The 55,892-nt window shown below is 64.2% G+C and carries 56 protein-coding genes, 1 other RNA gene and 1 pseudogene (1 of these 58 running past the window's edge); 38 read left to right on the forward strand and 20 right to left on the reverse strand.

The features are described from left to right. Window positions 1-384, forward strand: a pseudogene (locus GJ695_RS25265) (hypothetical protein); the annotation flags it as partial. Window positions 385-489: 105 nt separating this feature from the next. Then, a complete protein-coding gene (locus GJ695_RS25270) occupies window positions 490-1,704 on the forward strand; it encodes an aspartate aminotransferase type Ic (RefSeq protein ID WP_154369702.1) in 1,215 nt (404 codons plus the stop codon). Window positions 1,705-1,831: 127 nt separating this feature from the next. Here GJ695_RS25270 and GJ695_RS25275 read toward each other — a convergent pair whose 3' ends face one another. The 3 genes from GJ695_RS25275 to GJ695_RS25285 form a co-directional block, all read right to left on the reverse strand. Beyond that, window positions 1,832-2,110 (reverse strand): flagellar protein FliT, encoded by a 279-nt coding sequence (locus tag GJ695_RS25275; protein ID WP_154369704.1) that lies wholly within the window; start codon window positions 2,108-2,110, stop codon window positions 1,832-1,834. A 152-nt stretch (window positions 2,111-2,262) separates the two neighbouring features. Further along, a complete protein-coding gene (locus GJ695_RS25280) occupies window positions 2,263-3,090 on the reverse strand; it encodes an HDOD domain-containing protein (RefSeq protein WP_154369706.1) in 828 nt (275 codons plus the stop codon). A 95-nt stretch (window positions 3,091-3,185) separates the two neighbouring features. Further along, the gene (locus GJ695_RS25285; RefSeq protein WP_154369709.1) at window positions 3,186-3,776 is read right to left on the reverse strand and encodes a hypothetical protein; all 591 of its coding nucleotides are present in this window, start codon (window positions 3,774-3,776) and stop codon (window positions 3,186-3,188) included. A gap of 167 nt (window positions 3,777-3,943) precedes the next feature. On the opposite strand from GJ695_RS25285, the gene GJ695_RS25290 reads away from it, so the two are divergent. Then, window positions 3,944-4,573: a class I SAM-dependent DNA methyltransferase gene (locus GJ695_RS25290; RefSeq protein WP_154369711.1), complete on the forward strand. Its 630-nt coding sequence runs from the start codon at window positions 3,944-3,946 to the stop codon at window positions 4,571-4,573. A 76-nt stretch (window positions 4,574-4,649) separates the two neighbouring features. Continuing rightward, window positions 4,650-4,850 (forward strand): CsbD family protein, encoded by a 201-nt coding sequence (locus tag GJ695_RS25295; RefSeq protein ID WP_110846884.1) that lies wholly within the window; start codon window positions 4,650-4,652, stop codon window positions 4,848-4,850. Between the two features lie 63 nt (window positions 4,851-4,913). Here GJ695_RS25295 and GJ695_RS25300 read toward each other — a convergent pair whose 3' ends face one another. Beyond that, window positions 4,914-7,127 (reverse strand): S9 family peptidase, encoded by a 2,214-nt coding sequence (locus tag GJ695_RS25300; RefSeq protein ID WP_154369713.1) that lies wholly within the window; start codon window positions 7,125-7,127, stop codon window positions 4,914-4,916. Between the two features lie 118 nt (window positions 7,128-7,245). Continuing rightward, on the reverse strand, window positions 7,246-8,604 hold the full coding sequence (locus GJ695_RS25305) for an MATE family efflux transporter (protein ID WP_154369715.1): 1,359 nt from the start codon (window positions 8,602-8,604) through the stop codon (window positions 7,246-7,248). A gap of 93 nt (window positions 8,605-8,697) precedes the next feature. Here GJ695_RS25305 and GJ695_RS25310 point away from each other — a divergent pair, with 93 nt between their 5' ends. Next, window positions 8,698-9,027: a beta/gamma crystallin-related protein gene (locus GJ695_RS25310; RefSeq protein WP_154369717.1), complete on the forward strand. Its 330-nt coding sequence runs from the start codon at window positions 8,698-8,700 to the stop codon at window positions 9,025-9,027. A 218-nt stretch (window positions 9,028-9,245) separates the two neighbouring features. Further along, window positions 9,246-10,625 carry a reverse transcriptase family protein gene (locus GJ695_RS25315; RefSeq protein ID WP_154369719.1) on the forward strand — a complete coding sequence of 460 codons (1,380 nt, stop codon included), beginning with the start codon at window positions 9,246-9,248 and terminating at the stop codon, window positions 10,623-10,625. Here GJ695_RS25315 and GJ695_RS25320 read toward each other — a convergent pair. Then, window positions 10,622-10,996 carry a VOC family protein gene (locus GJ695_RS25320; RefSeq protein ID WP_154369721.1) on the reverse strand — a complete coding sequence of 125 codons (375 nt, stop codon included), beginning with the start codon at window positions 10,994-10,996 and terminating at the stop codon, window positions 10,622-10,624. The genes GJ695_RS25315 and GJ695_RS25320 overlap by 4 nt on opposite strands. A 207-nt stretch (window positions 10,997-11,203) precedes the next feature. Then, on the reverse strand, window positions 11,204-13,093 hold the full coding sequence (locus tag GJ695_RS25325; protein ID WP_154369724.1) for a CocE/NonD family hydrolase: 1,890 nt from the start codon (window positions 13,091-13,093) through the stop codon (window positions 11,204-11,206). 200 nt (window positions 13,094-13,293) lie between these two features. On the opposite strand from GJ695_RS25325, the gene GJ695_RS25330 reads away from it, so the two are divergent. Both GJ695_RS25330 and GJ695_RS25335 read left to right on the forward strand, forming a co-directional pair. Then, complete coding sequence (locus GJ695_RS25330) at window positions 13,294-14,241, forward strand: DnaJ C-terminal domain-containing protein (protein ID WP_166455336.1); 948 nt, start codon at window positions 13,294-13,296, stop codon at window positions 14,239-14,241. Between the two features lie 2 nt (window positions 14,242-14,243). Further along, complete coding sequence (locus GJ695_RS25335; protein WP_154369726.1) at window positions 14,244-14,564, forward strand: chaperone modulator CbpM; 321 nt, start codon at window positions 14,244-14,246, stop codon at window positions 14,562-14,564. On the opposite strand, the gene GJ695_RS25340 is transcribed toward GJ695_RS25335, so the two are convergent. Then, window positions 14,542-15,669, reverse strand: coding sequence for a LysR family transcriptional regulator (locus GJ695_RS25340; RefSeq protein WP_154369728.1), 1,128 nt, complete (start codon window positions 15,667-15,669; stop codon window positions 14,542-14,544). The two genes, GJ695_RS25335 and GJ695_RS25340, sit on opposite strands and share 23 nt — an antisense overlap. A 101-nt stretch (window positions 15,670-15,770) precedes the next feature. Here GJ695_RS25340 and GJ695_RS25345 point away from each other — a divergent pair, with 101 nt between their 5' ends. The 3 genes from GJ695_RS25345 to pncB all read left to right on the forward strand — a co-directional run bounded on the left by GJ695_RS25345 (window position 15,771) and on the right by pncB (window position 18,531). Further along, the gene (locus tag GJ695_RS25345) at window positions 15,771-16,382 is read left to right on the forward strand and encodes an FMN-dependent NADH-azoreductase (RefSeq protein ID WP_154369730.1); all 612 of its coding nucleotides are present in this window, start codon (window positions 15,771-15,773) and stop codon (window positions 16,380-16,382) included. A gap of 68 nt (window positions 16,383-16,450) precedes the next feature. Next, window positions 16,451-17,341: a cysteine hydrolase family protein gene (locus GJ695_RS25350; RefSeq protein WP_154369732.1), complete on the forward strand. Its 891-nt coding sequence runs from the start codon at window positions 16,451-16,453 to the stop codon at window positions 17,339-17,341. Next, window positions 17,338-18,531, forward strand: coding sequence for a nicotinate phosphoribosyltransferase (pncB, locus tag GJ695_RS25355; RefSeq protein ID WP_154369734.1), 1,194 nt, complete (start codon window positions 17,338-17,340; stop codon window positions 18,529-18,531). The genes GJ695_RS25350 and pncB overlap by 4 nt, the downstream gene beginning before the upstream one ends. Window positions 18,532-18,537: 6 nt before the next feature. Here the strand turns inward: pncB and GJ695_RS25360 are convergent, their stop codons facing one another. Genes GJ695_RS25360 through GJ695_RS25370 form a run of 3 tightly spaced genes read right to left on the reverse strand, consistent with a single transcriptional unit; the run spans window position 18,538 to window position 19,849 of the window. Then, the gene (locus tag GJ695_RS25360; RefSeq protein WP_154360477.1) at window positions 18,538-18,840 is read right to left on the reverse strand and encodes a hypothetical protein; all 303 of its coding nucleotides are present in this window, start codon (window positions 18,838-18,840) and stop codon (window positions 18,538-18,540) included. Between the two features lie 37 nt (window positions 18,841-18,877). Continuing rightward, entirely contained in the window at window positions 18,878-19,177 is a 300-nt protein-coding gene (locus tag GJ695_RS25365; protein WP_154369736.1) for an antibiotic biosynthesis monooxygenase family protein, read from the reverse strand. 27 nt (window positions 19,178-19,204) lie between these two features. Next, entirely contained in the window at window positions 19,205-19,849 is a 645-nt protein-coding gene (locus tag GJ695_RS25370; protein ID WP_154369738.1) for a TetR/AcrR family transcriptional regulator, read from the reverse strand. A 369-nt stretch (window positions 19,850-20,218) separates the two neighbouring features. Between GJ695_RS25370 and ssrA the strand changes: the two genes are divergently transcribed. Continuing rightward, window positions 20,219-20,579: a transfer-messenger RNA gene (gene ssrA, locus GJ695_RS25375) on the forward strand. Window positions 20,580-20,639: 60 nt separating this feature from the next. Here ssrA and GJ695_RS25380 read toward each other — a convergent pair. The 4 genes from GJ695_RS25380 to GJ695_RS25395 form a co-directional block, all read right to left on the reverse strand. After that, the gene (locus GJ695_RS25380) at window positions 20,640-20,858 is read right to left on the reverse strand and encodes a hypothetical protein (RefSeq protein ID WP_154369740.1); all 219 of its coding nucleotides are present in this window, start codon (window positions 20,856-20,858) and stop codon (window positions 20,640-20,642) included. A 1-nt stretch (window position 20,859) separates the two neighbouring features. Beyond that, a complete protein-coding gene (locus GJ695_RS25385) occupies window positions 20,860-21,408 on the reverse strand; it encodes a hypothetical protein (RefSeq protein ID WP_154369742.1) in 549 nt (182 codons plus the stop codon). Between the two features lie 182 nt (window positions 21,409-21,590). Further along, complete coding sequence (locus GJ695_RS25390) at window positions 21,591-22,055, reverse strand: carboxymuconolactone decarboxylase family protein (protein ID WP_154369744.1); 465 nt, start codon at window positions 22,053-22,055, stop codon at window positions 21,591-21,593. 87 nt (window positions 22,056-22,142) lie between these two features. After that, entirely contained in the window at window positions 22,143-23,015 is an 873-nt protein-coding gene (locus tag GJ695_RS25395; protein WP_154369797.1) for an RNA polymerase sigma-70 factor, read from the reverse strand. Window positions 23,016-23,156: 141 nt separating this feature from the next. On the opposite strand from GJ695_RS25395, the gene GJ695_RS25400 reads away from it, so the two are divergent. Beyond that, a complete protein-coding gene (locus GJ695_RS25400) occupies window positions 23,157-24,428 on the forward strand; it encodes an O-acetylhomoserine aminocarboxypropyltransferase/cysteine synthase family protein (protein ID WP_154369746.1) in 1,272 nt (423 codons plus the stop codon). Here the strand turns inward: GJ695_RS25400 and GJ695_RS25405 are convergent. The 5 genes from GJ695_RS25405 to ompA all read right to left on the reverse strand — a co-directional run bounded on the left by GJ695_RS25405 (window position 24,425) and on the right by ompA (window position 29,032). Next, complete coding sequence (locus tag GJ695_RS25405) at window positions 24,425-25,519, reverse strand: hypothetical protein (protein ID WP_154369747.1); 1,095 nt, start codon at window positions 25,517-25,519, stop codon at window positions 24,425-24,427. The genes GJ695_RS25400 and GJ695_RS25405 overlap by 4 nt on opposite strands. A 107-nt stretch (window positions 25,520-25,626) precedes the next feature. Continuing rightward, on the reverse strand, window positions 25,627-26,655 hold the full coding sequence (locus tag GJ695_RS25410; protein WP_154369749.1) for a hypothetical protein: 1,029 nt from the start codon (window positions 26,653-26,655) through the stop codon (window positions 25,627-25,629). A 181-nt stretch (window positions 26,656-26,836) separates the two neighbouring features. Beyond that, window positions 26,837-27,526: an HAD family hydrolase gene (locus GJ695_RS25415; RefSeq protein WP_154369751.1), complete on the reverse strand. Its 690-nt coding sequence runs from the start codon at window positions 27,524-27,526 to the stop codon at window positions 26,837-26,839. Beyond that, on the reverse strand, window positions 27,523-28,224 hold the full coding sequence (gene ubiG / locus GJ695_RS25420) for a bifunctional 2-polyprenyl-6-hydroxyphenol methylase/3-demethylubiquinol 3-O-methyltransferase UbiG (protein ID WP_154360466.1): 702 nt from the start codon (window positions 28,222-28,224) through the stop codon (window positions 27,523-27,525). Before ubiG ends, GJ695_RS25415 begins: the two co-directional genes overlap by 4 nt. A gap of 94 nt (window positions 28,225-28,318) precedes the next feature. Further along, window positions 28,319-29,032, reverse strand: coding sequence for an outer membrane protein OmpA (ompA, locus tag GJ695_RS25425; RefSeq protein ID WP_154369753.1), 714 nt, complete (start codon window positions 29,030-29,032; stop codon window positions 28,319-28,321). 403 nt (window positions 29,033-29,435) lie between these two features. On the opposite strand from ompA, the gene gyrA reads away from it, so the two are divergent. From gyrA to GJ695_RS25550, 25 genes are all read left to right on the forward strand, one after another. Then, window positions 29,436-32,066, forward strand: coding sequence for a DNA gyrase subunit A (gyrA, locus tag GJ695_RS25430; RefSeq protein WP_154369755.1), 2,631 nt, complete (start codon window positions 29,436-29,438; stop codon window positions 32,064-32,066). Window positions 32,067-32,148: 82 nt separating this feature from the next. Continuing rightward, window positions 32,149-33,234, forward strand: coding sequence for a 3-phosphoserine/phosphohydroxythreonine transaminase (gene serC / locus GJ695_RS25435; RefSeq protein WP_154369757.1), 1,086 nt, complete (start codon window positions 32,149-32,151; stop codon window positions 33,232-33,234). 123 nt (window positions 33,235-33,357) lie between these two features. After that, window positions 33,358-34,431 (forward strand): prephenate dehydratase, encoded by a 1,074-nt coding sequence (gene pheA / locus GJ695_RS25440; protein WP_154369758.1) that lies wholly within the window; start codon window positions 33,358-33,360, stop codon window positions 34,429-34,431. Window positions 34,432-34,450: 19 nt separating this feature from the next. After that, window positions 34,451-35,560, forward strand: a complete 1,110-nt coding sequence (hisC, locus tag GJ695_RS25445) for a histidinol-phosphate transaminase (RefSeq protein ID WP_154369760.1) — start codon at window positions 34,451-34,453, stop codon at window positions 35,558-35,560. After that, window positions 35,561-36,478: a prephenate dehydrogenase gene (locus GJ695_RS25450; RefSeq protein ID WP_208023461.1), complete on the forward strand. Its 918-nt coding sequence runs from the start codon at window positions 35,561-35,563 to the stop codon at window positions 36,476-36,478. Between the two features lie 113 nt (window positions 36,479-36,591). Next, window positions 36,592-37,905, forward strand: coding sequence for a 3-phosphoshikimate 1-carboxyvinyltransferase (gene aroA, locus GJ695_RS25455; RefSeq protein ID WP_154369762.1), 1,314 nt, complete (start codon window positions 36,592-36,594; stop codon window positions 37,903-37,905). A gap of 5 nt (window positions 37,906-37,910) precedes the next feature. Beyond that, window positions 37,911-38,579, forward strand: coding sequence for a (d)CMP kinase (gene cmk / locus GJ695_RS25460; RefSeq protein ID WP_154369764.1), 669 nt, complete (start codon window positions 37,911-37,913; stop codon window positions 38,577-38,579). Beyond that, a complete protein-coding gene (rpsA, locus tag GJ695_RS25465) occupies window positions 38,555-40,333 on the forward strand; it encodes a 30S ribosomal protein S1 (protein ID WP_267874283.1) in 1,779 nt (592 codons plus the stop codon). Before cmk ends, rpsA begins: the two co-directional genes overlap by 25 nt. 10 nt (window positions 40,334-40,343) lie before the next feature. Then, window positions 40,344-40,649 carry an integration host factor subunit beta gene (locus GJ695_RS25470; RefSeq protein WP_072787195.1) on the forward strand — a complete coding sequence of 102 codons (306 nt, stop codon included), beginning with the start codon at window positions 40,344-40,346 and terminating at the stop codon, window positions 40,647-40,649. Window positions 40,650-40,757: 108 nt separating this feature from the next. Further along, entirely contained in the window at window positions 40,758-41,060 is a 303-nt protein-coding gene (locus GJ695_RS25475; RefSeq protein WP_154360456.1) for a LapA family protein, read from the forward strand. Between the two features lie 13 nt (window positions 41,061-41,073). After that, entirely contained in the window at window positions 41,074-42,249 is a 1,176-nt protein-coding gene (lapB, locus tag GJ695_RS25480) for a lipopolysaccharide assembly protein LapB (RefSeq protein ID WP_154369768.1), read from the forward strand. A 15-nt stretch (window positions 42,250-42,264) separates the two neighbouring features. After that, a complete protein-coding gene (locus GJ695_RS25485; RefSeq protein WP_154369770.1) occupies window positions 42,265-43,632 on the forward strand; it encodes a UDP-glucose dehydrogenase family protein in 1,368 nt (455 codons plus the stop codon). Between the two features lie 10 nt (window positions 43,633-43,642). Further along, on the forward strand, window positions 43,643-44,566 hold the full coding sequence (rfaE1, locus tag GJ695_RS25490; RefSeq protein WP_371866603.1) for a D-glycero-beta-D-manno-heptose-7-phosphate kinase: 924 nt from the start codon (window positions 43,643-43,645) through the stop codon (window positions 44,564-44,566). A 98-nt stretch (window positions 44,567-44,664) separates the two neighbouring features. Continuing rightward, complete coding sequence (locus GJ695_RS25495; RefSeq protein ID WP_154369772.1) at window positions 44,665-45,537, forward strand: hypothetical protein; 873 nt, start codon at window positions 44,665-44,667, stop codon at window positions 45,535-45,537. 107 nt (window positions 45,538-45,644) lie between these two features. Beyond that, window positions 45,645-45,941, forward strand: coding sequence for a ComEA family DNA-binding protein (locus GJ695_RS25500; protein WP_154369774.1), 297 nt, complete (start codon window positions 45,645-45,647; stop codon window positions 45,939-45,941). A gap of 223 nt (window positions 45,942-46,164) precedes the next feature. Further along, window positions 46,165-46,449, forward strand: a complete 285-nt coding sequence (locus tag GJ695_RS25505) for a pilus assembly protein (RefSeq protein WP_154369775.1) — start codon at window positions 46,165-46,167, stop codon at window positions 46,447-46,449. A gap of 95 nt (window positions 46,450-46,544) precedes the next feature. Beyond that, entirely contained in the window at window positions 46,545-47,828 is a 1,284-nt protein-coding gene (locus GJ695_RS25510) for a hypothetical protein (protein ID WP_166455334.1), read from the forward strand. A 2-nt stretch (window positions 47,829-47,830) separates the two neighbouring features. Then, window positions 47,831-48,739: a hypothetical protein gene (locus GJ695_RS25515; protein ID WP_154369779.1), complete on the forward strand. Its 909-nt coding sequence runs from the start codon at window positions 47,831-47,833 to the stop codon at window positions 48,737-48,739. Further along, the gene (locus GJ695_RS25520) at window positions 48,736-49,584 is read left to right on the forward strand and encodes a hypothetical protein (protein WP_154369781.1); all 849 of its coding nucleotides are present in this window, start codon (window positions 48,736-48,738) and stop codon (window positions 49,582-49,584) included. The genes GJ695_RS25515 and GJ695_RS25520 overlap by 4 nt, the downstream gene beginning before the upstream one ends. 8 nt (window positions 49,585-49,592) lie before the next feature. Next, complete coding sequence (locus GJ695_RS25525; protein WP_154369783.1) at window positions 49,593-50,363, forward strand: hypothetical protein; 771 nt, start codon at window positions 49,593-49,595, stop codon at window positions 50,361-50,363. After that, entirely contained in the window at window positions 50,360-50,551 is a 192-nt protein-coding gene (locus GJ695_RS25530) for a hypothetical protein (protein ID WP_154369785.1), read from the forward strand. Before GJ695_RS25525 ends, GJ695_RS25530 begins: the two co-directional genes overlap by 4 nt. Window positions 50,552-50,573: 22 nt before the next feature. Then, a complete protein-coding gene (cpaB, locus tag GJ695_RS25535; RefSeq protein WP_154369787.1) occupies window positions 50,574-51,545 on the forward strand; it encodes a Flp pilus assembly protein CpaB in 972 nt (323 codons plus the stop codon). A 35-nt stretch (window positions 51,546-51,580) separates the two neighbouring features. Beyond that, window positions 51,581-53,164, forward strand: coding sequence for a type II and III secretion system protein family protein (locus tag GJ695_RS25540; RefSeq protein WP_154369789.1), 1,584 nt, complete (start codon window positions 51,581-51,583; stop codon window positions 53,162-53,164). Continuing rightward, entirely contained in the window at window positions 53,161-55,038 is a 1,878-nt protein-coding gene (locus tag GJ695_RS25545; protein ID WP_154369791.1) for a TadA family conjugal transfer-associated ATPase, read from the forward strand. Before GJ695_RS25540 ends, GJ695_RS25545 begins: the two co-directional genes overlap by 4 nt. Then, window positions 55,035-55,892, forward strand: partial view of a type II secretion system F family protein gene (locus GJ695_RS25550; RefSeq protein ID WP_154369793.1) — the 5' portion only. The gene runs 3 nt beyond the window's last position; only the first 858 of its 861 coding nucleotides appear in the window; its start codon is at window positions 55,035-55,037; its stop codon lies beyond the right edge, outside the window. The genes GJ695_RS25545 and GJ695_RS25550 overlap by 4 nt, the downstream gene beginning before the upstream one ends.

Raw genomic sequence — 55,892 nt, forward strand, 5'->3', positions numbered from 1 at the left:
GAGGCTGCTTCGGCGTCGGCCAGCATGGCGGCGCAGGGCGAGACGGAGGCGCATGCGGCCAAGGCGGCCTCGGCGGGCGCGGAGGCGAGCGCCAGCGCCAGCGCGGCGGCTTCGGTGCCGACCGGACCGGTCAAGCAGGTGCGCGTGCTGCCCAAGCTGAAATACAAAAAGGAAAAGCCGGTCGAACAGCCGACCGACTACACCTTGCCGCTGGCGGCCGGCGGCGTCGGCCTGCTGGCGCTGCTCGGCGCCGGCTTCTTCTGGTGGCGCAAGAAAACATCCGGCAGCGGACCGCTGAAGATCTGGCAGGGCTTCCGCAAGAAAACCGCGCCGGAGCCGGCCGCCGAACCGGTGGCCGAGGCGACGCCGGAATCGGTCGCCTAGTCATGCGGTAAGCGCATAAGCTTATAGCTGGAAGCTCTGCCTTCGCTCAGGCAATCTGGGGTATAGTGTTTGGCGCTATTTTCCCACCATAGAGAGACACTCCCCATGAGCGCAGCAGATCATTCAGCACAGTACCAAGCCTTCCAGCAACTCGGCCTCAAACTCGATATGTCGCGCGGCAAACCGTCGCCGGAGCAACTGGATTTGTCGAATTCGCTCATGGACGCGCTCGACACCTACAAGGCCGCCGACGGCACCGACGCCCGCAACTACGGCGGCACCATCGGCCTGCCGGAGGTGCGCGCGCTGTTTGCCGAATTGCTGGACGTGCCGGCCGCGCAGGTGGTGGTCGACAGCAGCTCCAGCCTGTCGCTGATGCATGACGTGATCATGTACAGCCTGCTGAACGGCGTGCCGGGCCATGCGCCGTGGGTGCAGAATCCGGTGACCTTTCTGTGCCCGGTGCCGGGCTACGACCGCCATTTCGCCATCTGCGAGGCGCGCGGCATCAAGATGATCAATATCCCGATGAACGCCGACGGTCCGGACATGGATCTGGTGGAAAAACTGGTGGCCGAGGACGCCAGCATCAAGGGCATGTGGATCGTGCCGAAGTACAGCAATCCGGGCGGCGTGGTGTTTTCGGATCAGGTGGTGGCGCGCCTGGCGGCGATGAAGACGGCGGCGCCGGACTTCCGTCTGATGTGGGATGACGCGTACCGCTTCCACCACCTGGGCGAGAAGAAGCTGGCGGTGGCCAGCATTCTGGCGGCGTGCGCCAAGGCCGGCAATCCGGACCGCGCGATTGTGTTTGCGTCGTCGTCCAAGGTGAGCTGGGCCGGTTCTGGCGTGGCGGCGCTGGCGGCGTCGCCGGCCAATGTGGCGTGGTGGACCAGGCATGCGGGAATACGCAGCATCGGCCCGGACAAGATCAACCAGCTGCGCCATGTGCGCTTCCTGAAGGATTTGCCGACCGTCGAGGCGCTGATGGAGCAGCATCGTCAGTTGCTGAAACCGAAGTTCGATGCGGTGCTGGCGCAGTTCCAGGCGCTGCTGGGCGATGTGCCGGGCGTGTCGTGGACGCATCCTGAGGGTGGTTATTTCATTGATCTGATTACCCCGGATGGCGCGGCCAAGCGCACCGTGGCGCTGGCCAAGGAGGCGGGTATTACCTTGACGCCGGCTGGGGCAGCGTTCCCGTATGGGCTGGACCCCAAGGATCGTCATATCCGTATTGCGCCGAGTTTTCCTTCGCTGGAGGAGATTAACAAAGCGGCGCAGGGGATTGCTTTGTCGTTGCGCCTCGCGTTGGCTGCTTAACCCGCACGGCGGCATGCAGGGGTCTGACCCGCAGGGGCAGCCCCCTCGGCTTCAAGCGCTTTGCGGCTCACGCGGGCGGACGAAAAAAAAGCGCCATTTGGCGCTTTTGCTTTTTTTTGGGACTGGCTTATTGGTGTTGCATGCCTGGGATGGTGTTCATCCATGGATCGGTCAGGTCGCGGATTTCGCGGTCGTTGGCCAGGATCTGTTTCAGCAGGTCGATCTTGCGCAGGCGCTGGGCGCCGCTCGTGGCGGCAACGCCGGTGGCGGCGGCGCGCGCTTTGGTCGCGCATTCGGTTTCCAATTTGCCCAGGCGGTCCAGATCTCCCATGCGCGCGGCAGCGGCCATTTGATTGGTCAAACCGGCAATGTTTTCGTACATCGAGAGGACTTCGGAAGAGGTCATAATTCCACCTGGCTAAGTTGACGCGGAGTGCCGCATGTCCTGATTAACGTCGCCTTGAGCGGGAACTTTAGGGTTTTTTGAAAATAATTTGAAAAAAAATCCGCCTGCAGTGAAAAACAGGCGGATTTCGATGTTTTAAAACTAAAACTTGATTATTTGACCAGCTCTTCCAGGCCTGCGCTCAGTTCGTCCGGCGGCGGCATGTCGTCGATCAGGGCGTTGTCTTCCAAGCCCAGTTCCTCGGCCAGGTCGACCGGGTAGCAGGCAGCGATTTCCTCTTCGTTCAGGCCGGCCAGGTCGACGCGGGCGCGCCAGGCGGCCAATGCGACCACGGCTGCCAGGCGGTTCAGCTCGCCATTGTGGTGTGGTTCCGGGAAGGCCAGGATGGTTTCCGAGAAGGCGACCGGGAATTTCCAGCGCTTGGCCAGCTCGGCGCCGACGTCGGCGAAGGTGTAGCCCAGCGAGGCCTGTTCGGCGTCCAGGCGGCGCGCGTCCATCGGACCGGCGACCTTGTCGAGCGCCATCGCTTGTTCCGGCGCGGCCGAGTGGATCACCAGCTGGCCGATGGCGTGCATCATGCCGATGGTGAAGGCGAGGTCGGTGTTTTCCTTGGTTTTCTTGGCGATCCATTTGGCCGCCACGGCGGTGTGCAGGCTGTATTTCCAGAACTGCTTCAGGTCGAGGCCGGGGACAGTCTTGAAGCCGCTGACCAGGCCGGAGCTGATGACCAGTGTGCGCACGGTGACGAAGCCGAGCATGAGCACGGCGTCTTCGACGGTGCCGATGCTGCGCGACACGTGGTAGTAGGCCGAATTGGCCAGGCGCAGCAGCTTGGCGCTCAGTACCGGGTCCGTCGACAATTTCTTTGCGATCTCTTCGGTCGAGACGCTGGCCTTGTCGAAACTGCTGATCAGCTCTTCCACGACCTTGGGCGCGGTAGGCAACGCAGTTGGATTCTGGAACAGGGCATCAAGTTTCATATTTATCTCCTGGGGGTAATAGGCGCGTTGCTATAAGCTAACTATATAGGGATTCCTCGAATGACAGAAGAGGTTTGGTGCCCTTTCGTCGCTTTTCAGTGAACGTCTTCCATGAGGTCGTATTCCCGGCGGTTTTTCGGCAGGCGGCGTTCGACAATGGTGGTGGACTGGTGGTCAACGTGCTGGATCAGCAGCATGGCGGCGTTCAGTGTGGTGTTCATGGCCCTGGCCGCCTCGGTGATGGCTTCGGCCGGCGACAGCGGTTGCTGGTCCAATCGCCTGGCGAGCTGCGCGCGCAGTGCCGCCGCGTTGACCCAGTTGCGCTCGTTCGGCAGCAGCAGCCACAGGTCGCGCCAAGCGTTGCGGCCGTCGCCGGCGACCTTGTTCGCCATTTGCGAGGGCGACACGGCGTGGCCACGGAAGATGATTTCATCATCGACCACCTTGGCGTAAAAAGTCATTTCCTTGTAGGTCATGCGCAGGGTGGTGGTGTCGGGCAGGAACAGCTGCTTCCATTGATAGCCGCGCTGCGACAGGCGCGCGGCGGCGGTTTGCTGCGCAATCCACAGTTCGACCGCAGCGGCAATGGCCTCCGTCAGCGACAGCGTGCTGCGCGTGCGGGCAAGGAAGCTCTGCAGTGCGGAGCGCGTGGCCGGTGGTATGAAATCGATGTGTGCGGGATCCATACTATTTCTCCTTACTAAAATGATCTAATTTCGCAGAATCTGTACTCGTTAGACCACGGTGCACTGCACAAAGTTCAACTTAGTCGAGAATAGTAAGAATTAGACGGGCAAAATAGTAAGGTTGCCGCACACAGTGAAATCGGACTCCCTACCTGTATACTCCCGGAATGAAAACGGAAGAAATCACACAAACCACACTGCGCCATTACGAGCGCACGGCGGAGCAGTTCTTTGCCGGGACCATCGATCACGATGTGAGCCAGAACATCGCGGCCTTGCTGGATGCGATCGAGGCGCCCGCGCCATTTCGCCTGCTGGACCTGGGCTGCGGGCCGGGCCGGGACTTGAAGACGTTCAGGCAAATGGGGCATGAGCCGATCGGCGTCGATGGTTCGGCCAGGTTCGTCGACATGGCGCGCGCCTACAGCGGCTGCGAAGTGTGGCAGCAGGACTTCGTCAAGCTGGATTTGCCGGCCGAATCCTTCGACGGCATCTACGCCAACGCCTCGCTGTTCCACGTACCGAGCGCGGCGCTGCCGCAGGTGCTGCGCGACTTGCATGGCGCACTGAAAACCGGCGGCGTGCTGTTCAGCTCCAATCCGCGCGGCGACAACAGCGAAGGCTGGAACGGCCCGCGCTACGGCAGCTACTACGATTACGAAACCTGGGAACGTTACCTGACCGCAGCAGGCTTTGTTGCGGTCCAACATTACTACCGGCCAAGCGGTCTGCCGCGCGAGCAACAGCCATGGTTGGCCAGTGTTTGGCGCAGCGTTCGCGAGCGCACAGAAGTTTGATCGCCAGCGGCCTATAGTGGACTCCATGCACACAGCACTGGGCTGTGTGCCCTCTAGCTACTACAAGGAGTTCATCATGAACAAGGATCAAGTCAAAGGTACGCTGAAAGACGTCGGCGGTAAAATTCAGGAAGAAGCCGGCAAACTGGTCGGTAGCTCGGAACAGCAAGCCAAGGGCCTGAACAAACAGGCTGAAGGTAAAGTCCAGAAGGGCTACGGCGATGCCAAGGAAGCCGTCAAGGATACCGTGAACGACATCAACAAAGGCAACCGCTAATTCTTAGCTGGTGCTGATGTAAAAACAGCCGCTTTTTAGCGGCTGTTTTTGTTGGGCGAACAGTTAGTTCGACTCGGGCTTCAAGTTCTTCTTGAAGAAGGCCTCGATGTTGCCGTACACGTGACGCTGCGGCGCGCGGCCGGAGATGCCGTGCTTGGCGCCAGGGTAGGTCATCAGCTCGAAGTGCACGTTACGCTTGACCAGCGCGTCGATCATGCGCGTGGTGTTGGTGAACAGGACGTTGTCATCGGCCATGCCGTGCATCAGCAGCAGCGGCGACTTCAGGCCATCCAGATGCGAGTACACGCCGCTGTAGTCATACCCAGCCGCGTTTTCCTTCGGCGTGCCCATGAACTGCTCGGTGTAGTGCGTGTCGTACAGCGACCAGTCGGTGACCGGCGCAACCGAAACGCCCATCGCGATCTTGTCCGATGCTTCGGCCAGCAGACGCAGGGTCATGAAGCCGCCATAGCTCCAGCCGAACACGCCGATCCGCTTGGCATCCACGAAGCTCTGCTTGCCCAGCCATTCCACGCCGGTCAGCTGGTCTTCCACCTCGACGCGGCCCAGTTGATGGTAGTTGGCGTCGGTGAAGGCGCGCTCGCGGCGGAAGGAGCCGCGGTTATCCAGGCGCCACACGACGAAGCCTTGCTGCGCCATGTACTGGTCAAAGAAGTTGCCCCATTTGCGCGACACGTGTTGCGAGTGCGGACCGCCGTAGGTCGACAGGAACACCGGATACTTCTTCGACGCATCGAAGCCGCTTGGCTTGATGATCGAGTAGTACAGGGTCTGGCCGTCCTTGGCTTTCAGCGTGCCGTATTCGGTTTTCAGGTGCGCGTCCAGGTACTTGGCGTACGGGTGGTTGGCGTTCAGCTCGTTGTGCTCCAGCCATTCGATCATGGCGCCGTCCGGACGGCGGATGCTCACTTGCGGCGGCGTGTCCGGGCTGGAGTAGGTGTCGACAAACACTTCGCCATTGCGGGCGAACGACGAATCGTGCCAGCCGTCGCCCTGGGTGACGCGGGTCGGCTTGTCGGCGGTGCTGCCGTCCAGTTTCAGCGAGTAGGTCTGGCTGTCGATCACCGCGTCGCGGTTGGAGGCGACGTACACCAGGCCTTTTTTCTCATCCAGCGCCAGCAGGCGGTCGATGCCCCATTCACCCTTGGTGATGGCGTGCTTCAGCGTGCCGTTCATGTCGTACAGGTACAGGTGCTTGCGGCCGCTGCGTTCCGACGCCCACACGAAGCCCTTGTTATCCGCCAGGAAGCGCAGGTCGTCGAAGATGCTGACCCAGGTCGGCGAGGTTTCGGTGATCAGCACTTTCTGCGCCAGCGTGGCGGCATCGACCGACACCAGCTCCAGTTTCTTCTGGTCGCGGGTCTGGCGCTGGAACAGCAGCGCCTTGCTGTTGGCGCTCCAGTCGGCGCGCACCAGATAGATGTCCTTGTTGCCGCCCAGCGCCACGTCGCGGATCTCGCCGCTGACCGGCGAGACGATCTTCAGCTCGACCAGCACGTTCGGATCGCCGGCGGCAGGGTAGCGCTGCTCGACCACTTCGGTGCGGTCGGCGAAGATTTCAAAGCGGCGTACCACCGGCACCGGCGCTTCGTCGTAGCGCTTGTAGGCGATGGCCGAATCGTCCGGCGCCCAGTAGTAGCCGGTGGTCTGCGACATTTCTTCCTGCGCCACGAACTCGGCTTCGGCGTTGTGGATGGTGTCCTTGCCGTCGGTGGTCAGCTGCTTTTCCTTGCCGGTGCTCAGGTCGATGACGAACAGGTTCTGGTCGCGCACGAAGGAGACGTAGCGGCCTTGCGGCGAAATCTTCGGATCGAGCACATTGCCCGAGGCGACCATGCGCGCCTGGTCCGGCTTGGCGGCGTCGATCAGGTACAGGTTGCCGGCGATCGGCACCAGCAGGCGCTTGCCGTCCGGCGACCAGCTGTAGCTCAGGATGCCCTTCAGGCTGGCGGTGCGGGCGCGCTCGCGGCGGGCCTTTTCGGCATCCGACAGGTTCTCTTCCGGCACCAGGGTCTTGGAATCAACCAGGCGGTGCGTGGTCTTGTCCTTGAGGTTGTATTCCCACAGGTCGAGCTGGAACTGGTTGTCGTCGCGGCCGCGCAGGAAGGTGACGCGGGCGCCGTCCGGCGAGACTTTCAGGCTGCGCACACCGGGACCGCTCAGCGACGGATCGTTGTGGATGCGGTCCAGGGTCAGTTTTTCGGCGGCGGCGTTGGTGCCGGCCAGCAGGGCAAGGAAGCAAAGTATGAAGCGCATGTGGGCGATATCCCTTGGTTGATTCTCAGTGAAAGAATCCAAGACGATACCAGACCGGAACGGCCGTGGCGAGACAGCAAGATTCTGAATCCGTGCCGGAAAACCGTTTTTCCTTCGGTCAAGCCTCGCGCACGCGCTGCACGGCCAGCCGCGCCAGCGCCCAGCTGAGCAGCACGGCCGCCACCGTCAGGCCGATGGTCAGGCCGATCCAGAAGCCGGCCGCCGCCATGTCGTGGCCCAGGCCGAGCCAGCAGCCGAGCGGCAGCGCGACGCCCCAGAACGCCAGCAGCTGGATCAGCATCGGCGCGCGCGTCACCTTGTAGCCGCGGATGGCGCTGGAGGTCGCCACCTGGGTGGCGTCCGACAGCTGGAACAGCGCGGCAAACACCAGCAGATAGGCGCACAGCGCCTGCACCGCCGGATCGGACGTGTAGGCGGCGGCGATCTGGTGGCGGCACAGTACCATCAAGAGCGCCGACAGCACGCCAAACGCCAGCGCCATGCCGACGCCGATCCAGGCCACGAAGCGTGCCCGCACCGGCAGGCCTTCGCCCATGGCCTGGCCGACGCGGGTGATCAGCGCGATGCCGAAACTGAGCGGCACCATGAAGGTGAGCGAGCTGAAATTGAGCGCGATCTGGTGCGCGGAAATCTCCACCACGCCGTAGCGCGCCACCAGCAGGCTGACCGCGCCAAACGCGCTGACCTCGGCAAAATAGGTGACGCCGATCGGCAGGCCGAGGCGCAGCATCGGCGCGATCTCGGCCCAGTGCGGCCACTCCCAGTGGGTGAACGGGTAGGTGGCGCGGTAGGCCGGCGCCACGCGCAGCCAGACGATCATCGCCGCCAGCATCAGCCACATGCACAGCCCGGTCGACACCGCGCAGCCGACGCCGCCCAGCGCCGGCAGGCCCCAGTTGCCGAACACCAGCAGCCAGTTGACGAACACATTGAACAGCAGGCCGAGGATGGCGATCACCATCACCGGCTTGGTCTGGTTGATGCTGGTGCTGTAGCCATACAGCGCGCGGTAGGCGGCAAACGGCGGCAGGCCGATGCTGATGATGTGGACGAACAGCGAGGCCTGGCGGTGCACATGCGGCGTCAGGTACAGGTAGTCGAACACCAGCGTAGCCAGGTTGGCCAGCGCCGCCGCCGTCACGCCAACCGCCAGCGCCTTCCACAGCGCCTGGCGCACCGCGTGCGGCACCTTGTCCAGGGCGCCGGCGCCGACGTCGTGGGCGACGATGCTGTTAATCGCCATCATCACGCCGCTGACCGTCACCAGGATAATCGCCCACACCGAGGCGCCCAGCGACACGGCCGCCAGCTCGTCGGCGCTGGTGTGGCCGGTCATGGCGACATCGGCCACGCCCATGCCGACCGTGGCCAGCTGGCCGACCAGCACCGGCCAGGCCAGTTGCCACAGGGCGGCGATTTCACGGCGAATGTTAGGAAAGGTAAAGGTATGCGGCATCGGGGGCAGGCGTTACAGAAACGCACAATTTTACTGGGTTGCTAACAGTTTTGCGCGCTATCATGCTCGCTCAGCCCGAATTCGGAGACCTTCATGCAGAAAATCCTCGCCGCGGCCGCCCTGGGCGCCGTTTGTTCCAGCGTTTGCGCCGGCGACATCACGCTGTACACGCGCGAGCACCTGGGCGGACCGGCGATCACCCTGCACGAGGCGGTGCCGGACCTGGACCTGCAAGGCTTCAACGACAAGACCTCCAGCGTCATCGTGCACAAGGGCACGTGGGAAGTGTGCGCGGAAAAGCACTACCACGGCAAATGCCTGATCCTGCCGGAAGGCGAATACGCCGAGCTCAAGGGCTTCAACAACATGATCTCCTCGGTGCGCGAAGTCGAGGCCAAGCGCGCCAAGGCCGCCGCCAAGTAGGGTATTGTTGATTTTTAACTAAAACTCCGCTACTGTGACAGCGGGGCGGACCTTTCAAGCCGGCCTGTTCTTGCCGCGTGCAGGGACAGCCTCTGCGGGGCTACCCCGTGGGATATTGATTGTTCAGCACTTCGCCGCCTGAGCCGCGTTGCGCTCCCGCGCAAGACAGCTCACGCATCACGAGACTCGTTGAAAGTGCTCCGCCCCGACCACTGCGCATGGCCATTGAAAAACTGACGTTGCTGGCGCTGGCTGACACCCTGCTTGCCACCGAGGCCCACCTGGCCAGCCAGATCGCCGCCTGCACCCGCGTGTTCGACGCCCCGCAGCCGTGGGCGCCGCCAGTGTGCGCCGCGCTGCTCGCGCGCACCGGCGACAACTTCCATTACTTCAGCCGGTACGAAATCGCCGACCTGCTGCGGCAACTGCTGGCGCGCGCGCAAGAGGAGCGCGAAGGCGCCGCCGCCGAGGACGCCGATACCGCCGCCGCCGACAGCGCGCCGCTGGTCACCGAACTGCCGCCGGTGCGCCGCTACTGCATCGATCCGCCGCTGCGCCCGCCGCAAGCCGACTGGCTGGTCGCGCTCGGACTGCCGCAGCTGCACAGCGTCGGCGCGCTGGCCGCCTGGCTGGACGAACCTGTCGGCGCACTTGGCTGGCTGGCCGACCAATGGCGCCTGCCGCACAACGCGCCAGCGCGGCTGCAGCATTACCACTACCGCTGGGTGCCGAAACGCAGCGGCGGCCTGCGCCTGATCGAAATTCCCAAGGCCCGGCTGCGGCGGATCCAGCAACAAATCCTGCGCCAGCTCCTCGACCTGACGCCGCCGCATGCGGCCGCCCACGGCTTCCGGCGCGGCCGCTCCAGCGTCACGCACGCCGCGCTGCACGCCGGCCGGCACACGGTCATCCGCATGGACCTGAAGGATTTTTTTCCAAGCATCCAATACGCGCGCATCGTGGCGCTGTTCGAAAAGCTGGGCTACCCGGAGAAGGTGGCCGGCCTGCTGGCACGCCTGTGCGTGAACCGCACGCCGAACGGCGCATTGCACGGCCGCCAGGTGGCCGATGCCGTGACGTGGAGCGAACGCCAGGCGCTGAAATCGCCGCACCTGCCGCAAGGTTCGCCGTGCTCGCCGGCGCTGGCCAATCTGTGCGCATACCGGCTCGACATCCGCCTCGACGCGCTGGCGCAGTCGCTCGGGGCGGTCTACAGCCGCTACGCCGACGACCTGGTGTTTTCCGGCGACCGCGATTTCGCCCGCGCGGCGGACCGCTTTCACATCCAGGTCGCCGCCATCGCGCTGGAAGAAGGCTTCCGCGTCAACACCCGCAAGACCCGGCTGATGCGCGAAGGCACGCGCCAACAGGTGACAGGCGTGGTCATCAATCGCCATCCCAACATCGCCCGCGACGAATACGACCAACTGAAAGCCACGCTGACCAACTGCGTGCGCCACGGCCCGGCCTCGCAGAACCGCGACGGTCGCGCCGACTTCCGCGCCTACCTGGCCGGCAGGATTTCCTACGTCAGGATGGTCAACGCCCAGCGCGCGGCGCGCCTGCAGCGGCTGGCGGACGCCATCGTCTGGCGCTAGACGGCCGGCCGCGAAAAAATGTTGACCAGATTGCCGTCGGGATCGCGCAGCAGCAGCGAGATATTCCCCCACGGCATACGCGTGGCCGGCATGACGATCTCGACGTTGTCACGCGCCAGCCGCTCGCCCACCGCCGCCACATCGTCCACCTCGAACTCCAGGATCGCCGAGCGGTTGGCGCCGGCGACAGCCGCACCGGCGTTGAAGCGCGTCACCAGCTCCTGCGCCGCAATCGCCAGCAGCACACCATCGAAGTGCACCTGCGCAAAGCCTTCGGCCAGCCGCGCCGGCTCGACGCCGGATAATTGTTGATAGAAGGCGAGCAGCGCCTCGAACTGCTCGGTCACAAGACGAACGGATGCGAATTTCATACTGAGTTCCAATTCAAAAAAGGAACGTCAGTGTAGGGGCGGCCCCTGTCAGTTTCTGTCAGCAGGCGTATGCCAATCAATCGACATGAAGACACAATGCATTTTTCGACGAAGGCCTATCGTTCAGCGCCGGCCAGCAATTTTCTTCCTCCACGCCGGATGTCGAATCCGGCGTGGAGTTCACCGTCATGCGGTAAGCCGCGTGCCTCAGTGCAGCACGGGCAACTCGATATAGCTCTGCGCCTCGCCGCTGTGGTGGATGAGGTTATCCGCCACCACGCCCTCCTTCTCGCTTTCGTTCGGCCCACCCGTATTGAGGTTGCGCACGAACTTGGGGAAGTTCGACGAGGTGACTTCGACGCGGATGCGGTGGCCCTTGCCGAACTGGATGGCGGTGGTGATCGGCGTCGGGTGGATGGTGTAGACGGCGCCCGGCGTCATCATCTCCGGCTTGTCGTAGCCGTTGCGGTAACGCGCGCGGAAAATGGTGTCGCCGATGATCCAGGCCGTGCCGTCCGGGGCGACATCGACCAGCTTGACCGCGAAGTCCGTGTCCCGGGCGCTGGACGACACCTTCAGCACCGCGTCCACGAAGCCGGCCACGTCGAGCGGGGCGGGCAGCGGATCGCTGGTATAGACCAGCACATCGTTGCGCGCTTCGATCGGGCGCTGGTCGAAGGCGCCCGGGATCACCACGCCGCCGTTGCAGCAGTCGCCGCCGCCGATGGTCTGGACCGGATTCATCGGATCATAGCGGTAGCGGTCGGCGGCCTCGGCTGCCTGCGCCGCCTCGGGCGCCAGGCGGCCATCGCCATTCAGGCTGTTGGCGTTGCCGTTGGAACGCAGATACAGGCGCATCGGACGGGCGGTTTGCGGCGGCCACTGCGCCGCCTCCTGCCAGCGGTTGGCGCCCATCATGTAATAGCGCACATGCGGCGTCGCGGCCGGGAAGGCCTTGGCATCGCCCTTCAGCCAGCGGTCGAACCACGAATAGATCGCGGCGTCGACGTTGAAACTGGTGTCGCCCATATTGCGCTCGCCGACGACGGTGTCCGGTCCGAGGCTGGCATATTTGCAGTGCGCCACCGGCGCCACCACCGTGTACTGGTTGGCGCTGGCCTCCGGGTCCGTGTTGGCCGCGCGCGCCGCATTGAACAGCTCAAGATTGGGCCCGACCGACACGTCGTACCAGGTATTGAACCACAGCGCCGGCACGCCCCAGCCCATGCCCTCGTGGTACAGGCCGCCCTGTTGCCAGGCCGGATCGGCCGGCGTGCGGTCGATGAACTGTTCGAACGTCGCCGGCGGCTCGCCCAGCGAGGTCAGGATCTGGTTGACCGGCAGGTGCTTGAGCTGTTTGGCCCACTCCACCTTCGGCTTGTGCACTTCCAGGTCGTTGTAGGCCTCGATGCGCGCGCGCAGCTTCTCGTCCGTCAGCGCGGCCGGCAATTGCGCCCGCAGCGGGTTGTCGACGCCGTACAGCCAGACGAAGAACAGGTTGCGCGGCACGCCGCCGGTGTACCAGTTGCCCTGTTCCTGGAAGCGGCCGACCTTGCCGATGCCGGCGCCGGCCGACATCGGCACCATGGCGGCGTGGGCCGGATGGTTCATGCCGGCCAGCGCCAGCTGCCACTCGGCGGACGAGGAGCAGCCCAGCGTGCCCACCTTGCCGTTCGACCAGGGCTGCTTGGCGATCCAGGTCAGGGCGTCGTAGCCGTCGGTGCGCGGCTGCCCGAGGATTTCCCATTTGCCTTCCGAGAAATAGCGGCCGCGCTCGTTCTGGACGATGAAGGTATAGCCGCGCTTGACCGATTCCAGCACATAGCGCAGCGTCGGGCCGGCCAGCTTGTGTTCGTTGTACGGCGTCTTCCACAGGATGACCGGCTGGTGCGCCGGCGCATTTTTCGGCGTGTAGATATCGGTCGACAGCGCCACGCCGTCGCGCATCGGCACCATCACGCCGAGCCGCGAAATGGTGGTTTGCGCCAGTTCGGCGTCGAGCGCGGCGGGACTGTACTTGCTGTAATCCTGAGCGGCGGCCGTGGTCTGGGCGACGACCAGCGTGAGGGCGGTCAGGCGGATGAGATTGTGCTTCAAGAGCTGGCTCCTGTTGAAATGGACCGTGGGGAAAGGGCCGCAGCCTCGGCGCGGCAGCTAAGTATAGCAGCGCGGCAACTACTGCAAACCGCCCTGGTCCATCCCGTCTGACGGACAGCGGGGCCGGCCGATTCGATGTAAACTGAGCACAAAGGCCGGCGCCAACGCACCGGCCGCATCGGCATGAGGGAGCGCGCAGCGTGGAATACAAAGATTATTACCAGACCCTGGGGGTGGCCAAGACCGCCACCGAGGACGAAATCAAAAAGGCCTACCGCAAGCTGGTCCGGAAATACCATCCGGACGTCAGCAAGGAAGCCGACGCCCAGAACAAAACCCAGGACATCAACGAAGCCTACGGCGTGCTGGGCGACGCCGAAAAGCGCGCCGCCTACGACGAGCTCGGGCGCGGCCACCAGTACCGCGCCGGCCAGGAATTCCGGCCGCCGCCCGACTGGGGCCGCGGCTTCGGCGGCGGTGGCGCGGGCGCGGGCGGTCCCGGCGGCATGGGCGGCGGCTTTGGCGGCGACAGCGACTTCTTCTCCGACCTGTTCGCCAACTTCGGCGGCGGCGGCCGTCGGCGCCAGGCGCCGCAGCGCGGCGACGACAGCCACGCCAGCATCACCATCGACCTGGCCGACAGCTACACCGGCGCCACCCGCACCATCAGCCTGATGGTGGCCGAGCGCGACGCCCAGGACCGCATCGTTACGCGCGAGCGCAACCTCAGCGTCAACATCCCGAAAGGCGTGACGGCCGGCCAGCAATTGCGCCTGAGCGGCCAGGGCCAGCCGGGCGCCGCCGGTCCCGGCGATCTGTACCTGGAAATCCAGTTCCGGCCGCACGCGCGCTACCGCGTCGACGGCCGCGACGTCTACCAGACGGTGCCGGTGGCGCCTTGGGAACTGGCGCTGGGCGGCGAGGTGGAAGTGACCACGCCGTCGGGCAAGGTCAACGTGACGGTGCCGGCCGGCTCGCAAAGCGGCCGCAAGCTGCGCCTGCGCGCACGCGGCATTCCCGGCAAGGAAGCGGGCGACTTGTATCTGCTGCTGGAGGTGGTGCTGCCGCCGGCCACCAGCGACAAGGCGCGCGAACTGTATCAAACGATGGCGCGCGAGATGGCCTTCAATCCGCGCGCGGGAGGATGACCATGGGACCAGCAATCCTGACCGCGGTGGTGATCGACGACGACGCCGCGCTGACCCTGCAAGAACTGGCGCAGGCCTGCGCCGTGGAGCCGGACTGGGTGGTGGCGCGCGTGCGCACCGGCATCCTGCTCGACGACAGCGCCGACGGCGACGGCGACAGCGCCGCCTGGCGCTTCACCAGCGCCGACCTGGTGCGCGCGCGCCGCCTGTGCCAGATCGAACGCGCCTTCGACGCCAACGACGACGTGGCGGCGCTGGTGGTCGACCTGTCGGAAGAAATCCGCCGCCTGCGCGGCAAGCTCAGCGCGGCCGGAGTGAAATAGGCGCGGCCACCGCCAGGCCGGCCGGCGCATCGGCGGTCGGCGGCTTCGGCCGTTTGCGCCCCTGCGGCCCCGGCGGTACGCCGGGCGCCTGCTCGACCGGCGGCTGGCGCTCGCTCAGCCCGTGATAGGCGTGGGCCTGCGCGCTGGCCTGGGCGGCATGGGCGGCCAGCTCGCTTTCCTCGCGCGCGTTGAGCGGCGTCGGAATGCCGGGCTGGTCCAGATCGAGGAACTGCTGCATCAGCCAGCGCGTGGCCGGCCCCGGCTCCTCGTCGCCGCGGCGGATCACGAACAGCGGGAAGCTGAACGAACTGCCCTCGGCGATCTCCAGCTGCACCAGGCGGCCCGCGTCCAGATCCCACTGCACGAATTCGAGCGGCATATTGCCCCAGCCGATGCCGTTGCGCAGCAGCGCGTGCTTGGAGCTGAGGTCGCCCAGGCGCCAGTCGCGCAGCGCCAGCACGCCGAAATCCTGGCCCTTGGTCAGCGTGCTGCGGTCGGTCAGCACCAGCTGCGTATGCTCGCGCAGCACGGCGCTGGGAATGATGCCCTCGATCTGCGCCAGCGGATGGTCGGGCGCCACCACCGGCACCATGGTGACGAAGCCGCAGGCCTGGCGCTCGATCACATCCTGCGTGCCCGGCATCCAGCCGCTGATGCCGATGCGGCAGGTGCCGTCGGCCACCAGCTGCGTCACCGCGCCGAGCGCCTCGATGCGCAGCCGCATCGACACGGTCGGGAACTCCTTCTGGAAGGCGTGCAGGATGCGCACCAGCTTGCAGGTCGAGAACATCACGTCGACCACCAGCGACACCTCGGCCTCCAGCCCGGCCGACAGCGCCTTGGCGCGGGCGCGCATGCCGTCGACCTTGAGCGAGACGGCGCGGGCGTCGGCCAGCAGCGCCTTGCCGGCCTCGGTCAGGGTCGGCTTGCGCTTGCTGCGGTCGAGCAGCTCGACATTGAGCTGCTCTTCCAGGTTGGCAATCGTATAACTGATGACCGACTGGGTACGGTGCAAGGCCCGCGCCGCATGGGCGAAACCGCCATGGTCGATGACGGCGATGAAGACGCGCAGCTGGTCGAGGGAGGGGAGGCCGGGATCACGCATAATCGATATTCTCGATAAGTAGGATTGAAATAAACTGTATTTCATCGATATTATAATCGCTTTATGATCGCTGCAATCCCTAACCGAAAGGAAACAGCATCATGGCAAACATCCTCCACATCGACAGCAGCGTGCGCAGCACCGGTTCCCTGACCCGCCAACTGGGCGGCGAACTGATCGCCAAACTGAAGGCCGCCAATCCAGGCACCACCGTGGTCACCCGCGACCTGGCCAACGCGCCCGTGCCGCACCTGACCGAACAAATGATCGGCGCCTACTTCACGCCAGCCGACAAGCGCAACGCCGACCAGGCCCACACCATCAAGACCTCGGACATCCTGGTCGACGAACTGCTGGCCGCCGACACCATCGTCATCGGCGCGCCGATGTACAACTTCTCGGTCACCTCCGGCCTGAAAGCCTGGATCGACCACGTGGCCCGTGCCGGCCGCACCTTCCAGTACGGCGCCAACGGCCCTGAAGGCCTGGTCACCGGCAAGAAAGTCTACGTCTTCGTCGCCAGCGGCGGCGTCTACAGCACCGGCCCGGCCGCCGGCTACGACCACATCACCACCTACCTGCGTTCGGTGCTGGGCTTCCTGGGCATGACCGACGTTACCTTCATCGTCGCCGAAGGCGTGGCGATGGGCGAAGAAGCGGTGGCTGCCGCCGTCGCCAAGGGCCAGTCGCAGATCGAAGCGATCGCCGCCTAAGGCCGGCACGCCGCAGCCGCCAGTGCGGGGCTGCGGTATCATGCAGGCTTCACTCCATGGAGCCTGACATGAAACGGAATCTTCATCTGTTGATGATAGACCCGCAAAACGATTTTTGCGACCTGCCGGACACTTACCGCCCGACCGATCCGGTCACCCGCCAGCCGCTGGCGCCTTCGCTGCCGGTGCCCGGCGCCCACCAGGACATGCTGCGCCTGGCCGGGCTGATCAACCGCGGCCGCGCCGGCATCAGCGCCATGAGCGTGACGCTCGACTCGCACCACCGCTTCGACATCGCCCACCCGACCTTCTGGATCGCCGCCGACGGCGCCCCGGTCGCCCCGTTCACCGAAATCACCGCCGCCGAGGTCCGCGCCAAAAAATACGCGCCGCGCCACCCGGCCGCGCTGGCCATCGCGCTGAACTACCTGGACCGCCTGGAAGCGGCCGGCCGCTACCGGCTGATGGTGTGGCCGGTGCACTGCGAGATCGGCAGCTGGGGCCACAACGTCCACGCCGACGTGCGCGCCGCCTACGGCCACTGGGAAGAAGCGTCGCTGGGCATCGTCGCCAAGCTGGCCAAGGGCTCCAATCCGTGGACCGAGCACTACTCCGCCGTGCAGGCCGAAGTGCCCGACGCCGACGATCCCGACACCCAGTTCAACACCAAGTTCGTCACCACGCTGGCCGAGGCCGACCGCATCTACGTGGCCGGCGAGGCCGGCAGCCACTGCGTCAAGGCCACCGTCGAGCACATCGCCGACTACTTCGCCGAACAGTACGGCCCGGCCTCGCTGGCCAAGCTGGTGCTGATCACCGACTGCATCAGCCCGGTCACCGGCTTCGACGCCCAGTACCAGGCCTTCCTGCGGGCGATGGCGGCGCGCGGCGTGCAACTGATGCAGGCCGCCGACGTGCTGCCGGAACTGCTGGAGAACGCCGCCGTGGAGCCCGCATGAAGCAGCCCATCGTCCGCAGCCTGCTGGAGACGGACCTCTACAAATTCACCATGTGGCAGGCGCTGCTGCATGGCCATCCGCACGCCCACACCGAGTATGAATTCGTCTGCCGCAACACGCCGGCCTTCCCGCTGACCGAGCTGCTGCCCGAGGTCGAGCGCGAGCTGGACCACCTGTGCTCGATGAGCTTCACCGACGAGGAACTGGGCTATTTGCGCTCGCTGCGCTACATGAAGAGCGACTTCGTCGACTTCCTGACCGTGTTCCGCTTCCAGCGCAAATTCATCGACGTGCGCGCCGACGGCGACACGCTGGTGATCCACGCCACCGGCCCGCAGGTGCACGTGATGGGCTTTGAAATCTACGTGCTGTACATCGTCAACGAACTGTACTTCCGCCGCTTCGACCAGGCCGCCGCGCTGGCCGAGGGCCGCGCGCGCCTGAGCGCCAAGATCGCCAGGCTGAAAGCCTTCGGCGCCGAGCCGGCGCGGCTGTATCCGTTCGAGCTGTCCGACTTCGGCACCCGCCGCCGCTTCTCGGGCGCCTGGCATGACGAAGTGGTGCAGCGGCTGGCGCGCGAGGTGCCGGAATACTTCAAGGGCACCTCCAACGTCTACCAGGCGATGAAGTTCGGCCTGATCCCGATCGGCACCATGGCGCATGAATACATGCAATCGTTCCAGGCCTTCGGCGTGCGCCTGCGCGACTTCCAGAAAGCCTCGCTGGAGGCGTGGGTGCAGGAATACCGTGGCGACCTCGGCATCGCGCTGACGGATGTGGTGGGGATGGATGCCTTCCTTGACGACTTCGACCTGTACTTCGCCAAGCTGTTCGACGGCCTGCGCCACGATTCCGGCGACCCGGTGGTGTGGGGCGAAAAAGCCATCGCCCACTACGCCGCGCTGCGCATCGACGCCAAGACCAAGCGCCTGGTGTTCTCGGACGGCCTGAACCTCGACAGCGCGATCGCGCTGTACCGCCACTTCGCCGACCGCATCATGACCGGCTTCGGCATCGGCACGCACCTGACCAACGACGTCGGCCTGGCGCCGCTGAACATCGTCATGAAACTGGTGTGCTGCAACGGCCAGTCGGTGGCCAAGCTGTCCGATTCGCCCGGCAAGACGCTGTGCAAGGACGAGACCTTCCTGGCCTATCTGCGCCAGGTGTTCAACCACCCGGCGCCGTAATACGCGTCAGGCCTCGCTGGCGCCGTAGCTGCCGATGATGGCGTCGGCCTTGGCGCTGTCGTCCTCATCGTAGACATCGATCGACAGCATGGCGCCGGCGCGGTGGCGGGCCGCCGCCGCGGCGGCCGGACCGCCGGGCGTCAGCGCGTCGAGCAGGTTGCCGACCGTGCTGGTGGCCACGTCCGACGGCAGCGTGGTGTGCTTGGTCAGCTGCACGCTGGACTGCGGAAAGCCGCTGGCCAGCAGCGCGCTGCGGGCGCTCTCGGCGTCCGACAGCTGCGGGAAATTGCGGTGAATGGTACGGGACATGATGGCCTCCTGCTGTAGGTTTTATGAGGTGGGGCGCTTAAAAGCCGGTGACGACGGGATCGAAATGCACCACGTTCGGCGGCTCGGCGAAGAAACCGCCGACCAGCGCGCGCCAGTCCTGGAAGGCGGCGCTGCCGCGGAAATCGACCGTATGGTTTTCCAGCGTCGACCAGCCGACCACCAGGTGATAGGTGTCCGGCGTTTCAATGGCGCGCTCCAGGCGCATCGACAGGCAGCCGGTGGCGGCGCGGAACAGCGGCACCGCCTGGGTGACGGCGGCCTCGAAGGCGGCGTGGGTGTCGGGCTTGATGGTGATGGCGGCGATCTCGTAAATCATGGGCGATCCTGGCAGTGAAGTAAGGCCCTATTGTGCCTCAACTGCGGCAGGCGTGCGCAGGATGAAACGCATCGCTTGGTGCGCCAGCTCGCGCACGTCGGCGCCGCTGCCGGGTTTGTACCACTGCACGGTCCAGTTCAGCGCGCCGAAGATCAGCAGGCGGTCGAACTGCGACGGCATGAGCCAGTCGCCCGAATGGTGCAGGGCTGCGATGGCGCGGTCCCACACCGCCTCGTAGCGGTCCTTGAGCGCGGTGATGCGTTCGCGCGACTCCTCGTCCAGCGAGCGCCACTCGTACAGCAGCACGGCGATGAAATGGTGGTCCGGCGCCAGCAGCGTGTGCAGATGGGCCTCGACCAGCCGGTGCAGCATGGCGCTGGGCGCCAGCGGCAGGGCGGCGATGGCCTCGACCTCGGCCAGCGAGCGCTGCATGCCTTGCTCCATGATGGCCGCCAGGATCTCCTGCTTGGTCTTGAAATGGTAAAACCAGCTGCCGGCCTGGATGCCGGCGGCGGCGGCGATGTCGCGCACCGTGGTGTTGTCATAGCCCTTGGTGCGGAACAGCTGGGCGGATTTCTCGATCAGCTCGGCGCGCAGGCCGCCGCCTTCCCCTTTCTGGGGCCGCCCGCGTTTTTTCGGGCTGTGGACGGCAGGGGCGGCAGCATCGGGCATGGCGTCTCGGCGGTTGGAATGATGACACTGTCATTCTAATGCCGGAACGCGCCAAATTCACAAAACCTGAAACCGTGTGCTGCGGCGCAACAACAGCCACACCTTTGCGCCAGATCATGCACCATGCGCGACGCCCGCCTATGGCCCGGAGCAGCTAGTCGATGCGCGGATCGACTAGCTGTTGCCTAAGCTCATGTGAAGGAATTGGTGCCGGTATATTTCCCGACCGCCGGCGCCGGTAGTAGCCGCCCCGAGGGGCGCTAATTGGTGGTTCCATGTGAGAACTGCAGCCATCATACCGTCCGAATATGACGGGCGTTTGACGTGCGTGGCGGGGGCGTGCAAAGTACTGTAGAATAGAAGTTCTGTGGGGACGACCTGGTTTCGACGTGGGTTGCAAAGCAGAGCAGGGCATACCGAGGGCTGGTTACCTCGTAAATACACCCAGAAAATCAATAACTGCAAACGATAACTCGTACGCACTGGCAGCCTAAGGGCTGTTAGCTCCTAAACGCTTCTTCCCTGGGGCGGACCGTTAAAAGTCAAGGAGTCATTTACAGGGAATCGCGCTGCAACGGGTCACTTGAAGCAGCGTTAAATCTTAGGTGAATCGCTTGTATGTAACGTGCACGTCCGTGCCATACCGGTTAAATTAAATGATAGTGCTAAGTATGTAGAACTGTCTGTGGAGTGCTTGCGGACGCGGGTTCGATTCCCGCCGTCTCCACCACTGGATTCAAAACAAATGCCCCGACGCGCAAGCGCCGGGGCATTTTTTTTCGCGCCATCTTTAACGCGTCAGCGATTGTAGTCTTGGATCATCAGGTTTGAAGACTTCGCGGCAGTCACCGTCGTAGAAGCAAATTTCGTCATTAGCCAGCAGTTGCTCGCGTCGCGCCCAGACGAGTACGCCGCATCTTTTCACGACTAAATGATTTTCGTAGCCTGCGGGCGGCATGATTCGAGCCAGAAACTCGTCAGCGGTTGGAGCCATGATAGGAGTGTTCATTTTAGGATGCCTCCCGATGGTAATGGAAGTTGAGGCTCTTGGAAACGCGTATCCAGAGATGGTGAAGTAATTCAATGTGCAGATATTGCTGTTGAAGCTGACCGGCTTTGAGCATGGCGTTGATTTCGTCGATCGCGAAAGGCATTTCGTCTTTGATCGATTGCTCGATTGTTGGCCACAAAGGCCATGCTTCGCCTGAATGCATGATATAGCGCCAGCGAGGAGCGACGGCGCGCAATTCAAGCAAATCGAGCTCTGTCGCGTGCTGTACATCCTGCGGAGAAAATGGATGTCCTCCCGGATGATTGTGGGAAAAGACGCTGTGGTTGACGCCAGTGAGTTCGGCGGGTAAGAACAGAATATTTGTTGGTGTGCCGATCTTACTGAAAATAAGCGTTCCGTCAGCTCGGAAAAATGCGCCATTCTCATTGAAGTCGTTGCGAATAGTTTCTTCAAATTTCACTGCAGCTAAATGGACCGGCGTGGAAATATCAGGACTAACGCGAGGGTAGTTTGGATCGTAAACTGAAAAATCCCATGAATTTTGCATGGTCAAAACAAGGGAGAAAAGGCGAGAAGTTGTGATTGATACTAATCATTAGTATGTCGGATGGCAAAATAATAATTAAATTTGCTGATTACCGTTGCCTGTCGACCACATAGTAAATTCTTCAATAGGCAGTGCTTTGATTGAATGCAAACCGGGCCTTTGAAGGCCCGTTGCTTGCTAACTTAGAACCCTGGCGCCGGCACTTCCGGGATCTGGTTGTGCAGGCTGGCGTTGATGACGTTCCAACCGCGGATCACGGCGATTGCGTAGCTCAGTTCGGCGATTTCGTTATCGGTGAAGTGTTCTTTCAGTTGCGCGAAGTCGTCGTCGGTCGGATGCTGGTGCGGCAGGGCGTTGACGGCCTCGGCCCAGTTCAACGCGGCGCGTTCGAGGGCGCTGAAGAACGGCGCTTCGCGCCAGCCGGCGATGGCGTTCAGGTGACGTGGTTCGGCGCCTTGCTTGATCAGGTCGCGCCAGTGCATGTCGACGCAGACGCCGCAGCCGTTGATTTGCGAAATGCGTAGGTTGATCAGTTCCACCAGCCGCACGCCAAGCGAGCTTTTCTTGACGGAGGCGGACAGCGCGATCATCGCCTGCAAATTCGCAGGGGCGAGTTGGAACAGTGGAATACGGGCAGCTTGGCTCATGATGGTGTCTTTCACAGAAGTGGAGGGCACACCATTGCGCCCTCTATACCCTGTAAGACGGGCCGGCCAGGCCGGCTGTGACAGCTTTCAGAAAATAGTTTGCGGCACACCCGTCAGCTTGTCCGGGTTGCGGACGATGAACACCGCCACGATGCGGCCGTCCTCGATCAGGAACGACTGCGCCGATTCGAGCTTGCCGCCGACGTAGCGCACCAGTCCCGGCCCGCCGTTGACGCGGGCGGCGCGGTAGGCCACCTGCTGTGGATACTGGTGTTCCAGCGACCAGAACGATCCCGCCACGCGGCCGGCGCCGTGCAGCACGCGCAGGTAGGAATTGACCTTGCCGCCGCCGTCGGCCACCAGCTGCACGTCATCGGCCAGCATCGATTTCATGGCGTCGCGGTCGCCGACCTGGGCGGCGGCGATGAAGCGGCCCAGCAGCGCGTGGTGCTGTTCCTTCGGCACGGCGAAGCGCGGCTTCTGCTGCTGCACGCGCTCCTGCGCCCGGTGCACCATCTGCCGGCACGCCGCTTCGCTCTTGCCCAGCACGCTGGCGATCTCGCCGTATTCCTGCTCGAACACCTGGCGCATCAGGAACGCCGCCCGCTCCTCGGGCGACAACCGCTCCAGCACCCACAGCAGCGCCATCGACACCTCGCTGGCCATTTCCGCATGGCTCTCCGGCGTGTGCTCCTCCAGCTCGACGATCGGCTCCGGCAGCCACCAGCCGACATAGGCCTCGCGCTCGGCCAGCCGCGCGCGCAGGCGGTCGATCGCCAGCCGGGTGGTGATGGTCACCAGCCACGCCTCGGCCGATTGCACCGCGTCCTGCGCGCTGCCGTGCCAGCGCAGCCATGCGTCCTGCACCACGTCTTCGGCGTCGGCGCGGGTGCCCAGCATGCGGTAGGCGATCGAGAACAGGCGCGGCCGCAGGGCCGCAAAGGTGGGGGTGTCGGTCATCATGAACTTTAGACGTGCCAGCCGGTCAGTTTGTGACAAGCATAGCTTATCCAGATTGCGCATTTGCTTTTTTGGAATCATTCGTGGCCCCGGCCGCCGATTCCCGCTACCTTTTCATCCACCACCTCAAAAGGAGACAGCATGAAACTGGAAACCATCGCCGTGCACGGCGGCTACAGTCCGGACCCGACCACGCGCGCCGTGGCCGTGCCGATCTACCAGACCGTCGCCTACGCCTTCGACGATACCCAGCACGGCGCCGACCTGTTCGACCTCAAAGTGCAGGGCAACATCTACACCCGCATCATGAATCCGACGCAGAACGTGCTGGAGCAGCGCGTTGCCGCACTGGAAGGCGGCGTGGCGGCGCTGGCGCTGGCGTCCGGCCAGGCCGCCGTCACCTACGCCATCCAGACCATCGCCGAGGCGGGCGACAACATCGTCTCCGCCTCCACCCTGTACGGCGGCACCTACAACCTGTTCGCCCACACGCTGCCGCAGTTCGGCATCAGCACCCGCTTTGCCGATCCGCGCGATCCGGCCTCGTTCGCCGCGCTGATCGACGAGCGCACCAAGGCGGTGTTCATCGAGTCGATCGGCAACCCGCTGGGCAACGTCACCGACATCGCCGCGATTGCCGCCGTCGCCCACGCGCACGGCGTGCCGCTGATCGTCGACAACACCGTCGCCACGCCGTATCTGCTGCGCCCCATCGAGCACGGCGCCGACATCGTCGTCCATTCGCTGACCAAATACCTGGGCGGCCACGGCAACTCGATCGGCGGCGCGATTGTCGATTCCGGCAAGTTCCCGTGGGCCGAGCACAAGGAGCGCTTCAGGCGCCTCAACGAGCCGGACGTGTCCTACCACGGCGTGGTCTACACCGAGGCGCTGGGGCCGGCCGCCTACATCGGCCGCGCGCGCGTGGTGCCGCTGCGCAACACCGGCGCGGCGCTGTCGCCGTTCAACGCCTTCCTGCTGCTGCAAGGGATCGAGACGCTGGCGCTGCGCATGGAGCGCATCGTCGACAACACGCTGAAGGTGGCGCAGTACCTGCGCCGCCACGCCAAGGTCAAGTGGGTCAATTACGCCGGGCTGGAAGACCACCAGGACTACGCACTGGCGGTCAAGTATCTGGGCGGCCGGCCGTCCGGCGTGCTGACCTTCGGCGTCGAAGGGGGCGTGGCCGGCGGCGCGCGCTTCCAGGATGCGCTGCAATTGTTCACGCGCCTGGTCAACATCGGCGACGCCAAGTCGCTGGCCTGCCATCCGGCGTCGACCACCCACCGCCAGCTCAACGAGGAAGAGCTGGCCAGGGCGGGCGTGACGGTGGATACGGTGCGGCTGTCGATCGGCATCGAGCACAGCGACGATCTGCTGGCCGACCTGGAACAGGCGCTGGCGGCGGTCTAGGACCTGGCGGTCTTGTCCGGCACGCGCGTGATCTGCACGTTGCCGTTGACGATGGTGCAGTCGAGGATGTGGTTGCGCGAGGTGCCGGCGTGACGCGAATACAGGTCGTGGTACTTGCCCGACTCCTCCAGGCGCAGGTCGATGCGGAAGCTTTCCAGGTTATTGGTCAGCGCCACCTCGGCCACGCGCTGGCGGCGCACGTCGGCTTCCTTGTCGGTGCGGCCGTGCATTTCCGGCCCTTCGAAATAGCGGATCAGCGCGCACTCGATGACGTCGATGCGGTCCTTCAGCAGCACGTCGGCCGCCACCGGATTCTGGTTCACTTCCAGCTCGGCCGGATCGCCGTCGGCCGACATCACCTCGACGTTCATGCGCTGGATCAGCAGCAGCATGTCGTTGTCTTCGCCAAACTTCTGGTGCACGCGCTGCACCGGCATCAGGCGCGCGCGCGCCAGGCGGCCGCGCGGGTCCTTGGTCTGGCCGACGTACTGCACCTCGGTGGCGTAGTTCAGGTTGTTTTCGTAGCGCTGCAGCACATCGTGGATCGACAGCGCCTCGACCAGGCCGCCCCAGTTGAGCGTGATGAAGCGGTCGGTCATCGCCACCGACGGCTTTTTCAGCGTGGCGGCAAACGGCACTTCCAGCTCGATGGTCAGCGATTCCTTCTTTTCTTCCGGCCCCACCAACAGCGGCACGGTCAGCTTCAGCGAAAAGAAGGCCCAGCTGGTGCTGCGCGCCGTGTCGAAGCGCACGCGCGGGCGGTTGACGGCGAAATAGATCAGCCGCTTCTCGCTGGTCGCCTCCAGGTCGAACTGCATGCGGCGCAGATGGCGGCCGACCGGATCGCGGATGTCCGGCACTTCCGGGAAGCCGGCGACCAGGTCGTACCAGTGGAATTTGGCGTCGGCCACGGTGACCACCCAGGTCTGCGGCGCGGCGGTGCGCTGCGGCATCAGCGGCAGCAACTCCTCCATCTCGTCCGGCGGCGACGCCAGCAGGTCGAGGAAGGGCTCCGGCCCCTCGTCGAGCAGCGCGCCGATGCCCAGCTCTTCCGGCGACGGATCTGGATAATCGTCGTCGTCATTGCTCATGTGCGCGCTCCAAGTGTGTCATAGTCCGGTGATTATAGTGCTTCCACCGTGTTATTTCCATGGGGAAATATGACGGGGCATCAAGAAACCACCCAATGTAACACTACTCAGGTTTTGCCGCCCTTGGCCGGTGGCGGCAGTGGCATCGGCGCAACCTGGGCCTGGCCGTCGGCCACGAAACAGCTCAGGATGTGGCGCTTGGCGGTGCTGACGAACTCCGAGCACAGGTAGTTATAGCAGCCGGTGCCGGGCAATTCCAGGTCAACGGTGTATTGCACCAGGTGGTTGTTGGCCTGCACCGCCGTCAGGCGCTCGCTGCGCGCCTTGCGCTCGTCGCTCTGGCGCCAGCGCGGATTGCCGCCTTCGAAATAGCGGATCAGCGCCGCCTCGATGACGTCCATGCGTTCGGCCTGCAGGATGTCGGCCACCAGCGGATGCTCGTTGTGCGCCAGCGCCGCGGCATCGCCCTCGGCGCAGCTGACCTCGACCTCCATGCCGAGCACCAGGATCAGCGTGTCGTAGTCCATGCCGACCTGCGCCCGCAGCTTGTGCATGGCGTTCAGGCGGCCCTTGCCGAGCCGGCCTTCCGGATCGCGCGTCTGGCCGACGTAGGCCACCTTGCTGGGCAGCTTGAGTGTGTGGGCATAATGTTGCAGCAGGTCGTGGACCGAGAACACCTCGACCAGGCCGCCCCAGTTGAGGCTGATGAAGTTCTCGGTCAGGATCACGGTCGGCTTCTTCATGGTGGCCGCGAACGGCACCTTGAGTTCGACCGTGATGCTGTCCTTGCGCGCCTCGGCGCCCATCAGCAGCGGCAAGGTCAGCTTGAGCGAGAAGAAGCCCCACTGCACCACGCCGGTGATGTCGAAGCGCACCCGCGGCCGGGTGACGGCAAGAAACAGGTGGCGTTTTTCCGCCGTCGCTTCCAGCTCGAACTGCATGCGCCGCATGTAGCGGCCGATCGGGTCGCGGATGTCGGGTTTTTCGGCGAAGCCGGCGATCAGGTCGTACCAATGGTATTTGGCATCGCTGACGCGCACCATCCAGCTCTGCGGCGCGGTCGTGCGCTGCGGCAAGGAGGCAAATGAATCAGAGTACGGCTGCGGGTTTTGGGCAGCCTGCTCAGGAGTATTCATGATGGTCCTGATAAGGAAAGTTGGGTGTCGGGATGACTGCCTTTTCTCTCCCATCAGCGAGGGTTTGGCTTTCAGGAAATAAGTAATGCTACGCAGTCCTGCGGGAGACTACGCCGAATATATCCATGCGGCAACAGGAATTGCGAGTTTGATTCCTTAAAACAACAAAGTTGGCGTAATGCTATGCCGCCAACGCGCCGGCCACCAGTGTGGCTTGCAGCAGCGCCAGCAGTTCAGCGGGTTGCTGGAACAGGTAGTCGGCTTCCCAGTGCTGCGGTTCGGTGGCGCCGCAGTAGCCCCAGCCGCAGGCGATGGTCAGCATGCCGGCGGCCTTGCCGGCCTGGATGTCGCGCAGGTCGTCGCCGACATACCAGCACTGGTCGGGCGCCAGCTTGAGGCGGCTGGCCGCTTCCAGCAGCGGGGCAGGGTGCGGCTTGGCGTGCGCCGTGGTGTCGCCGGAAATCGCGCAGGCCGCGTGGCCCAGGCCGATCTGCGGCAGCAGCGGGTCGGTGAAGCGCTGCGACTTGTTGGTGACGACGCCCCATTGCAGCCCGGCCGCCTCGATGCCGGCCAGCAGCTCGGGAATGCCGTCGAACAGCCGGCTGTGCACCGCCATGGCCGCTTCGTAATTGCTGAAGAAGCCGTCGCGCAGTTCCAGGTAGCCGTCGTCGTCCGGCGCCAGGCCGAACGAGGCGCCGATCATGCCGCGCGCGCCGGCCGAGGCGGTCGGGCGCAGGATCTCGTAGGCGGTCGGTTCCAGGCCGCGCGCGCTGCGCAGCAGGTTGACGGCGGCGGCCAGGTCGGGCGCGGTGTCGGCCAGGGTGCCGTCCAGGTCGAACAGGATGGCGCGTGGGGCGGCGGGCGTGCTCATGATTCCAGCGGGCGGCGCGCGGCCACCAGGTAGTTGACGCTGGTGTCGTCGTTGAGCGAGTAGATCTTGGTCAGCGGGTTGTAGCCCATGCCCTTGAAGCCGGCCACGTCCAGGCCGGCGCTGCGGATGTACTGCGACAGTTCGGACGGCGTGATGAACTTGTCGTAGTCGTGGGTGCCTTTCGGCAGCATGCGCAGCAGGTATTCGGCGCCGATCACGGCAAACAGATAGGCTTTCGGATTGCGGTTCAGCGTCGAGAAGAACACATGGCCGCCCGGTTTCACCAGCGTGGCGGCGGCGCGCACGATGGCGCCCGGGTCGGGCACGTGTTCCAGCATTTCCATGCAGGTCACCACGTCGTACTGGCCGGCTTCCTGCGCCGCCATGTCTTCGGCGGCGATCAGCTTGTAGCGCACCTGCACGCCGGATTCCAGCGAGTGCAGGTCGGCCACTTTCAGCGCTTTTTCGCCGAGGTCGATGCCGGTGACGGTGGCGCCCTTGCGCGCCATTGATTCGGACAGGATGCCGCCGCCGCAGCCGATGTCGATCACGTTCTTGCCGGCCAGCGGGGCGCGGGCGTTGATCCATTCCAGGCGCAGCGGGTTAATTTCGTGCAGCGGGCGGAATTCCGAGGTCGGGTCCCACCAGCGGTGGGCGAGTTCGGCGAATTTTTGCAGTTCTAATGGATCAGCGTTCATGGCAACGATTTTAAAAGACTAATCCCGCTATTCTAAAGCAGCAGGCAAAAAAAAGCCCCGCCGAAGCGGGGCCTTCCGTATCAAGCTCAGCGAATTACTTGCTGGTGCCGACCACTTCGATTTCTACGCGACGGTTTTTGGCGCGGCCTTCGGCGGTTTTGTTGTCCGCGACAGGTTGTTTCTCGCCTTTGCCTTCGGTGTACACGCGGTTCGCTTCAACGCCTTTGGAGATGATGTAGGCCTTGACAGCTTCAGCGCGGCGTACCGACAGCTTCTGGTTGTACTCGTCGGTGCCCACGGAGTCGGTATGGCCGACAGCGATGATCACTTCCAGGTTGATCGAACCCAGTTTCGAGGTCAGATCGTCCAGCTTGGCTTTGCCTTCTGGTTTCAGTACGGCCTTGTCGAAGTCGAAGAAGGCGTCAGCGGCGAAGCTCACTTTTTGTGCGGTTGGCACTGGTACTGGAACCGGGGCTGGCGCAGGCGCTGGAGCCGGTGCCGGAGCAACTGGCGGTGGTGGCGGCGGCGCCACGCATTTGCCGTTTTCCAGCTTCTCTGGCTCGACGCAGATCGGCAGATCGCAACCTGGCACGGCGTCAGCCGGGGTCCAGTAGCCGGTACGCCAGCACAGGCCGAACGGGTCACGGGCGATGATGCCGCGTGCATCTTGCACGTAGGCGCTCTTAGGCGTCGACGCCTTGATGTCCTGGGTGACTGGAGCATATGGAGGGGCGGTCGGCGCAGTCTGCGCAATAGCCGAACCAGCGAATGCAGCGGTAATAGCCAGCATCGAAATCAGTTTTTTCATATTTTTGTTCCTTTCGGGGGTGATATCCGCAGAATAACTGCGCGACGTATGTTGCGTGGGCGAATTCTACCACGCAGGGGCGTCACACTCGTTTCCCGCTTGCGAATCAAGCAATTGACTTCTCGTCCATTTTGCCACAAGCAGTCCACATCGATAAAAAAGCTCCAACATGGCGCCATTTCGCGTTCAACCAAAATGTTGTTTTGTTGCAACGTGATTGTCGATAATAATTGAGTAATGTGTCATGAATATTACAACTTGTTACCGTGCGCAGCATGTTGCAATACCGCATGATTGCAGGCCGGACGCGGAAATCCGCTAGTTGCCTTGCGCGCATGCTAAAATCGACCGCTTGCCTGTCTCTTGGGAGAGGCTTAATAAACCACAGTAAAACGACCGGCCAATGGATCAATTCGCAAAAGAAACAATCCCTATTTCACTCGAAGAAGAGATGCGCAAGAGCTACCTCGATTACGCCATGAGCGTGATCGTCGGCCGCGCCTTGCCGGATGTGCGTGACGGCCTCAAGCCTGTGCACCGCCGGGTCTTGTACTCGATGCACGAATCGAATTACGTCTGGAACCGCGCTTACGTCAAGTGCGCGCGCGTGGTCGGCGACACCATGGGTAAGTACCACCCGCACGGTGACGCCTCGATCTACGACACGCTGGTGCGCATGGCGCAGGACTTCTCGCTGCGCTACATGCTGGTCGACGGCCAGGGCAACTTCGGCTCGGTCGACGGCGACGGCGCGGCGGCCATGCGTTACACCGAGTGCCGCCTCGACAAGATTTCCAGCGAACTGCTGGCCGACATCGACAAGGACACGGTCGACTTCCAGCCCAACTACGACGGCAAGGAAAAAGAACCGACGGTTCTGCCGACCCGCATCCCCAACCTGCTGATCAACGGCTCGTCCGGTATCGCGGTGGGCATGGCGACCAATATTCCGCCGCACAATCTGCATGAAGTGATCGCCGGCGCGCTGCACGTGCTGAACAATCCCGACTGCTCGATCGACGAATTGATCGAACTGATCCCGGCGCCGGACTTCCCGACCGGCGGCACCATCTACGGCGTCTCCGGCGTGCGCGACGGCTACCGCACCGGCCGCGGCCGCGTGGTGATGCGCGCCAAGACCCACTACGAAGAGTACGGCAAGGACGGCGGCCGCACGGCCATCATCGTTGACGAGCTGCCGTACCAGGTCAACAAGAAATCGCTGCTGGAACGCATCGCCGAAAACGTCCGCGACAAGAAGCTCGACGGCATCTCCGACATCCGCGACGAGTCCGACAAGTCGGGCATGCGCGTGGTGATCGAGCTGAAACGCGGCGAAGTGCCGGAAGTGGTGCTGAACAACCTGTACAAGCAGACCCAGCTGCAAGACACCTTCGGCATGAACATGGTGGCGCTGGTCGACGGCCAGCCCAAGCTGCTGAACCTGAAGGAAATGCTGTCGTGCTTCCTGTCGCACCGCCGCGAAGTGGTCACGCGCCGCACCGTGTTCGAGCTGCGCAAGGCGCGCGAGCGCGGCCACGTGCTGGAAGGCCTGGCCGTGGCGCTGGCCAACATCGATGAATTCATCGCCCTGATCAAGGCGGCGCCGACGCCGCCGGTGGCGAAAGCGGCCCTGATGGACCGTTCGTGGGATTCGTCGCTGGTGCGCGAGATGCTGGCCCGGACCAGCGAAGGCAGCACCATCGGCGGCATCGAGGCGTTCCGTCCCGAGCACCTGCCGAAGCACTACGGCATCCAGGCCGACGGCATGTACCGCCTGTCGGACGACCAGGCGCAAGAGATTCTGCAGATGCGCCTGCAACGCCTGACCGGCCTGGAACAGGACAAGATCGTCAATGAGTACAAGGACGTGATGGCGGAAATCGCCGACCTGCTGGACATCCTGGCCACGCCGTCGCGCGTGACCACCATCATCACCGAGGAAATGACCTCGGTGGTGACCGAGTTCGGCGACCCGGCCAAGGATCCGCGCCGTTCCAACATCGAACACAACGCCAGCGACCTGAACACCGAAGACCTGATCACGCCGCAGGACATGGTGGTGACCCTGTCGCACACCGGTTACATGAAGGCGCAGCCGATTTCCGAGTACCGCGCGCAGAAACGCGGCGGTCGCGGCAAGCAGGCCATGGCGACCAAGGATGAGGACTGGATCGACCAGCTGTTCATCGCCAACACGCACGATTACATCCTGTGCTTCTCCAACCGCGGCCGCCTGTACTGGCTGAAGGTGTGGGAAGTGCCGCAAGGCTCGCGCAACTCGCGCGGCAAGCCGATCGTCAACATGTTCCCATTGGCGGACAACGAGAAGATCACGGTCATCCTGCCGCTGTCGGGCGAAAACCGCACCTTCCCGGAAGACCACTACGTCTTCATGTCGACCAGCCTGGGCACCGTGAAGAAAACGCCGCTGAAGGACTTCAGCAATCCACGCAAGGCCGGCATCATCGCGGTCGACCTGGACGAGGGCGATTTCCTGATCGGCGCCGCGCTGACCGACGGCGAACACGACGTGATGTTGTTCTCCGACGCCGGCAAGGCGGTGCGCTTCGACGAGAACGACGTGCGTCCGATGGGCCGCAACGCCCGCGGCGTGCGCGGCATGAACCTCGACGAAGGCCAGCGCGTCATCGCGCTGCTGGTGGCCGAGAACGAGCAGCAGTCGGTGCTGACCGCGACCGAGAACGGCTTCGGCAAGCGCACGCCGATCACCGAGTACACCCGTCACGGCCGTGGCACCAAGGGCATGATCGCGATCCAGACTTCCGAGCGTAACGGCCGCGTGGTGGCCGCGACGCTGGTCGACTCGACCGACGAGATCATGCTGATCACCACCGGCGGTGTGCTGATCCGCACCCGCGTGTCGGAGATCCGCGAGATGGGCCGCGCGACCCAGGGCGTGACCCTGATCGCGGTGGAGGACGGCACCAAGCTGTCCGGCCTGCAGCGCGTGGTGGAGACGGACATTGACGAAGTCGAACTGGAACCGGGCCCGGATTCAGTCGCCGAGTAACGTTCAACGCCGTTGAGCCAGCGGGGCCAAGACTATTGCGCGCCAATAGAACTGGCCCCGTTTTTATTTTTAAAGGAACGTAATGACTCACATCTACAATTTTTCCGCCGGCCCCGCCGTACTGCCGAAGGAAGTGCTGACGCAGGCTGCCGCCGAAATGCTGGACTGGCACGGCAGCGGCATGTCGGTGATGGAGATGAGCCACCGCGGACCGGAGTTTATGTCGATTTACAAGGCGGCCGAGCGCGATCTGCGCGAGCTGCTGGCAGTACCGGACAATTACAAGATTTTGTTCATGCAGGGAGGCGGCCTGTCGCAGAACGCCCTCGTGCCGTTGAACCTGCTGGGCCACAAGCCCGCCGGCGCAACCATCGATTTCATCTACACCGGTTCATGGTCGGCCAAATCCATCAAGGAAGCCGGCAAATACGCCAACGTGAACATCGCCGCCTCGTCGACCACCTCGGTGCCGCCGCAGAGCGAGTGGCGGCTGACGCCCGGCGCGGCCTACCTGCACATGTGCACCAACGAGACCATCGACGGCGTCGAATACGACTTCGACGGCGGCGTGCCGGCAGCGCGGCAGGACGTGCTGTTTGTCGCCGACATGTCCTCGCACATCCTGTCGCGCGTGATCGACGTCTCGAAGTACGGCGTGATCTTCGCCGGCGCGCAGAAGAACATCGGCCCGGCCGGCGTCACCATCGTCATCATCCGCGACGACCTGCTGGGCCAGGCGCTGCCGGCCTGTCCGTCGGCGTTCGACTTCAAGCTGGTGGCCGACAACGAATCGATGTACAACACGCCGCCCACCTACGGCATCTACATCGCCGGCCTGGTGTTCCAGTGGCTCAAGGCGCAGGGCGGCGTGGCCGAGATGGAGCGCCGCGCCAAGGCCAAGGCCGCGCTGCTGTACGCCGCGCTGGACCTCGACGATTTTTACCAGAACCGCGTGGCGCCCGCCAACCGCTCGCGCATGAACGTGCCCTTCTACCTGAAGGACGAAAGCAGGAACGAAGCATTCCTGGCCGGCGCCAAGGCGCGCGGCCTGCTGCAACTGAAGGGCCACAAGTCCGTCGGCGGTATGCGCGCATCGATCTACAACGCGATGCCGATTGAAGGTGTACAAGCGCTGGTCGACTATTTGAACGAATTCGCCGGCCGATGATTGAGCCGCGGCGCCAACCCCGGACGGCAGGGGTCTGACCCCGTACGGGGTCAGACCCCCGGTCGCCGCAGTGCGGGTTGAACTGTGCCGCTGACGATAGCTGAAGACTTTTTTACGCTGACTATGACTGATAAACTTACCCCTTTGCGCATTCAGATCGATGCGATCGACGCGCAAATCCTCGACCTGCTGAACCAGCGCGCCAAAGTGGCGCAGGAAGTGGGCCATGTGAAAGCGGAAACCGGCGCGCCGGTGTTCCGTCCCGAGCGCGAGGCGCAGGTGCTGCGCGGCGTGGCCGAGCGCAATCCCGGCCCGATGGGCAACGCCGAGCTGCAAACCATCTGGCGCGAGATCATGTCCGCCTGCCGCGCGCTGGAAAAGCGCGTCACCGTGGCCTTCCTCGGCCCGGCCGGCACCTACAGCGAACAGGCGGTGTACGAACAGTTCGGCACCGCCGTCGACGTGCTGGCCTGCTCGTCGATCGACGAAGTGTTCCGCGCCACCGAAGCCGGCACCGCCGAATTCGGCGTGGTGCCGGTCGAGAACTCGACCGAAGGCGCCATCGGCCGCACGCTGGACCTGCTGCTGCACACGCCGCTGACCATCAGCGGCGAGGTGTCGCTGGCCGTGCGTCACAGCCTGCTGACCGGCAGCGGCAATATGGACGGCATCACCGCCATCTGCGCCCATGCGCAGGCGCTGGCGCAGTGCCAGATCTGGTTGAACAACAACTATCCTGAGATCGAGCGCATCGCCGTCTCGTCCAACGCCGAGGCGGCGCGCATGGCGCGCGACGACCATGGCATCGCCGCGATTGCCGGCGAGCGCGCCGGCGTGCGCTACAGCCTGGGCACGGTCAAGGCCAACATCCAGGACGATCCGCACAACCGCACGCGCTTCGCCGTCATCGGCCAGCTGCAGGCCGGCCCGTCGGGCGAAGACCGCACCTCGCTGGCGCTGGCGGCGCCGCACAAGGCCGGCTCGATCTACCGCCTGCTTGGATCGCTGGCGCAGCACGGTGTGTCGATGACGCGCTTCGAATCGCGTCCTGCGCGCACCGGCACCTGGGAATATTATTTCTACGTCGACGTTGAAGGCCACGTGCAGAATCCAGCGGTGGCCAAGGCGCTCGATGAGCTGCGCAGCAACGCCGCATTCTTCAAGGTGCTGGGTTCCTACCCGGTGAGCCTGACCTGATAATAAAGAGAGACAAGACATGACCAAGAACTACGGGCCGGAATACGTCCGCGCCATCGCCCCTTACCAGGCCGGCAAACCGATCGCCGAAGTCGCACGCGAATTCGGCCTGGATGAAGCCAACATCGTCAAACTGGCGTCGAACGAAAATCCGTTCGGCGTGCCGGCATCGGCGCAGCAGGCCATGGCCGCCGCCGTGGCGGAACTGGGCCGTTACCCGGACGCCAACGGCTTCGACCTGAAAGGCGCGCTGTCCAGGCGCTACGACGTGCCGGCCGACTGGATCACGCTGGGCAATGGCTCCAACGACATCCTGGAAATCGCCGCCCACGCGTTTGTCGAGCGCGGCCAGTCCATCGTCTATTCGCAGTACTCGTTCGCCGTCTACGCGCTGGCGACGCAAGGCGTGGGCGCGCAGCACATCGTGGTGCCGGCCAAGGCCCATGGCCACGATTTGCCGGCGATGCTGGCGGCGATCCGCGACGACACGCGCCTGGTGTTCATCGCCAATCCGAACAACCCGACCGGCACGTTTATTCCGGCGGCCGAGATCCAGGCCTTCCTGGACAAGGTGCCGGCGCACGTCGTGGTGGTGCTGGACGAGGCGTACAACGAATTCCTGGCGGCCGAACACCAGTTCGAATCGGCCGAGTGGGTGAAGAAGTATCCCAACCTGCTGGTGTCGCGCACCTTCTCCAAGGCCTATGGCCTGGCGGGCCTGCGCGTGGGCTTCGCGATTGCGCAACCGGCGCTGACCGATCTGATGAACCGCATCCGCCAGCCGTTCAACGTGAACTCGCTGGCGCAGGCGGCGGCCATCGCGGCCCTCAACGACAAAGCCTTCCTGGAGCAGGGCGCGGCCAACAACGCCGCCGGCTACCAGCAGTTTGTCGAGGCGTTCGAGAAGCTGGGCCTGGAGTACGTGCCGTCGTTCGGCAACTTCGTGCTGGTGAAAGTCGGCAGCGATGCCGGCGCCGGCGCGCGCGTGAATTTGTCGTTGCTGAAGCAGGGCGTGATCGTGCGCCCGGTCGGCAACTATGGCCTGCCTGAATGGCTGCGCATTTCCATCGGCCTGCCGCAGGAAAACGCCGTCTTCATCGCGGCGCTGTCGAAAGCATTGGCGGAGTAAATGCTGAACAAAGTCGTTATTTTTGGCGTAGGCCTGATCGGCGGCTCGTTTGCGCGGGCGTTGAAGAAGGCTGGCGCGGTGCGGAGCATCGTCGGCGTGGGCCGTTCCGCCGCGTCGATGGCGCGTGCGCTGGAGCTGGGCATCATCGACGCCATCGGCGTGGCCGGCGAACCGGCTTCTTTGGCCGAAGCGCTGCGCGGCGCCGACCTGGTGCTGCTGGCGGCGCCGGTGGCGCAGACCGAGGCGATCCTGGCGGCGATCGCGCCGCACCTGGACGCCGGCACCGTGGTCACCGACGCCGGCAGCACCAAGTCGGACGTGGTCGCGGCCGCGCGCCGCGCGCTGGGCGGCAAGGTGGCGCAATTCGTGCCGGGCCATCCGATCGCGGGACGCGAAACCAACGGGCCGGATGCGGCGATCGACCACCTGTACATCGGCAAGAAGGTGGTGATCACCGCGCTGGCCGAGAACAGCGAGGCCGATGTCGAACGCGTGGCGGCCGCATGGCGTGCCTGCGGCGCCATCATCCACCGCCTGACGCCGCAGGAGCACGACAAGGTGTTTGCGGCGGTCAGCCATCTGCCGCATTTGCTGGCCTATGCGCTGGTGGACGACATCGCCCGCAAGCCGCACGCGGACCTGCTGTTCCAGTATGCGGCCAGCGGCTTCCGCGATTTCACGCGGATCGCCGGCTCGTCGCCGGAAATGTGGCGCGACATCAGCCTGGCCAACCAGCCGGCGCTGTTGGCCGAGCTGGACGCGTACATGGCACAATTGACGCAGCTGCGCGCGCACCTGGCGGCCGGCGACGGCGCGGCGCTGGAAAGCGTCTACAGCAACGCCCAGCACGCCCGTCACCAATGGATCACCGCGATCGAAACGGCCGAAGCGCCGGCGTCGCAGGATAAAGCAGATTAAATCCGGGGTCAGGTCCCTCATTTCTACACGGCCTCGGCCGTAGCGGCTGTTACGGTAGGGCTCGTGTAGAAATGAGGGACCTGACCCCGAAGTTGCGAAGTTGAAGGAATAAAATGACTCACGAATATCTCGACCTGCAAACGGTCCCCCACGTGCAGGGCGTTGTGCGCCTGCCTGGCTCGAAATCGATTTCCAACCGCATCCTGCTGCTGGCGGCGCTGTCGCAAGGGCAGGTGGCGATAGTCGATCTGCTGGCGTCGGACGACACCGCCGTTATGCTGGCGGCGCTGCGCTCGCTCGGCGTGCAGTGGACCGAGGAGAAAACCGCCACCGGCACCATCCACCACGTCACCGGCGTGGCCGGCGTGCTGCCGAATAAATCGGCCGATCTGTTCATGGGCAACGCCGGCACCGCGATCCGTCCGCTGACCGCCGCCCTGGCCGTCATCGGCGGCGACTACACGCTGCACGGCGTGCCGCGCATGCACGAGCGCCCGATCGGCGATCTGGTCGACGCGCTCAACGCCGCCGGCACCAATGTCGTATATACCGGCAATCCGGGCTTCCCGCCGCTGCACATCAAGCAGGGCAAGATCACCACCGAGCGCCTGTCGGTGCGCGGCGACGTGTCGAGCCAGTTCCTGACCGCGCTGCTGATGGTGGCGCCGCTGATGGCCAAAGAGCATGCGATCACCATCGACGTCGTCGGCGAACTGATCTCCAAGCCTTACATCGAGATCACGCTGAACCTGATCCGCCGCTTCGGCGTCAAGGTCGAGCAGAACGGCTGGGCGTCGTTCACCATCCAGCCCGGCCAGGTCTACCAGTCGCCGGGCACCATCCACGTCGAGGGCGACGCCTCGTCGGCGTCCTACTTCCTGGCGGCCGGCGCGATTGCCGGCGGTCCGGTGCGGGTCGAGGGCGTGGGCAAGGACAGCATTCAGGGCGACGTGCGCTTCGCCGCCGCGCTGGAACAGATGGGCGTGCAGATCACCATGGGCGACAACTGGATCGAGGCGCGCGCCAACGGCCCGCTGAAAGCCATCGACGCCGACTTCAACCACATTCCCGACGCCGCCATGACCATCGCCATCGCCGCGCTGTACGCCGACGGCACCAGCACGCTGCGCAACATCGCCAGCTGGCGCGTCAAGGAAACCGACCGCATCGCCGCCATGGCGACCGAGCTGCGCAAGGTCGGCGCCACGGTGGAGGAGGGGCCGGACTACATCAAGGTCACGCCGCCGGCCGCGCTCACGCCTGCTACCATTGATACCTACGATGACCACCGCATGGCGATGTGCTTCTCGCTGGCCTCGCTGGACGGCGCGCTGCGCAAGGGCGCGGCGGTGCGCATCAATGATCCGAAGTGCGTGAACAAGACCTTCCCTGACTACTTCACCGCCTTTGCCAAAATAGCACAATAACCGATATGCCAACTTCCCAGATTCCAGTCATCACCATCGACGGCCCGACCGCTTCCGGCAAGGGCACGGTCGCGCACCGCGTCGCCGACAAGCTCGGCTTCCATTACCTGGATTCGGGCGCGCTGTACCGCCTGACCGCGCTGTCGGCGCTGCGCCGCGGCACCGACCTGGCCGACGAGCACGCGCTGGCCAAGCTGGCCGAGCACCTGCATTGCAGTTTCCAGGGCGGCGACATCATTCTGTCGCATGAAAACGTCAGCGACGCGATCCGTGCGGAAGAGGTCGGCAACACCGCCTCCAAGATCGCCACCTTCCCGGCGGTGCGCCATGCGCTGGTGGGGCTGCAGCTGGGCTTCCGCAAGGCGCCGGGGCTGGTGGCGGACGGCCGCGACATGGGTTCGGTGATCTTCCCGCACGCCCCGCTGAAGGTGTTTTTGACCGCTTCCGTGGCGGCCCGTGCGGGGCGCCGATATAAGCAATTGATAGACAAGGGTTTTTCTGCTAATATGGAAGACCTACTGATGGATTTGCAGGCGCGGGACGACCGGGATACGAACCGGGCCATCGCGCCGCTGGTCCCCGCAGAGGGGGCGCATGTGCTCGATACCTCGGAAATGAATGCTGACGAAGCAGTCCGCCAGGTCTTGAAATGGTACGCCAGTATCACCAAGTAGCACCTTTTATCAACCTAACCCAGTTGAAGACGCATACCGCGAACCTTACTGGTAACCTGGAAGCAACAATGTCTAATATGGAAAGTTTTGCAGCCCTCTTCGAAGAATCCCTGTCGCGTCAAGACATGCGTTCGGGCGAAGTGATCTCGGCTGAAGTCGTTCGTCTGGATCACAACTTTGTGATCGTCAACGCCGGCCTGAAATCGGAAGCATTCATCCCTGTTGAAGAATTCAAAAATGACCAAGGCGAACTGGAAGTCAAAGTAGGCGACTTCGTTTCCGTGGCCATCGAATCGCTGGAAAATGGTTTCGGCGATACCATCCTGTCGCGCGACAAAGCCAAGCGTCTGGCTTCGTGGCTGGCACTGGAAAAAGCAATGGAATCGGGCGAGATCGTCGTCGGTACCGTGAACGGCAAAGTCAAGGGCGGTCTGACCGTTCTGACCAACGGCATCCGTGCCTTCCTGCCAGGTTCGCTGGTCGACACCCGTCCGGTCAAAGACACCACCCCGTTCGAAGGCAAAACCCTCGAATTCAAAGTCATCAAACTGGACCGCAAGCGTAACAACGTGGTTCTGTCGCGTCGCGCTGTCATCGAAGCTTCGATGGGCGAAGAGCGTCAGAAACTGATGGAAACGCTGAAAGAAGGCACCGTGGTGACCGGCGTTGTGAAAAACATCACCGACTACGGCGCGTTCGTGGACCTGGGCGGCATCGACGGCCTGCTGCACATCACCGACCTGGCATGGCGTCGTGTGCGTCACCCATCGGAAGTGCTGACCGTTGGTCAAGAGATCACCGCCAAAGTCCTGAAATACGATCAAGAGAAGAACCGTGTTTCGCTGGGCGTGAAGCAACTGGGCGACGATCCTTGGACCGGTCTGTCCCGTCGTTACCCACAAGGCACCCGTCTGTTCGGTAAAGTGACCAACCTGACCGACTACGGCGCGTTCGTTGAAGTGGAACAGGGCATCGAAGGCCTGGTTCACGTGTCCGAAATGGACTGGACCAACAAAAACGTCGCTCCAAACAAAGTTGTCCAGCTGGGCGACGAAGTAGAAGTGATGGTTCTGGAAATCGACGAAGAGCGTCGTCGTATTTCGCTGGGCATGAAACAGTGCAAAGCCAATCCATGGGACGACTTCGGCGTGACCCATAAGAAAGGTGACAAAGTCCGCGGCGCGATCAAATCGATCACCGACTTCGGCGTGTTCATCGGTCTGGCTGGCAACATCGACGGCCTGGTGCACCTGTCCGACCTGTCGTGGACCGAGTCCGGCGAAGAAGCCGTGCGCAAGTTCAAGAAAGGTGACGAACTGGAAGCCATCGTTCTGGCCATCGACGTTGAGCGCGAGCGCGTGTCCCTGGGCGTCAAGCAACTGGAAGGCGACCCATTCAACAACTTCGCCGCCATGAACGACAAAGGTTCGCTGGTCACCGGCACCGTGAAATCGGTTGAGCCTAAAGGCGCCGTGATCCAACTGTCGGAAGAAGTTGAAGGCTACCTGCGCGCTTCGGAAATCTCGCGTGACCGCGTGGAAGATGCTGGCACCCACCTGAAAGTCGGCGATTCCGTCGAAGCTCTGGTGATCAACATCGACCGTAAAGCACGTTCGATCCAGCTGTCGATCAAAGCGAAAGACTCGGCTGACACCGCTGAAGCGATGAAAAACATCGCTTCGGACAGCAGCGCCGCTTCGGGCACCACCAGCCTGGGCGCACTGCTGAAAGCTAAGCTGGACAACAAGAACTAAGAACTAGTCGATGACTAAGTCCGAGCTCATCAACCGCCTGGCTGAGCGTTATTCTCAGCTGGTGGCCAAGGATGCGGAATATGCCGTCAAGACCATTCTGGATGCGATGACCAACGCCTTGTCGACTGGTCAGCGCATCGAGATCCGCGGTTTTGGCAGCTTTGCCCTCAACAGCCGGCCGCCACGTATCGGACGTAATCCGAAGTCGGGCGACAAGGTGATGGTGCCCGAAAAACGGGTGCCTCACTTCAAGCCGGGCAAGCAATTGCGCGAGCGGGTTGACGCGATGGTTGGGCAACCGATCATCGAGGACTGAAGCATACGCTGGAAATAAAAAGCGGCATCCCTCGGGACGCCGCTTTTTTTTTATGGGCGCTAGTGCGATACTGGCGCTCTCGGAACTAACACCACAGGACACCGGCTGATGAAATTCATCTCCACCCTTATAGGCTTCGTTATATTCGTCTTGTTTTTCGGCTTCGCGCTGAAAAACTCGCAGGAAGTCGACCTGCATCTGTTCCTGCACTACGAGCTGCGCGGCCCGCTGGTGCTGATGCTGCTGGGCTTTTTCGTCGCTGGCGCCGTGCTGGGCGTGCTGGCGCTGACGCCCACCGTGTTCCGCCACCGCCGCGAAACGAACAAACACAAGACCACCATCCACACGCTGCAAACCTCGGCGCAGCAGGCCACGCGCCAGCCGCAGCCCGACAGCGTCACCCCCCAATAAAAAATAGACACACATGGAATTAGAACTCTGGTGGTTACTGGGCATCCCTATCCTGTTCGGCCTGGGATGGCTCGCCGCGCGCGTCGACATCCGTCAACTGCTGTCCGAATCGCGCACGCTGCCGCGCGGCTATTACAAGGGCCTGAATTTCCTGCTCAACGACCAGCAGGACAAGGCGGTCGACGCCTTCATTGAAATCCTCCAGCTGGACCCGGAATCGGCCGACATGCACTTCGCGCTCGGCAACCTGTTCCGCCGCCGCGGCGAGACCGAACGCGCCATCCGCGTGCACCAGAACCTGCTGGCGCGCCCGGACCTGCCGCAGGAGCAGAAGGAGCACGCGCAGTATGAACTGGGCATGGACTACCTGAAGGCCGGCCTGCTGGACCGCGCCGAGGAGACCTTCAACACCATGCTGCACGGCCAGTACGCGGTGCAGGCGCGCCGCGCGCTGCTGGAGATCTTCCAGCGCGAGAAGGAGTGGCCGCGCGCGATCGAGGCGGCCATCGGCCTGCAGGAATCGGGCGCCGGCTCGCGCCAGAAGCAGATCGCGCAGTTCTACTGCGAACTGGCGCAGGACGCGCTGGTGCACCTGCATCCGGAACAGGCGCTGGAGCTGCTGGACAAGTCGTTGCTGGCCGACCGCGTCAACGTGCGCGCCACCATGCTGACCGGCGATGCCCAGCTGGCGCTGGGCGATGTCGAAGGCGCGCTGATGACCTGGCGCCGCGTCGAGCAGATCAGCGTGCCGCACGTGGCGCTGGTGGCGCAGCGGCTGATGGACGGCTACCGCAAGGTGGGCCGGCCGCAGGAAGGCGTCAATCTGCTGAAATCGTATCTGGAGCAGGCCTCGTCGATCGATCTGATCGAGGTGGTCTACAAGGCGGTGCTGGAGCTGGACGGCATGGACGCCGCCAAGCAGCTGATCTCCAATGAGCTGCGCCGCACGCCGACCCTGCTGGGTCTCGACAAGCTGCTGGAAGCGCGTCTGATGGACGCGCCGCCGAACCTGGTGTCGGAGCTGTCGATGGTGAAGAACCTGGTGCACAGCTACACCCAGAAGCTGGCGCGCTACCAGTGCAGCCACTGCGGCTTCAAGGCGCGCCAGTTCTACTGGCAGTGCCCTGGTTGCAGCCGCTGGGAGACCTACCCGCCACGCCGCACCGAAGAACTCAATGTCATGAATTAAGGTTTTACACGCACCATGAAGATCACCATTATCGGCACCGGCTACGTTGGCCTGGTCACCGGCGCCTGCCTGGCGGAGCTGGGCAACGACGTTTTCTGCCTCGACGTCGACCAGAAGAAAATCGACCTGCTGAACAACGGCGGCATCCCGATCCACGAACCGGGCCTGGAAGAAGTGGTCGCGCGCAACCGCGCCGCCGGCCGCATTCAGTTCTCGACCGACGTTGCTGCCTCGGTGGCGCACGGCGAAGTGCAGTTCATCGCGGTCGGCACCCCGCCCGACGAAGACGGCTCGGCCGACCTGCAATACGTGCTGGCCGCCGCCCGCAACATCGGCAAGCACATGACCGGCTTCAAGGTCATCGTCGACAAATCCACCGTGCCGGTCGGCACCGGCGATCGCGTCAAGGCGGCGCTGCAGGAAGAACTGACCAAACGCGGCGCCGATGCCGGCTTCTCGGTGGTGTCGAATCCCGAATTCCTCAAAGAGGGGGCGGCGGTGGAAGACTTCATGCGCCCGGACCGCATCGTCATCGGCCATGACAGCACGGCCGAAGGCCAGCAGGCCGCGGCGCTGATGAAGAAGCTGTACGCGCCGTTCAACCGCAACCACGAACGCACCTTCTGGATGGACGTGCGCTCGGCCGAATTCACCAAGTACGCCGCCAACGCCATGCTGGCCACGCGCATCTCGTTCATGAACGAACTGGCCAACCTGGCCGACCGCGTCGGCGTCGACATCGAGGCGGTCCGCCACGGCATCGGCTCCGATCCGCGCATCGGCCACAGCTTCCTGTACGCCGGCGCCGGCTACGGTGGTTCGTGCTTCCCGAAAGACGTGCAGGCGCTGGAGCGCACGGCGCGCCAGTACGAACAGGATCTGCTGATCCTGCGCGCGGTGGAAGCGGTCAACGACAAGCAGAAGCTGGTGCTGGGCCGCAAAGTGGTGCAGCGCTTCGGCGCCGACCTGGCGGGCAAGCACTTCGCCATCTGGGGCCTGGCCTTCAAGCCGAACACCGACGACATGCGCGAAGCGCCGGCCCGCATGCTGGTGCGCCAGCTGCTGGACGCCGGCGCCACCGTGGCGGTGTACGATCCGGTCGCCATGGCCGAGGCGCAGCGCGTGCTGGCGCTGGACCTGAACGCCGAGGAACTGGCGCGCGTGCGTTTCGCCGCCAGCGCCATGGACACGCTGGACGGCGCCGAGGCGCTGGTCATCGTCACCGAATGGAAGGCGTTCCGCGCGCCGGACTTCGACAAGATCAAGGCGTCGCTCAAGCAGGCCGTGATCTTCGACGGCCGCAACCTGTTCGAGCCGGACGTGATGTCGCAGGCCGGCTTTGAATACCACGGCATCGGCCGTTCCATCCTGACCCGCAGCTAACGAGGTGACCGTGACGACGAATCTGGACAAAGTACGCATCCTGGTGGTCGGCGACGTCATGCTGGACCGTTACTGGTTCGGCGATGTCAGCCGCATTTCGCCGGAAGCGCCGGTGCCGGTGGTGCGCATCGAACGCCGCGAGGCGCGCCTGGGCGGCGCCGCCAACGTCGCGCGCAACGCCGCCGCCCTGGGCGCGCAGGCCGGCCTGCTGGGCATCGTCGGCAACGACGAGGCGGGCGACGAGGTGCAGCAGCTGCTCGAAGGCGACGGCATCCGCAGCTACCTGAAGCGCGACGAGGCGATTTCCACCATCATCAAGCTGCGCGTGATCGGCCGCCAGCAGCAGATGGTGCGCATCGACTTCGAGGAAGCGCCGACCGACACCGTGTTGCGCGACAAGCTGCTGCAGTTCAAGGCGCTGCTGGCCGACTACGATGTCATCGTGCTGTCCGACTACGCCAAGGGCAGCCTGGTGGCGGTGGCCGACATGATCGCGGCCGCGCGCGCGGCCGGCAAGGTGGTGATGGTCGATCCGAAAGGCGACGACTTCACCCGCTACACCGGCGCCACCATGCTGACGCCGAACAAATCGGAATTCAAGCACATCGTCGGCTCGTGGAGCAGCGAGGAGCAGCTGAGCGCCAAGGCGCAGGCGCTGCGCGCGCAGCTCAAGCTCGACGCGTTGCTGCTGACCCGTTCGGAAGAGGGCATGACCCTGTACACCGACGGCGCGCAGTTCCACATGCCGGCGCAGGCGCGCGAGGTGTTCGACGTTTCCGGCGCCGGCGATACCGTGATCGCCACCATGGCCTGCATGCTGGGCACCGGCGCCGGCTGGCAGGAGGCGGTGGAAACCGCCAACCGCGCCGGCGGCATCGTGGTCGGCAAGCTGGGCACGGCCACCGTCACGCGCGAGGAGCTGTTCCCTTCCTGAGCTGTTTTTGAGCTTCGAGGCCCCGCACCGGTACGAACCGTGCGGGGCTTTTTTATGTTTAATGTGATAATTATTTAATAACTACATGGGAAGGTGTGATGGCGCGTTTTCTGATGCTGATGCTGCTGGCGCTGGCCGGGCAGGCGCCGGCCACCACGCCGCAGGAGCGCACCATTGCCTCCGCCACCTCGCCGCATCTGGCCTATCGCGGCGGCACGCCGGTCACGGTGCAGTATGCGCGGCGCGAAGGCTACGCCAATCTGGGCGGCGAGAACGCGGCGCTGATCGCGCGGCTCAAGCAGCAGGTGCAGGACTGCGCCGGGAGCAACCCGGCGGCCAAACAGGTCACCGATTGGCCGGACCATATGTGGTTCACGCGGCATGAGGATTACGCGGCCGCCAACCGCCGCATCGAGTACGTGATGACGGCCACGTATGGGGTGGACATTCGTGACTGCACGCTGCTGCCGGGTCTTGTGTCGTCCGCGACCCTCGCGTCGGCCGGGCGCATCTGCAAGATCGACCTGCTGAAGAAAATCGCCACCGGCGATTGCGAGCGCGACGGCCACGCTAACGCGCCGCCAGGGCCGCGCATGACGACCAGCATGGACCAGTTGATCAAGCAGATGGAGCGCAATCCGGCGATGGCCGGCGTCGCCGCGCAGATGCGCGCGCAGCAGGTGCTGGCCGCGCAGCGCACCGGCGAGAAGCGGGTGGTCATGGGCGCCGGCTGCGATGTCTGGCGTCACAAGGTGCCGACGATCGCAACGCCGACCATGTTCTGCCTGTCCAACGGCGGCAGTTTTATTCCAGCCATCGCGATGGAGGTAGGCGGCATGGGCGGGCTGGTGCTGGAGGAAGACAATCCGAACGGCTGGCGGCTGCATGCGGTGGACGTCAAAATCGACACGCAGGTCGGCAACGCGGTGTTCGCGCCGTATGCGGGCGGCGGCTACACCTTCGAGAAATAAGCGGCTTGATCTGGCTCAGACGGACGGGTCAACGAGGACATGCAGGGGCCGTTATGGTGGACGCAAGGTGCGATGGTCGCCCTTGCCTAACCCATACGGAGACGCATATGTATAAGAAACTATTGTTGGCCGTTGCCACGCTGGTGGCAAGCATGACCTTTGCTTGGGCCCAGGTCGATGTCAACAAGGCCGACGAGGCCGCGCTGGACAGCATCCGCGGCCTCGGACCCGCCAAGACCAAGGCCATCCTGGAAGAACGCAAGAAAGGCGAGTTCAAGGACTGGACCGATCTGGAAACGCGCGTCAAGGGCATCGGCCCCAAGAACGCCGCCCGCCTGTCGGAAGCCGGCTTGCAGGTGAACGGCAAGTCCAAGGACGGCGCCCCCGCCAAGTCCGCCAAATAATCCGTTGCCTTCATATAACAGCCCTGCCGCGCGGGGCTGTTTTTGGATGGGCACAGACCGCCGCCGGGCTGGAAGCTTAACTCATCCATACCCCCGCACGTTTAACAATCTGATAAAAACAACATGCTTTTATCTAAATATTTTAAAAGTGATAATGTGTGAATATGTGTGAGCTATCTCACACTTATATTGACTCCTCTTTAACATTTTGAAGGGGAGTGAGATGAAAATCCGTACATTATTCCGCAAACAGCGCGGCCAGGGCATGACCGAGTACATCATCATCGTGGCCTTGATCGCGGTGGCGGCGATTGCTGTGACACAATTGTTCGGTGCGACCATCCGTAACCAGGTGGCAGGTATCGCTCAGGAGGTCTCTGGCAAGAGCGGCAAGGATTCGATTGACCAAGCTGGTACTGCCGCCACTGCTGCTGCTACTGCCGCCAAGGACAACAACAAAAATACCCTGTCGAGCTACGGCGACCAGGCGACCACCGGCAAGCAGTAAGACCGCCTATTGCCATGTCCCGTCCTTCCGCGCCATTCAAACCATATCAGCCCCCTGTCCGCCAACGCGGACAGGCGCTGGTGTATGGCTTGTTTATGCTGATTTTCGGACTGGCGTCGCTGTTCTTCATGTTTAACACCGGCCAGTTAACGGCTGAAAAAACCAAGCTGGTCAACACGGCGGATGCGGTGGCCTACAGTGCCGCTGTCATGCATGCCCGCGCGTTGAATTTTGACGCTTACACCAACCGCGCGCTGGTCGCCAATGAGATGACCATCGCGCAAATGGTGAGCCTGAAGTCGTGGCTCGACTATGCCAAAAACCACACCACCAGCATCACCCCGCTGTACTGCAATTCCTACACCAACGTGCCGGCCGCGCTGCTGCTGGACCATTACACGCCCTTGTGCATGGCGCTGGCCTACATTGGCCCGGCGGTATACGTCAACGCGGCCGACACCGTCGCCACGCCGATCATGCAGGGCACCGTGATCGCGTCGGAAGTGGCCAAGATCGCGCTGCAGGCGGCGCAGGTCACCATGTTCGCCACCTTTGTCCAGGCACGCAGTCAGGTCATGCAGGAAGTGGCGGACGCCAACTACGTCAACGACGGCACGGTCAAAGTCGACACCATTCCGCTCACCGACAACTATCTGCTGTTCGACGGCCAGCCGTTCATTTCGCCGTATACCGGCAACGACCGTAAACGCATGGCCGACCTCGAGACCAAGGCGGTGGGCAATGAAAAATTCCTCAGCGACCGTGGCTGGTCCGATTCGTCGCTGATCAAGTGTTCGCTGCTGACGCCTATCCCGAGCGGCAACGCCAGCCATACTTTCAGCACCCAGCTTAACGGCCTGGACTCGTGGGAGGCTACCGACCGCGCCCGCATCACCACCGAGCGCTGGAAAAAGGGCAGCGGCATTTTCAGTATTCCGAAATGTCGCAGCGACGTCAGCTACGGCCTGGGCAGCGGCGCCAAGGCGGCCCGCACCCATCCCTTCGGCAACGACTGGCAATACAGCGGCGTGCCGAGTTTTTTCGAACTGTCGTCGAAGGCGCTGGCCTACGGTCCGGGCAATAGCGATCCCGACAAGAAAGAAGCGCGGCTGCAATTCGCCATCCGCCTGACGCGCGCCAAGGCAGAGCAGCGCACCTCGGCCGGCACGTCTGACATCCGCCCCGCCGGCCGACTGGCCATTTTTAGCGGCGACCAGGCCAAGGACGTGATGGCCGCTGTCGCCACCTCCGAAGTGTTTTTTGATCGCATGGACGGCGTCAAGGAACTCGGTAGTTTGTTCAACCCCTATTGGCATGCGCACCTGGTCGGCAATAGCGCCGCCGTGACGGCTGCCGCCACTGCTTTACAGGAACCGTAGCAATGCGTTATCTCCGTCACCCCATCGCCCGCCTGTGCGGCGCCAGCCTGCTGCTGTTGGCCGCCTGCGCGGCCGGCGCCACCACCACGCAGGAAGAGCAATTATTCAAGAGCCCGTCGCCGCACCAGGCGCTCAGCGGCGGCGCCATGGTCAGGGTACACCGCGCCCGGCTGGACGGTTATTCCGATCTCGGCGGCGGCAACGCCGCCGCAGTCGCCGCGCTGAAACAGGAAGTGCAGGCGTGCGTCGCCAGCCACCGCGGCGGTCAGGTCAAGCCGCCGAGCGCCTGGCCGGATTACCGCAGCGCCACGCGCACCGACGAGTACGTGGCCGCCAACCGGCGCATCGTCTATACCAGCGGCGTTGGCTACGTGGTGCATCCCGGCGACTGCAGCCTGATCAGTGAAGTGGTGGCCAGCGCCACCCTCAGCTCGGACCAGGGCAGTTGCCAGATCGACCTCAACCACAAAACGGCCCGCGGCAATTGCGACCGTGGCGGCCATGCCGACGCGCCGCAGCCGCGTCCGCCAGGCCCTGGCAAGGACGAGGTGCTGCGCCAGATGGAACGCAACCCGGCGCTGGCGGCGATGGCGGCGCAGATGAAGCAGATGCGCCAGTACGACCTGGTGCGCACGGGCGAACAGCGCACCATCCAGGGCGCGCGCTGCGAGGTGTGGCGCCAGCCGGTGCCGGGCAGCAGCAACGTCGGTACGTTTTGCTACGCCACCGGCGGCGCGTTTGTGCCGTACGGCGTGCGTGATGGCCGACTGGGGGGGCTGTTGATCGATAGCGCCACCACCGGCGGCCTGCAGCTGAAGGCGGTGGAGGTCAAGCTGGACACGCAGGTCAGCAGCGCGGTGTTTACGCCGTATCTGGCGGCAGGCTTCACCCTCGAAAAGGAACAGCCATGACGCCGCGCGCGCGCCGTCAGCGCGGCCAGGCGCTGACCGAGTTTATCGTCGTTGCGCTGGCGCTGGTGCCGCTGTTCCTGCTCATGCCGATGATCGGCAAGTACCAGGACATGGCCCACGCCACCGAGATGGCCAGCCGCTATGTGGCCTTCGACGCCATCGCCAACAACGCCAACAGCGCCAGCGGCTTCAAGGATCCGGCGCAACTGGCAGCCGAGGTGCGGCGGCGCTTTTTCAGCAATGCCGATGCGTCCATCAAGACCGGCGACGAGGCGGGCGACTTCAACGCCAACCGTAACCTGATGTGGACCGATCCGCAGGGCGAGCCGTTGATCCGCAAGTTTGGCGACGTCACCGTCAGCTTCGGTCCCGGCAACGGCCCGAACAACGCCGACGGCATGCGCGGTGCCGCCGACCGCAAGCCGTTCAATGCGCTGCCGGTGTATGAGACCGCCGAAATGATGGGGCTGCAGAGCGGTATCTACCAGGCCAATGTGCACGTTACGCTCGGCAATGTCGATCAGCTGCTGGGCAACTATGCGTCCACCTACAAGGAATTGGGCCAGTTGAGCTTGTCGATGACGCGCAGCACCACGCTGCTGGTCAATCCGTGGACCGCCGCCGATGCCAACGCCATTCACCAGCGTCTGTCGCACACCTTGATTTTTCCCGGCCAGGTGTTGAATGACCCGAGCAAGGCCAAGCCGATCAAAGACGCCGTCGCGCTGGCCGTCGATGCGATGGAATGGCCGGATTGTTTCCCCGGCATCTGCAGCGGCAAGGGCCCCAAGCTCGGCGAACTGAGCTATTTTGATGAAGTCGTGCCAGTGGACCGCAGACCATGAGGCCGCCCATGACCTGGTCGCGTCGCCTGCTCGGACTGCTGACGCTGGCCGCCGGCGCCGCCGTCTGCCTGCTGGCGCTGGTCGCCGGCCTGGCGCGCGCCAGCGCTGCGGCGGACTGGCCCGGGGCGCCATTGCCGGATGATGCCGAATCGTTCCGCATCGGCCCGCGGATGACGGTGGACGGCACGCCGATGCAACTGCAGGGCTTCCAGTCGCCGCAGCGCCCGGAAGCCCTGGTCAGCTGGTTCCGCGCCCAGTTGCCGCCGCCGCTGCTGGAAAACACCGTCAACGGCAAGCTGGTGCTCGGCCATCCGCAGGGCAACTACTTCATCACCATCCAGCTGGCAGCGAGCGGCCAGGGGACGCGCGGGGTGGTGGCGGTCAGCGATTTGCGCGGCGCCATGATCCAGCGCGCGGCCGGCGATGCCGCAGCCGACAAGCTGCTGGCCGGCTTCCCTGCCGGCACGCAGGTGGTGGGGGCGATGAACGCGACGGAGCAGGCGCGCAGCGCTACCTTCGTCGCGCTGGTCAACCGCTACAGCGAAGAGGTCAACCGCGAACGGCTGGTCGAACTGCTGCAGGCGGACGGCTTGCGCCTGGAACGCGCGGCCCAGGCCGATCCGGCCAGTGAAGCGCAACTGCCGTCCGGCGTGACGGTCGGCAGCACGCTGTTTTTCCGCGGCGATGGCAAGGAGGCAACGGCGGTGATCACGCGCGGCGCCGACAACCAGGTGACCGTGGTGCTGAACACGGTCACCCATATGGAGCAATTCCAATGAAGCATCGTCCAGCCGGCTATAGCACGGTGGAATATATCGTGGTGTGCGCGGCGCTGGCGTTTGCGCTGTTCGTGCCGATCGCCGACAGCGCCTCCGGCGGCGCGCCCAAGACCACGGTCGAGGTGGTGCTCGACCTGCTGCAAAAAGGCTACCAGGATTTTAGCCACGCCATTTCCTTACCCATCTGAACTTTAACCACAAGCCGGTATCATGAACCTCGATAAACTCAAACAGCTGCGCCATGTCCGTCCCGGCAAGACCTGGATCATCCTCGGCATTGCGCTGGCCATAGGCGGACTGGCGGCGTTTGCCGCCAACTCCTTTCTCAGCAAACAAGTCGAAGCGATCGAGGCGCGCGGCAAGGGCAAGATGGTCAACGTGGTGGTGGCCAAGACCGACATCGCGCGTGGCGTCAAGCTCGACAATCACAACGTCGCCGTGCGCAGCGTGCCGAGCGAATATGCGCACTCGGTGGCGGTGACGCCGGACGACTTCGCCCGCATCGATGGCCAGCCGTTGGCGTATCCGGTGAAGGCCGGCGAAATGATCCTGTGGGGCCTGATGGAAACGCAGCGCGCGCCGACGTTTTCGGCGCGGGTGGAGAACGGCCGGCGCGCGATGACGGTGCCGGTGGACGAAATCAACTCGATCTCCGGCATGCTGGAGCCGGGCGACATGATCGACCTGATCGTCACTGTCACGCAAAACGAGAAAAAGCTGACCTTCCCGCTGCTGCAGAAAGTGCATGTGATGGCCACCGGCCAGCGCTCGGTCGACGATCCGGCCGGCGGTCCGCGCAAGAACTATTCCACCGTCACCATCGACACCACGCCGGCGCAGGCGCAGAACCTGATCGTCGCGCGCGACGTCGGCAAGCTGACCGCCTTGCTGCGCAATCCGCAGGACGAGGAGGCGATCGGCGCCGAGGCCAACGACCTGGCTTCGCTGATGGGCTTCAAGGCCCGCCTGAAAGCGGCCGGCGGCGCCGGCGCTGGGCCGGCCGTACCGCGCGCCGTGCCCGTCATCTACGGCAACGGCAAGGTGCCGCCGGAAGCGTTGCACCTGCGCCGCGTGGCCGGCGCCAAGGGCGCGGCGCCAGTGGAAGCCGCGCCAACGCCAGCCGCGCCGGCCGCCGACGCCGCTGCGGCCGATGAGCAAGCGCCAAGTCTCGGCATGCGCTGAACGCCATTCCACCACCATACAAGAACAAGATCATCATGAACGCACGCACAACCCGTTTGCCACACTACGCCCGCCTGCCCTCGTTTTATTTGTTGACCCTGCTTTATGCGGCCTCCGCCATGGCGCAGACAGCTGCTGTGCCGGCAGCGCCGGCGGCCCAGCGCGCGCCGGCCCCCGCGCCCGCTGCCCCGGAGCGCACTGGCGTGACCGAGGTCGGCAAAAACAAGATCAAGCGCACCGCGCCCAAGACCGTCGAACCGTACGCGCCGATCGATCCGCAGGGGGACGCCGTGCCGGTGCCCGAGATCGAGCTGTTTCTCGGCGAGTCGCGGGTCTATCCGACGCCGGGCGTGGCCCGCATCGCCATCGGCAACGGCGGCGTCATCGCCGCCACCGCGCTGGATGACCGCGAGGTGCTGGTGTCGGGCAACGGCATTGGCACCTCGTCGTTGTTCGTCTGGAACGAGGATGGACGCTATCAGCGCATCCGCGTCACCGTGGTGCCGGGCGACACCGCGCGCATCTCGCGCGAGGTGGCCGCCTTCCTGACCCGCATCCCCAAGGCCACCGCTTCGGTGGTGGGCGACAAGGTGATCGTCGAAGGCGACGATCTGTCCGATGCCGACCGCGAAAAAGTTGCCGAGATGGCCAAGCGCTATCCGCAAATCGTCAACTTCACCAGCCCGATCGGCTGGGAGCAGACCGTGCTGATGGACGTCAAGGTGGTCGAGTTCCCGAAGACCGAGCTGCGTGAGCTGGGCCTGAAATGGAACCCGACCGGCGGTGGCGCCATCGGCGCCATCTGGATGCCGTCCAGCCGGGGCGACGTCGGCGGCAACAGCGGACGCGTCATCACCATCACCTCGCCCACCAACCAGCAGCCGCCGATCACGTCGATTGGCCAGACCGGCTATGGCGTCAGCCTGCCGTCCAATCTGACCATCATGAGCGCGGTGAACCTGGGGCTGAACGCGCAGCTGACGGCGCTGGAGCAGAACGGCACCGCCAGCATCCTGGCCGAGCCGCAGCTGTCGACCCGCAGCGGCTACCGCGCCAGCTTCCTGGCCGGCGGCGAATTCCCGTACTCGGTGTCGAACGCCAATGGCACCACGGTGATCTTCAAGCCCTACGGCATCAAGCTCGATATCGAGCCGCGCGTGGGCCGCAACGGCGTGATTCGCGCACAGATCGACTCCGAGGTCAGCTCGATCGACGGCACGGTGAGCGCGGTCGGCGGTCCGGCGCTGCTGACGCGCCGCACCAAGACCGAATTTAACGTCCAGGCCGGCCAGACCATCGTGCTGTCCGGACTGCTGCAACGAACCCAGAGCAAGGACATCGATCAGGTGCCCTTGCTGGGCGATATCCCGGTGTTGGGCGCATTGTTCCGTTCCAAGCGCTTCCAGAACAAGGAAACCGAGCTGGTGGTGTTTGTCACGCCGACCATCGTCGACAGCCGCACGCCGGGCCTGGTCGATCGCATCGAAAAAACCGGCCAGCGGCTCGGGACGACGCTGGACCGCTCGCCCTATCTGAGTGATCCGCTGCAACCGGGCAGAGACGCCACCCAGCTGCCGCCAGCGCCCGCGGCGCCGGCCAGCCAGGAGCCGCGGCCATGATCGAACTGGAAATTATGCACGCCGACGGCGACACCAAGGTGCTGAATATCCCCGATGAGGCGGTGCTGGGCAAGAGTGCGCTGAACGAGGTGAGGCTCGACAGCTGGCGCGTGGGCAAGGAGCACGCGCGCATGTACCGCACGCCGGGTGGCGTGCTGCTGCAGGATCTGGGCAGCTACAGCGGCATGTCGGTCAATGGCGAGCGGGTTGAGTCGCAGTACGGGCCGCTGGCGCCGAGCGACGTGATCGCCATCGGCCCGTTCAAGTTGCGCGTACTGAACAGCTTCCCGGAGCCGGCGCTGGTGCAGGCCGCCTCGCCGCAATCGCGGTCGTCGTCGGCGCCGCAGCGCAACCGCATGGCGACCGAGGAACTGCAGGCGTCGCGCTTGATGGCGGAGCAGGCGCAGCAGGCCGTCATGGCGGCAGCCGAGGCGCGCCAAGGAGGGGGGCAAGCGCGCGGCAGCGTGGCGGCGGCGAGCGATTTTTCGGTGGTCGTCACGGTCGATCCACGCCGCAAGGAACTGGAGTTCGAATGGCGCAAGCGCATGCACGCCAAACTGCTCGATACCATGGACCTGCGCCGCCACGACGTCTCCAGCATGAGCGACGTGCAACTGCGCAGTGAAACGAGCCGTGTCATCCGCGATATCCTGAAGGAAATGGAGGCCGACATTCCGCGCGAGCTGGACCGCGAACTGCTGTGCAAGCAGGTGCTGGACGAAGCGGTCGGGCTGGGCCCGCTGGAGGAACTGCTGGCCGACGAGGCGATCAGCGAGATCATGGTCAACCGCTACGATGAAATCTACGTCGAGCGCAGCGGTCGCCTGCAGCGCCATGCGCTGACCTTCACCGGCGACCGGGCGGTGCTGGGCGTGATCGAGCGGATTGTCGCGCCGCTGGGACGGCGCATCGACGAATCGTCGCCGATGGTCGATGCGCGCCTGAAGGACGGCTCGCGGGTCAACGCCATCATCCCGCCGCTGGCGCTGAAGGGGCCGGCGCTGACGATCCGCAAATTCGCCACCCGCAAGCTGACCGCGCAGGACCTGGTGGAGTTCAACGCCATCAGCCCGGCGATGGCGACCTTCCTGCAGATCTGCGTCGAGTCGCGCAAGAACATCATCGTCTCCGGCGGCACCGGCTCGGGCAAGACCACGCTGCTCAACATTCTGTCGAACTTCATCCCGATGGGCGAGCGCATCATCACGGTGGAGGATGCGGCCGAACTCAAGCTGCACCACGAACACCTGATCAGCCTGGAGTCGCGGCCCTCCAACGTCGAGGGCAAGGGCGCGGTGCCGATCCGCGACCTGGTCAAGAACACGCTGCGCATGCGGCCCGACCGCATCGTCGTCGGCGAGTGCCGCGGCGCCGAGGCGCTCGACATGCTGCAGGCGATGAACACCGGCCACGAAGGCTCGCTGACCACGCTGCACGCCAATACCCCGCGCGACGGCCTGGCGCGGCTCGAAACCATGGTGCTGATGGCCGGCATGGACCTGCCGCTGGCGGCCATCCGCGAACAGATCACCTCGGCGGTCAACCTGGTGGTGCAGCAGACCCGCTTTGCCTGCGGCTCGCGCAAGGTCACCAGCATCACCGAGCTGACCGGCATGGAGAGCGGCAAGATCCAGATCCAGGAAATCTTCAAGTTCGTCAGTCAAGGCTATGGCCAGGCCGACGCGCAAGGCTTGAAAAAGGTGCAGGGCTATTTCACCGGCTGCGACATGGTGCCCAACTTCTATGAGGAACTGCGCGCCACCGGCGCCGAGCTGGAGATGGATATCTTCAAGCTGGTGCAGCCGGCCGGGTATGCGCAGGAAGAGCGCCGCAACTGGCGCACGCGCAGCAGCACCGACAGGCGGGCGCCATGAACGGCCAGCATGCGGTGATCCTGATCAGCGTCGTGATGGCGCTGGCGGCAGCCTTGCTGGCGTGGTTTGTCATCGACGTCGGCAGTGGTACGCTGAAGCGCTATCGCGCCAGCTTCACCGAGCGCGCCGGCTTCCAGGTGCGCGAGTTCTTCCTGTTCATCGATCCGCGCCAGCTGTTCGCGGTGAACATGGCGGGCATGGTGATGGGCGCGCTGGTGATCGGCGTCGCCGCCCACAGCGTGATCCTCGGCGTGGTCACCCTGGCCGGACTGGGTTTTGCCCCGCGCATCGTGTACCGCACCATGCGCCAGCGGCGCATGGTGCGCTTTGAATCGCAGCTGCCGGATGCGCTGATGATGCTGGCCGGCGGCATGCGCGCCGGCGCCGGTTTCGGTTCGGCGCTGGCGCAACTGGTGGCCGAGGCGCCGGCGCCGCTGGGGCAGGAGTTCTCACTGATGCTGCGTGAGCAACGCATCGGTGTGACGCTGGAGCAGAGCCTGAGCAACCTGGCGCACCGGGTGCCGACCCAGACCACCACCCTGGTGGTGTCGGCGATGCGCATCGCCGCCGAGACCGGCGGCGGCCTGGCCGAGACGCTGGAGCGCACCGCCGGCACCATCCGCAGCCGACTGCAGATGGAAGGCAAGATCAAGGCGCTGACGGCGCAGGGCAAGCTGCAGGCCTGGGTGGTCGGCCTGCTGCCGATCCTGCTGGGCATGGTGTTGAGCAAGATGGAGCCGGCCGCCATGGACTTGTTGTGGAGCACCCGCATGGGCTGGGCCACGCTGGTGGCCGTGGCCATCTTGGAGATGATGGGCGTGTATGTGATCCGCAAGATCATCGCCATCGACGTC

Source organism: Duganella alba (assembly GCF_009674495.1).
Classification (GTDB): Bacteria; Pseudomonadota; Gammaproteobacteria; order Burkholderiales; family Burkholderiaceae_D; genus Rugamonas; species Rugamonas alba.

Coding starts and splice junctions, on each gene's coding strand:
- GJ695_RS25415 (WP_154369751.1), bottom strand. CDS start 27,526: ATGAGCACGCCCGCCGCCCCACGCGCCATCCTGTTCGACCTGGACGGC.
- GJ695_RS25545 (WP_154369791.1), top strand. CDS start 53,161: ATGATCGAACTGGAAATTATGCACGCCGACGGCGACACCAAGGTGCTG.
- GJ695_RS25510 (WP_166455334.1), top strand. CDS start 46,545: ATGCTGATTTTCGGACTGGCGTCGCTGTTCTTCATGTTTAACACCGGC.
- cmk (WP_154369764.1), top strand. CDS start 37,911: ATGCCAACTTCCCAGATTCCAGTCATCACCATCGACGGCCCGACCGCT.
- GJ695_RS25305 (WP_154369715.1), bottom strand. CDS start 8,604: ATGCCGCATACCTTTACCTTTCCTAACATTCGCCGTGAAATCGCCGCC.
- GJ695_RS25405 (WP_154369747.1), bottom strand. CDS start 25,519: ATGAGCAATGACGACGACGATTATCCAGATCCGTCGCCGGAAGAGCTG.
- GJ695_RS25520 (WP_154369781.1), top strand. CDS start 48,736: ATGACGCCGCGCGCGCGCCGTCAGCGCGGCCAGGCGCTGACCGAGTTT.
- GJ695_RS25270 (WP_154369702.1), top strand. CDS start 490: ATGAGCGCAGCAGATCATTCAGCACAGTACCAAGCCTTCCAGCAACTC.
- GJ695_RS25390 (WP_154369744.1), bottom strand. CDS start 22,055: ATGAGCCAAGCTGCCCGTATTCCACTGTTCCAACTCGCCCCTGCGAAT.
- hisC (WP_154369760.1), top strand. CDS start 34,451: ATGACCAAGAACTACGGGCCGGAATACGTCCGCGCCATCGCCCCTTAC.
- GJ695_RS25525 (WP_154369783.1), top strand. CDS start 49,593: ATGACCTGGTCGCGTCGCCTGCTCGGACTGCTGACGCTGGCCGCCGGC.
- GJ695_RS25475 (WP_154360456.1), top strand. CDS start 40,758: ATGAAATTCATCTCCACCCTTATAGGCTTCGTTATATTCGTCTTGTTT.
- GJ695_RS25365 (WP_154369736.1), bottom strand. CDS start 19,177: ATGATTTACGAGATCGCCGCCATCACCATCAAGCCCGACACCCACGCC.
- GJ695_RS25485 (WP_154369770.1), top strand. CDS start 42,265: ATGAAGATCACCATTATCGGCACCGGCTACGTTGGCCTGGTCACCGGC.
- gyrA (WP_154369755.1), top strand. CDS start 29,436: ATGGATCAATTCGCAAAAGAAACAATCCCTATTTCACTCGAAGAAGAG.
- GJ695_RS25495 (WP_154369772.1), top strand. CDS start 44,665: ATGGCGCGTTTTCTGATGCTGATGCTGCTGGCGCTGGCCGGGCAGGCG.
- GJ695_RS25360 (WP_154360477.1), bottom strand. CDS start 18,840: ATGTCCCGTACCATTCACCGCAATTTCCCGCAGCTGTCGGACGCCGAG.
- GJ695_RS25515 (WP_154369779.1), top strand. CDS start 47,831: ATGCGTTATCTCCGTCACCCCATCGCCCGCCTGTGCGGCGCCAGCCTG.
- ubiG (WP_154360466.1), bottom strand. CDS start 28,224: ATGAACGCTGATCCATTAGAACTGCAAAAATTCGCCGAACTCGCCCAC.
- GJ695_RS25310 (WP_154369717.1), top strand. CDS start 8,698: ATGCAGAAAATCCTCGCCGCGGCCGCCCTGGGCGCCGTTTGTTCCAGC.
- GJ695_RS25335 (WP_154369726.1), top strand. CDS start 14,244: ATGGGACCAGCAATCCTGACCGCGGTGGTGATCGACGACGACGCCGCG.
- pheA (WP_154369758.1), top strand. CDS start 33,358: ATGACTGATAAACTTACCCCTTTGCGCATTCAGATCGATGCGATCGAC.
- GJ695_RS25400 (WP_154369746.1), top strand. CDS start 23,157: ATGAAACTGGAAACCATCGCCGTGCACGGCGGCTACAGTCCGGACCCG.
- lapB (WP_154369768.1), top strand. CDS start 41,074: ATGGAATTAGAACTCTGGTGGTTACTGGGCATCCCTATCCTGTTCGGC.
- GJ695_RS25530 (WP_154369785.1), top strand. CDS start 50,360: ATGAAGCATCGTCCAGCCGGCTATAGCACGGTGGAATATATCGTGGTG.
- GJ695_RS25450 (WP_208023461.1), top strand. CDS start 35,561: ATGCTGAACAAAGTCGTTATTTTTGGCGTAGGCCTGATCGGCGGCTCG.
- GJ695_RS25280 (WP_154369706.1), bottom strand. CDS start 3,090: ATGAAACTTGATGCCCTGTTCCAGAATCCAACTGCGTTGCCTACCGCG.
- GJ695_RS25380 (WP_154369740.1), bottom strand. CDS start 20,858: ATGAACACTCCTATCATGGCTCCAACCGCTGACGAGTTTCTGGCTCGA.
- serC (WP_154369757.1), top strand. CDS start 32,149: ATGACTCACATCTACAATTTTTCCGCCGGCCCCGCCGTACTGCCGAAG.
- GJ695_RS25540 (WP_154369789.1), top strand. CDS start 51,581: ATGAACGCACGCACAACCCGTTTGCCACACTACGCCCGCCTGCCCTCG.
- pncB (WP_154369734.1), top strand. CDS start 17,338: ATGAAGCAGCCCATCGTCCGCAGCCTGCTGGAGACGGACCTCTACAAA.
- GJ695_RS25320 (WP_154369721.1), bottom strand. CDS start 10,996: ATGAAATTCGCATCCGTTCGTCTTGTGACCGAGCAGTTCGAGGCGCTG.
- GJ695_RS25295 (WP_110846884.1), top strand. CDS start 4,650: ATGAACAAGGATCAAGTCAAAGGTACGCTGAAAGACGTCGGCGGTAAA.
- GJ695_RS25505 (WP_154369775.1), top strand. CDS start 46,165: ATGAAAATCCGTACATTATTCCGCAAACAGCGCGGCCAGGGCATGACC.
- GJ695_RS25395 (WP_154369797.1), bottom strand. CDS start 23,015: ATGACCGACACCCCCACCTTTGCGGCCCTGCGGCCGCGCCTGTTCTCG.
- GJ695_RS25345 (WP_154369730.1), top strand. CDS start 15,771: ATGGCAAACATCCTCCACATCGACAGCAGCGTGCGCAGCACCGGTTCC.
- rpsA (WP_267874283.1), top strand. CDS start 38,555: ATGGTACGCCAGTATCACCAAGTAGCACCTTTTATCAACCTAACCCAG.
- GJ695_RS25285 (WP_154369709.1), bottom strand. CDS start 3,776: ATGGATCCCGCACACATCGATTTCATACCACCGGCCACGCGCTCCGCA.
- GJ695_RS25385 (WP_154369742.1), bottom strand. CDS start 21,408: ATGCAAAATTCATGGGATTTTTCAGTTTACGATCCAAACTACCCTCGC.
- GJ695_RS25410 (WP_154369749.1), bottom strand. CDS start 26,655: ATGAATACTCCTGAGCAGGCTGCCCAAAACCCGCAGCCGTACTCTGAT.
- aroA (WP_154369762.1), top strand. CDS start 36,592: ATGACTCACGAATATCTCGACCTGCAAACGGTCCCCCACGTGCAGGGC.
- cpaB (WP_154369787.1), top strand. CDS start 50,574: ATGAACCTCGATAAACTCAAACAGCTGCGCCATGTCCGTCCCGGCAAG.
- GJ695_RS25370 (WP_154369738.1), bottom strand. CDS start 19,849: ATGCCCGATGCTGCCGCCCCTGCCGTCCACAGCCCGAAAAAACGCGGG.
- GJ695_RS25275 (WP_154369704.1), bottom strand. CDS start 2,110: ATGACCTCTTCCGAAGTCCTCTCGATGTACGAAAACATTGCCGGTTTG.
- GJ695_RS25290 (WP_154369711.1), top strand. CDS start 3,944: ATGAAAACGGAAGAAATCACACAAACCACACTGCGCCATTACGAGCGC.
- GJ695_RS25315 (WP_154369719.1), top strand. CDS start 9,246: ATGGCCATTGAAAAACTGACGTTGCTGGCGCTGGCTGACACCCTGCTT.
- GJ695_RS25500 (WP_154369774.1), top strand. CDS start 45,645: ATGTATAAGAAACTATTGTTGGCCGTTGCCACGCTGGTGGCAAGCATG.
- GJ695_RS25300 (WP_154369713.1), bottom strand. CDS start 7,127: ATGCGCTTCATACTTTGCTTCCTTGCCCTGCTGGCCGGCACCAACGCC.
- GJ695_RS25340 (WP_154369728.1), bottom strand. CDS start 15,669: ATGCGTGATCCCGGCCTCCCCTCCCTCGACCAGCTGCGCGTCTTCATC.
- GJ695_RS25470 (WP_072787195.1), top strand. CDS start 40,344: ATGACTAAGTCCGAGCTCATCAACCGCCTGGCTGAGCGTTATTCTCAG.
- GJ695_RS25350 (WP_154369732.1), top strand. CDS start 16,451: ATGAAACGGAATCTTCATCTGTTGATGATAGACCCGCAAAACGATTTT.
- ompA (WP_154369753.1), bottom strand. CDS start 29,032: ATGAAAAAACTGATTTCGATGCTGGCTATTACCGCTGCATTCGCTGGT.